Below are 57,671 nucleotides of genomic sequence, written 5' to 3' on the forward strand. Positions count from 1 at the left end.
AATTATAATAATCAGCTAAAACCACTGTCTGCTCCTTTTCTAAATCTCCAAAATCTGTGCTTATCTTACTTATTGCCTCGTAAGCTCCTGGTGCAATTGGGCCGTATTCTATGGAATAGCTTGTTTGTTCACTGATATCAAACTCTTTCCCATTAAAGGTTGTTTGAACATCTTCTAAGTCAGAGTTGATAGATACATATTGCGGCTCCAGTTCAATAATATACTGCGTAAAGACAAGCATTCCTTTTTCATCTGCTTCTTCTACAGAAAAAAGAGTGCCATCAGATATTACCCGTTCCGGACGGTTCTCATTGATATTCACATTTCTGTGATTTTCTCCTGCCAGCTGTGCCAATGCTTTTGCCTCTTCTTCAGAAATTTCATTTCCATTCATACGTACAAGACTATGTAATTCATCTGCATCCTCTTCTACTAAAGCTTCTACAAATCTTTCAACAACTTTTTCTTCCGCGTAATACGAATTACCCCAAATATAAAATCCAATTCCAGCAATTGCTAAGACACCTGCAAGACTAAAAATCAGTTTTTGCTTTTTTGATAGCGGCTTCTTTTCTTTTGGCGTTTCCTGTCCGTACTGTGTTGAATCTTCTGATTTATCCTGCGAGGTTGATACCTGCGATTCTGCTTGATTATTTGTTGCTGCCTGTTCTTTTTGAGACTCACTTTCTGAAAGGATTTTATTTACTTTTGCTCCACAATTCTTACAAAACATAGCCCCTTCCGAAATGGGGTTCCCACATTCTTTACAAAAATCGCTCAATTTTTTCTCTCCCTTATTTTTATATTTCTCCTTATCCAGCTTATGTATTTCTGATATAGATAAAATAAGATAATTTATAATGATTTCAGATTAGATATACGGTTCTTTTTTTGCACACGGCTTTTACCCTGCCTGCATAGAATAGTTTTATCACGAAAATCAAAAGTTAGATAAAGGAGGTTTGTTGATGGATTCTAATAAGCATGATTCTCATTCTGATAAAAGAAAAGTATTCCCTGAGAACTGGAATATTGATTTTGCCCCCTTTCAACAATTTATGGATCGAATGGATAATTTATTTTCACGTTCTTTTAAATCCTTCCAGGGTCAGATACTTAATGATTTTCCCGCAGAAATAATCGAAGAAGAAAACAACATTTATGTAAAAGCAGAGGTTCCCGGATACCGCCGTCAGGATATTCGAATTGAAATGATAGGTAACCGTATTAAAATAAAATTAGAGAAGAAAGAAAGCCTATCATTAAGCGCAGATACGAAGAACATTGATAAAACATCCATCCAGCAAAAAGAACGAATTATCACACTCCCTTTTAATATACCAAAAAATAGCACAACAGCAACCCTTGAAAATGGAATTTTAATCATAAATATTCCGAAACAATCCATATCATCCCATTTTATAGATATTGAAGAATAACGCACATTCAGAATTATATGCAAAAAGTCCTCCATAAATGATGAAAAAATCGCCGTATAGTAAGTCTATACGGCGATTAAGTTTATATTTTATTATGGACAATCTCTCCTCAGGAGAAGATTGAGAATTCCTGCGGAAGGTTGTCCCGATTGAAGATAGCAGACATTTGCTGATTAGATACGGAAAAACTATTTCCTTTATTTCTTGATTAACTCAGGACGGGCTTACAACCCTGCCTGGGCACGTGCGTCTTCTAAAACCTCAGCAACTGCGATAGTATGATTTATTAATTCATCATACGATTTTTTATTATTCTTTTTGATGATTTTATTAAAATAAATAAACTCATAAGCAAGTCGTGCGCGGTCCTGTTTTACAGAAATATCCTTTGTTTTTCCATCAATTGTGATTTTTACATTATTCACGCCATTTGCACCGGGCTTAATATACATATACCCGTCCTCTCCCTGAATGGAAACAAAATTTTCCCCTGTAGTGTCCTTTGAGCCAACACAGCTTGCTTGAAATCCAGAATAAGAGAGTAAAGCAATCCCTGAGGTATCTATCCCATTTTCAAATAAATTTGCTTTATATGTCACCTCTGTCGGCTTACCAAACAAACGCAATACAAAATGGAGATTATAGATATTAATATCAGATAATGCACCGCCAGCAAATGCAGGATCAAACATATTTGTTACCTCGCCAGCTTTTAATTGATCGTAACGGCTGGAATATTGGCTATAATTACATTGAATTAGCCGAATTTGTCCTAACCGTTCAATATGATTGGACAGCTCTAAAAAGTTAGGTAAGAACAGCGTCGGGATTGCCTCAAAAATAAACACATTATTCTGTTCCGCTGCTTCTTTTAATTTTTTTGCATCCGCTGCATTCGGTGTAAATGGCTTTTCACAAATCACATGCTTATGGTTCTCCACAGCTTGGAGCGCCTGCTCTGTATGCAGCTTATTGGGGGAAGCGATATATACGGTATCCATCTCCTCATCAGCAAAAAAATCTTCAAGGGATGTATACGTTTTAGGAATTTGATACTCTCCAGCTAATTCATCAGCTGTTTCTTGTTTTCTGGAATATGCAGCAACACAAGTTACTTCTTCAATCGGTTCAATTGCCCGTAACATTTCCTGAACAATTTTACCCGACCCAATTGTGCCCAGTTTCATACTAATCAACCTTTCTTGTTTATCATTTTAAACAATTGATAGCTTTACTAAAAGCATACTTTTATACAATTTATGCAAAAAATGCTTACCCTTATCATAACATAGAATGCAAGTCATCTTCAGAAAAATCGTAAAAATTACCGCCTGCTGCAATCCCTAACCCTTTTTGAAGACATTTTACCGTTCTACTTTCTCTATTTCGCCAAGCCTTTCCTGCACATCCTCGTAATACGGCAAACCCTCATTATCTCCGGTAATACTTACAACCATAGAGCCAATTGTATTTGCGAAATGGAGGGAGCGTTCTAAATCCCAATCATGCAAATAACCATATAAAAAACCGGCATTAAATCCATCACCTGCACCGACTGTATCCACAACCTTTGTTGCCTTCACAGGATCTGCATATATGAGCTGTCCCTGATGGTATCCGGCAGATCCATGTTCTCCGCGTTTTACAATAATAGTTGGAATTCCAATTTCTTTTGTTTTTTCAATGATTGCTTTAGGATTACTTTCTCCAATAATAATATCCATTTCTTCATCTCCGGCAAGCAAAATATCCACATGTGGAAGGATATCTAATAAAACTTTTCTTGCTTCTTCTTTTGTCCACATTTTTAAACGGATATTTGGATCAAAAGATACTTTCACTCCATGTTTTTTGGCAAGCCGGATTGATTCCATCATGACATTTAAATTATCTCCCCCGATGGCAGGGAAAATTCCTGTGATATGGAGCACACGTGCATTTTTAATATAAGATTCATTTAATTCCTCCGGCTTCATCGTCAGCGTTGGTGATTTGTCCCGATAATAAAATGTCTGTACATTACCATCCTCCATAATTTCTTTAAAATACACAGAAGTAGGGTAACCTTTTACAAGCTTAAGCTCAGACGTATCAACCTGCTCTCCTCTGGCAAATGTGCGGATAGATTTTCCAAATTCATCATTACCCAGTCTGCTGATAAAACCCGTTTTTAATCCTAACCGGGAACAGCCAATCGCCAGGTTTAATTCTGCACCGCCAATATTTTTCTGGAAACCGTTAACAAATTTCATCGGCCCTTTTATATCTGGATTAAAGACAACCATTGCTTCTCCCATACTAATTACATCAATCATTTCTCTTCCTCCCAGCAGAAATTCTATAAGTATCTGTTTGTTGATAAAAATTTATTATTTTGTTAATGCAATAAATTCCTTTGCCCGTTCAGTTAAAGCATGATAATCATCTTCCGTTTTTAGTTTAGATGCATCTACTAAATTACTGCCGAGACCAACTGCTGCACTCCCGTTTCGGAGATAGTCTTTTAGATTATCCTTAGTAATCCCTCCTGTAACCATTGCCGTTACATGCGGAAGCGGCCCAAGAATATTCTTGATATATCGAGGTCCGGCTGCTTCAGCAGGAAATACCTTCACCATGCGGGCACCATGCTCATATGCTGTCAAAATTTCTGTTGGTGTAAAAACGCCCGGAATATGCTCCACTCCATACCTTTGACATAACTGTAACGTATCTTTATTTAACGTTGGTGCAACAACAAAAGAGGCACCTGCTAAAATTACAGCTCTTGCTGTTTCCGGATCTAATACTGTTCCAGCTCCAACCTTAACCGACTCGTCGGCGTTAGCAGCTGCTTCTGCGATAATATCATTGACATTTGGTGTTTCTGCAGTAATTTCTACATGGTGAATACCTCCTTGTGCCAAAGCATCCAGTATAGGCACAATATTATCCTTGTTAGATTTCCTGATAACAGCAACCACTTTTTCCCGTTTAATTCCTTCTATAATATTCATCAAAAACTCCTCCTTTTTAAGCTTGTCCATCTTTCTGTTTTCTACTGATAATTTTCTTAGCAGGACTCTCTCCGATTCAATGCTGGTTCAAACCGGATTATTTTGGAACGATGCTGTTTGTTCGGCTCTAGAATTAAAGTAAATAAAATCTCCGCTGCTCTTCTCCCCATTTCAAACGCCGGTTGTGAAATAGTTGTTAAAGGAGGGGTATAAAACGCAGCAAATGATACCTCATCCACACTAATTACAGCAACATCTGAAGGTATCTGCAGCTTTTCCTTTTTCAAAAAGGATAGTACCTCATGCAAGGTCAGGTCATTCATTGCAAAAATAGCATCCGGTCTTTCTTTTTGCTGAAACAGTTCCTGCAGCTTTTCCTTAATTTCTCTGATTTCTCCATTAATCGTTGAGAGCTTCAGCATATGGTTATCTTCTTCCTGTACTTTTTTGATAAATTCCTGCGCTCTCTCAACTCTCGGAGTAACCTGATGTGTAAAAGGAGGACCAACCATTGTTATATGCTTGTAGCCTTTGTGCATTAACTCATCTGCTGCAAGGGCTGCGGCTTTTTTATTATCTAATAGAATTGTATCGACCTTCAGCCCCTCGACAATCCGATCCATAAATACAATTGGGTATCCTTCCTCTGTCAGCTGTTGATACAGTGCTACATTGCCACCGGTTGGAAAAGCAATTATCCCGTCCACCTGCTTTGCTTTCAACATTTCAATATACTTCTTCTCTTTCTCCGGCTGATCATCTGCATTGCACACAATAAGGTGAAAATCCTTTTCATGGCATAAATCTTCAATCGCCCGAATAACCTGAGTTGAATATACATGAAGTATATTGGCTACAATGACACCAATGGTTGTTGAAGACTTTTGCTTTAGGCTTCTGGCTACCATATTGGGCTGATAGTTCAATTCCTTTACAGCCTGCTCCAGCTTCGTTCGGGTTTCTTTGCTCATATATTCAAATCTTCCGTTTAAATACTGCGAAACAGTACTTTTAGATACCCCGGCTTGCTTGGCAACATCTGTCATTGTTATTCTTTTCATCTGCTTCACCTATTAAAAATTATTTTAAAACGAACCTTACTAAATCGGTTTAGTAAACCGATTTAGTATAAGTATAAACAAATTGAAAACGTTTTACAAGTATTAATTGAATTACCTCATTATATCCTGGATAAAATCAAATCTATGTATTTTCTAAGGATACATAGATTTGATTCCCTTTACCATTAAAAATTTCCTTTTCTCCAGACCTAATCACCTTACAGTGCTAAAGCTTAGCATTCCTTTTAAATCTAAATAGATTGATTTCCTCCCCAATATGGAGCTGGATATCCATATGGCTCAGAGCTATAACGCGGGAAATTATCAATAGCCATCCCTGTGATTACTCCACCTAGAAACGGTATTCCGTATTGAAAGACCGGGTTTCCATAATACGGACCTCCAAATCCCGGACCAATAAGACCAGGGCCAAAAAAACCTGGTCCATAAAATCCTGGACCAAAAAATCCCGGACCCCATCCTGGTCCTCCAAAAAAGAGTCGGGAATCCATATTACTCTGATGATTCATCTGATTAGCGGGAAGCATATGTGTCTTATCCATTTCATGCTCACTCCTCTTTCTTTTTATCCAATCCTCTTTTAGTGTATGTGTTCACCCAGAAAATGAGTGGGCTTGGCTTTGCTATGCGAAAAATAGAGTTGTTCCATATTTATGCAAAATAAAAACTGCCAAATGGCAGTCTTAAAATTATCATTACTTATAAGTTGTTTCTTTCTCATAATAAATACCAACAGATTTTTTAGCTGTCCCGGTCTTGCCGTTTGGATGAGCTGGGCTTACGACAGTATAAGAAACCATTTGATATATTAATTTTGAGTTAAGCTGGACACTTTCTACCTTTTTATTGTTGACTTTTTCAGGGACTGTATAAGATCCAGAGAATGATACAGTATAAGAACCTGTAACGTTAAAGCCAACTATCATAGAAATAATTGATGCATTTAAGCCAGAGTTTCCAGAGTAAATGGCCGGATAACTATTACTATCATTAAGATGGATAGTTATTCCCGAATCACTGACAACGCTATTAACTGCTGGGCCAAATTTGTTACTTCGTTTTAAAAATTTTATTTTTGAATTACCGTACTTATACCATTCTCCCGGTAATCGAACAGCTTGTAGAGGTAACATATTCTCTTCTTTAGGTATAACTTGAACTCCTGAAACGGACTCGTCATTAAGAAATTCTGTTACTTTTGCTTCTAATTCTTCTTTACTCTCAAAATCTTCATAGTACAATTCAATCGGGTTTGTAAATTCGCCAATCAATACATCCTCATCATCAAGTTCGATTTCCTCGTCTTCGGCTAATTCATCACCAAGTATGAGCTCATCCCTATCATACAAATCTTCATCTTGTGATTCAGCATTTGCCAAAGTAAAGGGAGCTATTGCTAAACACAAACAAAGAAAGATTTAAATAAATTCCGATTCATCAGCATCTTTCCTTCTTTCACGAATTTTTAATCAATAACTTTTTGTAAGCCATTACTTAATTATATATCGAAGCAGGAAGTTGTAACGAAAATTTCAGAATATATGAGAATATTATTTCATTTCACAAATTGTTCAAGCAGGTTTTAAGCTCTAGTTATTTAATAAAATATTCATTATCAAATAAAGATAAGCTTGTCCTTTTTTTAAAGCTTTAGATTAGAAAAGGCTGCGAAGTTTTTTCACATAAAAAAGTCCAAACTGTGATATGACATGCCCCCCATACTGGACTTTCACACTTGGATAGTCGTCATAACTGATATATCCATAAAAAGTAAGCAGAAATTCTCTGCTTACCTTTTCAGTAGATACTATAAACAGATCTATTATCAATAAGGATAATAACTATACGGCGGATACGGATAATAAGGAGGATACGGGTAAAATGGCGGTGGTCCCCCTGCACCATCAAGCAATAGTCCTGTTGCCAGCCCTCCCAGAAACGGGACCCCAAATCCCAAAACAGGATTGCCAAAAAAAGGTCCTGGACCATGATGATAAAATGGACGCCTGGTATCATAATTATATATGTGATTGTTAAATCCGGCATCGTTATAAAATTCATTTGGATACATTGCCTGCTGATTTCCTGAATGTAAATTTATTTCATTCATTCTATTACTACACTCCTCTCCCGATTGCTTCCTACCATGTTATGCATCCACCCAGAAAATGATAATCAAATTATTCCCCTTTTTCTGATAATACCACTGACTTTTAGACTTCTTCCGCTAAAAAATATGGTAAACTGAAAAAAAGAAGCGATGAAAAAACAGGAGGCGGAAAAATGAAGACACAGAATTATGCCATTATTGATATCGGCTCAAACACAATGCGTTTAGTTATTTACGAAAAAACAAAGAGCAACCGTCTGAAAGAAATAGAGAACGTCAAAGCCTCCTCCAGGCTGAGAACTTTTTTAGAAGAAGATAATACATTAAACCAAGCAGGAATTGACCGTTTAATAGATACACTGAAAAGTTTTCAGGAAGTGCTGGCAACCTATACACTGCAAGACACAATTTGTGCGGCTACTGCTGCTATCCGGCAAGCCGTGAATAAAAAGGAAATTGAAACACAAATCGTGCAAAAAACAGGATTGAATATCCGAATTTTAAGCGAAGAAGAAGAAGCCTACTATGGTTATTTAGCTGTTGTCCATTCCACCTCACTGAAAGAAGGAATTACAGTAGATATTGGAGGCGGCAGTACCGAGGTTACCTATTTTGAGAATCGTGAATTAAAGGACTCACACAGTTTTCCTTTTGGTGCGCTTACTTTAAAAGATTTCTTTAAAAAATCCATTCCGACTACAGAAGAACTCACAACACTGCGCCAATATTTAAGGGAACAATTTGCAACACTTCCATGGCTTAAGGATAGAGAAGTGAAATTAGTTGCTATCGGTGGAAGTGCTAGAAACCTGGCACAAATTCATCAAAATCTGGAGTCTTACCCATTAGCAGGGCTGCATGAGTATCAGATGTTTCAAAAGGATATTATAGAAGTAAGCAGTTACTTAACCTCGTTAAAACCATCTAAATTAGCAAAAGTAGAAGGTCTCTCTAAAGATAGGGCGGATATTATCATTCCGGCAATTGAAGTCTTTCACTGTCTCTATCAGACGATCCAGGCAGAAAGCTTGATTTTAAGCCGGAAAGGATTACGGGATGGCGTTTTATATGAACATTTAGCAAAAGAGTCTGATTCCTCTCTCTATCCGAACGTTCTGGAAGAAAGTATACAAGAGCTTGTAAATGATTATGATCTGGATCGAAAACATATCCGGCATGTCCAGAATTTAACTGAGCAGGTGTTTGATTTTTGTAAAGAGAATGGGCTTATTCAATTAGACAAGCAGGACCGCAAACTGCTTAAAATGGCGAGTTTTTTATTTAATCTTGGCGAATATATTGATTCCGAATCAAGTCCTCAGCATACTTTCTATCTCCTTGCCAACCGTACCATTGATGGTTTGGAGCATCGGGAACGTGTGAAGCTTGCACTTGTTGCATCTTTTAAAAACAAAACTGTTTTTAATCAATTCATCCAGCCATATAAGTCATGGTTTTTAAAAGACGAGCGGAGGAAGCTGTTGGAGCTGGGTTCTTTATTAAAATTCACCTACTGTCTGGATGCTACCAGAAGGCAAATCGTAGACCGGATTGATTTTAAATTAAAGAAAAAGAACATTCTTATCCGAGTATATACAAAAGCAAATGCAATGCCGGAAGAATATCAGGCAGAAAAGCAGAAAAAACATCTTGAAAAAGCCATTGGTAAAGATGTTGAATTAGAATTTATCGCAGATAGCCAAATGTAAAATCTCTGCTGAGTGATGTTTCATTTTATTACTTTTACGAAATGGTTTATTTATCTATTTTTGTAAGGAGGTATGTACCCAATACACCTCCAGTAACCCAGGATTGTTCACACAAATTTTACACCACTTTAACATACTTTATATAGAGAAAGCTTATGATATATATAGGACTATAAAAGGGATGGTGTTCTATGGGTCAACATACAAAAACAGCCAGCTCACCTGCCTCTTACAATAACAGGGAGCTGAGCTGGCTCTCATTTAATAAACGCGTATTAGAAGAAGCAGCTGATTCAGGTAATCCATTACTCGAAAGGCTGCGGTTTTTATCTATCTTTTCATCAAATCTGGACGAATTCTTTATGGTTCGTGTAGCCGGGTTAAAGGATCAGGTAAAGGCAGGATTTAACCGTCCTGATGACAAATCGAATTTGACCCCCAAGCAGCAGCTCTCTGCTATCGCATCCTTTAATCATAATCTGGTAGAACAGCAATACAGGCTGTATAAACAGTTACAGGAGCAATTAGAAGAAGAACAGATTCAACTTTTTCAAATGGGTGATTTGTCAGCAGAAGAAATATATTCTCTTGAGCAATATTTTGATGAGCAGGTTTATCCAATTCTTACACCGATGGCAATCGATGCCTACCGCGCTTTTCCTATGCTGTTAAATAAATCTTTAAACCTTGCCATTCAATTAAAGGATGAATATGAACAAGAACAGCTTCATAAAAAAACAGCTATTGTTCAGGTACCTGCTTTACTGGATCGCTTTATCCGGATTAATAACGAGCATCACCATTATGTTTTATTAGAAGATGTCATTCGTTATTTTATTCATAAGCTCTTTAAAGGATATCGTGTTATTTCAACAAGTACTTTCCGCATTACACGAAATGCAGATATGAATATCCATGAAGACAGTGCACATGACTTATTGAAAGAAATTGAAAAAGAGCTGAAAAAGCGAAAATTCGGAGCTGCTGTCCGCCTTGAAATGAATAGTATGGAACAGGATCCGAATATTACCCCGTTTCTGCTTCATGAGCTGGAAATTCATGAAAAGGATCTGTACATTGTTGATGGACCACTTGATTTAACGTGCCTAAATGATTTCTATAATCAAGTAAAGCATGACCATGAGCAGCTTATTTATGAAACCTTCATCCCGCAGCCTGCACAAGATATTCATGAGGACGAGACTGTATTCGAAGCAGTCAGAAAAAGAGATCTCTTTCTCCACCATCCTTACGAATCATTTGAGCCGATTGTTGATCTTATGCGGGAAGCTGCTGATGATCCAGATGTACTGGCAATTAAGCAGACGCTCTACCGTGTCAGTGGAGATTCTCCGATTATTGCCAGTTTAAAGCGAGCGGCTGAAAACGGAAAACAAGTAACTGTTCTGGTGGAATTAAAAGCGCGGTTTGATGAAGCAAATAATGTAGAATGGGCCAAGCAGTTGGAAATAGCCGGCTGTCATGTTATTTATGGAATGATTTCTTTGAAAACGCATAGTAAAATCACGTTAATTGTACGTAAACAGGATAATCGGATTGAACGTGTTGTCCATCTTGGGACTGGAAATTATAATGATCAAACCGCCAAATTCTATACCGATATGTCTTATTTAACTACAAAAAGAAAATTTGGGGTTGATGCGACAAATTTCTTTAATTATTTGAGCGGATATACGGAGAAGCCTGCTTTTCATCATCTTTCCATGGCGCCTTTTGATATCCGTAATGATTTATTAGAGTATATTGACCGGGAGATTAAGTTTCACAAGCAGTTTAATAATGGCCGGATTATTGCTAAAATGAATTCTCTAACAGATAAATCCTTAATCAAAAAGCTTTACGAAGCTTCACAGGCTGGCGTTCAAGTTGATTTGATTGTCCGGGGGATATGCTGTCTGCGTCCCGGTATTCCAGATATAAGCGAAAACATTCGTGTAATCAGTATTGTCGGCCGCTTTTTGGAGCATAGCCGGATTTATTACTTCCACCATAATGGTGAAGTGAATATATTCTTATCCTCTGCAGATTTAATGACACGAAATATGGTTAAACGTGTGGAGCTCATGTTCCCAATCTTCGAAAGACGTATTAAGGAACGTATTTCTTCTATTCTGGATTTGATGCTGCATGATTCCGTAAAAGCAAGGAAGCAGGCAAATGATGGGACGTATTCCTATGTTATCTCTAATGATAATAGTACGTTAAACAGCCAATTAAAGTTATTTGAACAGGCAATGGATGTTTTTGTGTAGAAATGCAAAAATGCAACGGCGTAATAGAAAATCAAAGGCAGTTTAAAACTAACCTTTGATTTTCTATTTTTATTCCAGCCAAACATATTCCTAATGTCCCTGATTAAATTTTTCCATCCGATTCATTAACGCTTCTTCATTAAACTTCATCTCAAGGTAATAAAGTTTATGCTGCAATACAAAAATCATTTGATAAAGTAATTAAATGTCGGTGTCTTTTTCCCTTTGTCCGCTACTCCTCGAATGATTTTGTCTATTATCGCATTAATAAGAGATAAACTGACGGGTCCTTTCTGTAACAGAGAGTCTCCAGAATGTGCGGTATGAACAGGAAGTGTTATATCTGCAAATGGTACCGTCGGAGCAGCTAAAGAATCTGTAATGACAATCACTTTAATTCCTTTTCGCTGCGCATCTTTTGCTAATTGGATCGTGTCTACAGCATAGCGGTAGAAAGAAAAAACAATTAATGATGATTTTTTAGGTAAAAAATCCAGTACCCCTGCGTCACTTTCCGGTCGAAATAGACTGACGTTTCCTATAATGTAATTTAAGTTAAAGTATAGCCAATGTGCATAGCTATAGGAATGATAATATCCTGCGATGACAATCTGTTCACTTTGTAAAATTGTATCGGCTACTTTTTCTAATTGTCCCGCATCCAGCTGTTTATGCAGCCAACGGAGGTTCTCTATGTCTGCCTCCACAGAATCATGGAAAGTACTTTCAGCCGTTTCTTCTGCTGCTTGTGATAGATTTAAGAGCTCATTTCTTACTTCCTTCTGTAATTCAGCATAGCCTTTGTAGCCGAGAGCGTTACAGAACCGGAGCACCATCGTTTCACTGACATTAATCATTTCTCCAACCTTTTTTGCCGGATGTGTCGCAAAGGCAATTGGTTCATTTAATAAATAATCAGCAACCTTTTGCAGCCCCTTTGTTAAATTGGGCCAATATGCTTTTATACGCTCTTGATATATAGTTTCCATTCCATCCCTCTTTTGAAGTCTAAACAATTATTTTATATTGCTATAAAGTATAGACTTCATTATAATAGAATGCAATGTATGAATATACACGATAATGAAATAAGAATCAGTTATTATATTATTTAAGAGGTAATTTACTAGCAGTTACCAAAAAGGAGTTCTTCTCATGAAAATAATAGAAATTACAATGCACCGCATGAATATGCGAATGAAAAATCCATTTACAACAAGCTTTGGAACAGAACAGGATCGTGAATTTATTATTTTGGAAGCAAAGGATGAAGATGGAACTATTGGCTGGGGCGAGTGTGTCACATCCGAGTCCCCTCTTTATATTGAAGAATTTACAAAAGCTGCCTGGGTTATGCTGGAGGAATACTTAATTCCCCTTACACTGGGGCGTGAATTTAGCCATCCGGATGAGCTTACTGATTTATTCGAACCCTTCAAGCGCAATAATTTGGCAAAAGCAGCTATCGATGCCGCAGCCTGGGATATTTATGCCAAACAGCAAGGTATTTCCCTGGCACAGGCAATCGGCGGTTGCAGAACTGATATCGAGGTTGGAGTCAGCCTTGGGATTGAGGATGATATAGAAAAGCTTCTTAACAATATCAAAGAGAAAACAGAGGAAGGCTATAAGCGGATAAAAGTAAAAATTAAGCCCGGTAAAGATGTCGAGGTTGTTGAACAAATCCGCAAGCAATTTCCTGATATTCCGCTGATGGTTGATGCTAACTCAGCTTACACACTCGACGATATGGAAACACTGAAAAAACTGGATCCATTTAACCTTATGATGATTGAACAGCCTTTAACAGCCGGCGATTTAATTGACCATGCCGAGCTGCAAAAGCATATTAAAACACCAATTTGCCTGGATGAAAGCATTCATTCCTATGATGATGCAAGACAGGCGATTCAACTCGGCAGCGGAAAGATTATTAATATGAAGGTCGGCCGCGTCGGTGGAATTACAACAATGAAACGAATTCATGAACTATGTAAAGAAGCGAATGTACCAATGTGGTGTGGAGGTATGCTTGAATCCGGTGTAGGACGTGCACATAATATCGCAGTTACCTCGCTTTCTACATTCACACTGCCTGGAGATACTGCCGCTTCTTCCCGTTATTGGGAGGAGGATATTATCGATCCTGAGGTATATGTCAAAGATGGAATCGTACAGGTCCCTGCTTCCCCTGGAATCGGATATGAAGTTAACCGTGAAAAATTAGCAAAATACACTGTGGAGAAAAAAACCTTTAAGCAATAAAAACCAATAAAAGATGAGCTGTAAAAGATGTTTATCCCTTTTGAAAAGGAAAAATTATCTCACAGCTCTTCTTTTTTTGTCTTCGTTTAAATGTTATTTTAAAAATAGTACATATTAAATACATAAGAGTTTTATGCAAAGGAATAAAAACTAACTGACTCCTGTAAATCGGCAATAGAAATAGTCAATATCCCATTATCTGCATATGATTAAAAAATAAGTAAAATATTGAAGCAACTAACTTGAAATCATAATTGAATCAATGTATAGTTTAATCCGTATTATTTTCATTGGATTTATTGGAAACATTTAATAAGGAGGATAACACCAAATGGATACTTGGTTTATAGTTTTAAATATTATTGTTTTACTTGCATTAATTGGTTTATTAATCTATATGCAGAAAAAACATGTCTCGTTTGCAAAGCGTGTATTTACAGGGATGGGGCTTGGAATTGTTTTAGGAGCTCTTTTTCAGGTTATTTATGGCGAAGGCTCAGATATTCTCACAGGAACTCTTGATTGGTACGGCATTGTAGGGAGCGGTTATATTCGTTTCTTAATGCTGATTGTTGTTCCATTAGTTATGGTTTCGATTATTCGTGCCATTATTAATCTAAAGGAAACAAAACAGCTCGGGAAAATGGCCGGCTGGGTAATTGGTGTACTTATTTCTACAACACTTGTTGCAGCAACACTTGGGGTTATAACCTCTCTTGTCTTCGATTTGAATGCAGAACAAATCGAAGCAGGTCATGAAGAAACAGAACGTGGTGCTACAATGGAGGAAAATTTTGAATCCATGGAAGAAGAAACGACACCACAGCGAATTATTAACTTTATTCCAAATAATATTTTCTTAGATATGACTGGGGAACGTTCGACATCTGTTATTGCAGTAGTTATTTTCTCTGTCCTTGTCGGAATAGCAACCCTTGGAGTAAGCAGAAAGCAGCCGGAGCAGGCTGAACGTTTTACAAAAATGGTTAATGCCGTATTTGCAATTGTAATGCGGCTTGTAACACTCATTTTACGTTTAACTCCGTTTGGAGTATTAGCATTGATGACGAACATGGTTGCAACGACAAACTTTGCAGGTATTGTACAGCTTGGTAAATTTGTAATTGCATCCTACGCAGCAATGATTGTGATGGTTCTTATCCACATGCTTATTATTAGCGGATTCAGATTAAACCCTGTTACTTTTATGAAAAAAGTATTTCCGGTATTGGGATTCGCTTTTACGTCCCGTTCCAGTGCAGGTGCCATTCCTTTGAACGTCACTGCACAAAAAGAAGCTTTAGGTGTAGATGATGGGGCTGCCAATATGTCAGCATCCTTTGGAGCAACAATGGGGCAAAATGCATGTGCAGGTATTTATCCTGCGATGCTTGCTGTTATGATTGCACCAACTGTTGGCATTGATCCAACCTCTCTTGACTTTATTGTACAGCTTGTATTAATTACAGCTATCAGCTCATTTGGTGTCGCCGGTGTCGGTGGCGGAGCAACATTTGCAGCGATTATCGTTCTGTCCTCTATGGGACTTCCAATCGCTCTGGCCGGTTTGCTTATTACTGTTGAGCCGCTCATTGATATGGGCCGTACAGCTGTCAATGTTAATGGCAGCATGGTCTCAGGTACTGTAACTTCCAAAGTGCTCGGAAACCTGGATGAAACGAAATTTAATGATAAAAATGCGGTTGTTGAAAATACCGGCATTTAAATTTTTCAATATAAATAGCAGCTATCTCCAGGAATTATAGAGATAGCTGCTATTTTTTTATTATGTGATTATGCTAGTCTGCCTGCATTCCTCCGTCCACATTATATAGTGCTCCATGTACAAACGAAGCTTCATCAGATGCCAGAAAACGTACGATTTGCGCAACCTCCTCAGGTGTACCGAACCTTCCAACTGGAATCCCCTGCTTAATGGCTTCTCCTGATTTCTCCGGCTCTCCAGGTGTTAAATTATTTTGAATATCAGCAAGCATCTGTGTATCAATTGCTGCAGGTGCTACCGCGTTTACACGAATTCCTGCCGGAGCAGCTTCCAATGCCGCGGTCTTTGTTATGCCTGCAACAGCATGTTTGGAAGCTATATAGCCCACCATTCCTGCAGAACCGATATATGCAGCGTTTGATGCTGTATTAATAATACGTCCATGCCCCTGTTCTTTCATTTGCGCAAGAACATGTTTCAGTCCCAAAAATACACCTGTTACATTAATAGACATAATCTGTTCAAAAGCGTCCTTCTCTAAATCTGTAATTTCTGCAACAGGTCCATTTATTCCTGCATTATTAAAGAAAACATCAATTCTTCCAAAATGACTAACCGTTTCCTGGACATAATTTTTCACATCGGATTCATTCGTTACATCCGCTTGAATAATAGCAACATTTTCCGGATTTGATGTGAGGGATTGCATTGCCTTCTCTAAGGATGATTCGTTAATATCAACTAGAACAACTTTGGCACCTTGATCCAAAAACAATTTTGCAGTTGCTTGACCAATTCCTCCTGCCCCGCCAGTTATCAGCACAACCTTATCCTGCATTAACATCTCTCCTCATTTTTTTATACATTTCATCTTCTATTTTATGATAGCGCTTCCATAAACACAAATAATCCGTTCAGCTAATTACATGTACGAAGTAATCAGCTAAATAAATGCACCATTGTTATCCCGATCCATACCGCTACAATACTTAATATGACAGATGTTATAACATATCGAAAAGCAATTTGCCACTGCTTATCCATCAGCAAATCAATAACTTCCTTCCCAAATGTAGAAAATGTTGTATACCCGCCGCAAAAGCCTACTCCTAAAAGAAGCCAAAGCTGTGAGGATAAATCAAGACCATATAAAATACCCAACAAAAATGAACCTGTCATATTAATTAGCCAGGTTGCAACAGGGAAGATGATTCTTTTTTCAGCCTTTAACGGCTTTATATATTCACTAATTATGTACCGTAATAATGCGCCAATTGCACCGCCGAGACCTACTAAAATCACAGGGACAACGCTCCTTTATATTTTTTATATTTCTTCCTTAAATTTTCGGGTCTTCCTTAACTGGGAATAAACAGCTCTTGCTGCCCAGACACCTGCCCCTGCAAAAGCAATTCCCACAGCCAGACTTATTCCAATATAAAGAAGAGCCATTGGCAGATTAAGAAGCAGCACATCTAATGCAAAGGTAGAAAACGTCGTAAAAGCTCCCAAAAAACCAGTGCCAAATGTCAATGCCCATACTTGACGGTCCTGTCTGGAAAGTGAAACAAGTGTAAGCAGAAATCCTAAAAAGAAGCAGCCTATAATATTTACCGCAGCAGTAGCTAAGGGAAATGGCTGCTCACCAAACCACAGACCGATTTCATAGCGGGCCATCGCTCCAAAAAAAGCGCCAACCATTACAAATAGACAATTCACCTAATCACCTGACCTTTATCCGTACATCATTTAATACAATTAAGAGTATATACAATTTAATCCTAACTGACGGAGAAAGCAAGTATTTTTGAAGGTACCGCCTTCACTTTTCGCGAAAAGTTTATTTCCCGTCATATCATTGAAACTTTTCGAGCCTTTCCCTCGTAATTAAAGTGCAAAGAAAAAATGGAGGGACGCACCCTATGGAATATTTATACGGAATTCAAATTTTCTTAATTCTTATGTTTTTCTTTTTCAGTTACCTCATTTTAATACGCAAAAACTATTATTTAATCAGCGGATTCAAGTCGAGTACGGCTGCAGAGCAGCAAAAGATGATCCAGGCAGGCTATCCACGTGCTGCCGGTAAGATGATGCTGCATGTAGCTATTGTTTTAACAATCGGTTTCCTGCTGCAGCTCTTGCACGTTCCTTATGCAATTGAGGGTTCTTATGTAGTTATGCTTATTGTTTTATTTATTGAAACCTTTTTGATGATGAAAAAGGTGAAAAGAAAATCTCAAAAGATAAACAAAACAGTTTTAATGTTATCTCTTATTTTAGTCATTATCGTTTTTGCTATCCCATTTATGCCGAACACACTGGAAATAAATAGGGACTCCTTTGAAATATCAGGCTTGTATGGTGAAGAATGGACGTTTTCAGATATTGAAGATATTTCCCTGTATGATGAGCTTCCTGAAGTTATGATTCGTACAAATGGCATTTCTTTATTTGGAAAACATCTTGGGAAGTATCATTTGGAGGGCTTAGGAGCCGGTAAATTATTTCTCCGTTCAAATGAAGCTCCTTTTATTGTCGTCCGCACGAAAGACAGCTTTGTCATTATGAATACAAATCAGTCTGATAAGACATTGGAGTCCTATCATCAGCTGGAGCAAGCCATTCAGCAGAATACCGATAATTAACAAAAGCTGCCTGAAGTTTAGCGGGCAGCTTTTGTTAATTAATTTATTTCAAAAAATCTGGATTTTCAAAAGCCGGATCAGGATATTTATAAAAACCTTCACCGGATTCAATACCAAATTTCCCTTTATCCAGATACTCTTCTTTTAAGAAACTCGCAACCTTTTCAGCTTTTTTATCACCAGCTTCCGCATGCGCCGCGGACAGATTATAAGGTGTGCGAATACCAATAACATCTAACGTAGCAAATGGACCCTTAGGCGCTCCGGTAGCTACCATCCATGTTTTATCGATGGTCTCTGCATCTGCAATTTCATTTACTAATAAATCCTGTGCTGCATCTAAGAATGGAACAAGCAAGGAATTTAAGATATAGCCTGGCTGTTCTTTGTATATAGGGAGTGCAACCATGCCGATTTGTTTCGCAAATGAGACAACATCCTCAAACACTTTCATGTCTGTCCCTTCATGCTTCATAATTTCTGCTGTATTGTTTTTCCAAATCTCATTTGCAAAGTGCAGCATTAAAAATTGACTTGGACGCCCTGTTGCTTCAGCAAATTGGCTGGGAAGCATAGTAGATGAGTTAGATGCAAAAATTGTTTTTTCTGGAGCAACTTCTGCTAATTTTTTATAGAAATCTAATTTAATTTCTTCTTTTTCAGGCACTGCTTCAATAATTAAATCAGCGTCTTTAACAGCTTCTTTTAAATCGATAGAAAAACTGATCCTTTCAAATGCTCCCTTCACTTCCGCATCTGAAGCATTTAAATCCTCTTTATAGCGCTGCTGCCATTTTTCCATGCGTGTTTTGGCTGCCTCGACAGCTTCGGCATTAATATCATATACCGTTACATTAAATCCTTTGTAAGAAACCTGATAGGCAATTTGGCTTCCTAATACGCCGCTGCCCGCTACTGTAACATTTTTAAATTCCATGAAAAATCCTTCTTTCTATTTTTTACAATTTTAGTATACTCCTAATGATGATAAACATAAACAAATTTGCTCAGAGGCAACTATTTTAAATTGAAGTTTATATTTTCAAATAAATAGAGCAGTCTGGAGCTGCGTTATTCATTAGCATCCCCAAACTGCTCTATTCAATTCCATTCTTTAAACCGGGCAATCATTTGCTTGAGCTTCTTCTCCAGCTTCCCTTCTCCTTCACGCTGTTTTTTCCATTCATTGTAGCTGGCAATACTGATAAACAATATTCCGGCAATCAGAAGATAAGCCCACCACGGGAGATTACCCCAATAAGGCCTTGTCTGATAAATAACATTAAACAGCAGCGTTCCAATTCCAACAAAGAAATACGACTTCAATTGATAACGCATCCCTGCGAGTAAGGAAATAATGGACAAAATACCAATAATTAAAGCATCTAAAATTGTTGCGCTTTGAATGGCATCAGCAATCAAATAAACAGTAACAACAATCAGCAGCGCTGTCTGTATATGCCGCATCAGCGATTGATAATCTTGCCACGTTTTCCGGGATAAAATAATAGCTAAAGCAAGCATCGGCAGTGCCTGAAGCTCTGCATAAATCACTTCTGGAATGATATCGGTATAATGATCAAGCACCAGATAATATGGAGGTAAACAAGCAATTCCGCCAACTGTAATAAATATTTTCTGCAGCATTTGACTTCCCAAACGATCCACCTGCAAGAAAAACCAGGAAGCAAACAATACATAAGGAATAACAGTCAGCCAAATATTTTCCAGCCCATTTACCGCGCTTAATGCAAAAACAAGATATGCAAGTGCCATCAAGGAATACCAGTCTACAGTCTGCACCCTTCCCTTGTTAGAGATGTACAGGCTTGTAAATAAATATCTTCCTGTCGCTGCTAAAATTCCAAAACCGAAACAGAAAACCAGCCATAAATCAATTTCTCCCTTAAATACTCCTTGCAGCTGCCATAGATAAACAGAGAAGAATAGAGGCAAAACAAGGAATAAGGTCCATTTTCGCCTATGCAGGAAATATAAATTCAGGATAACCAGCCCTGCAAAGCAGATGAGCTGCCAAAGCTCCTGTGCAGCTGCTAAAAATACTCCCATCGCTAAAACCAGATGCAGATACGGAATTAAAAACCAGTCTATCCGCCGCTTCCATACTACTGGTACTGCGGTCCAGACAGCAATTAAAACTATTCCGGCAACCAGCCAGGTATAAACAAACGAAAGAGCTGCCATCCAATCATAATAAGAAATGAAGGAAACCACTGTTCCTATGAGCATCATTGATCCAGCATATAAAGCAGTTTTTATTTCCCATTCTTTTCCCTTTGTCAGTGCGGTATAAATATAGACCGCCAACGGAACCAGCCAGACTGCCGGATAAAGAATAGGCCGTGCTGCACCATCCCCTGCGATGATCAGTACAAGGAAGAGGAGTACTGCATGCGCAAAATAAAAGAAATAAGGTTTTAAGCTGGCATCTAATTTACCTAAATAGCGTTCTACAGCTAAAAATAAAATTGGCAAACCAAGCATAAACCATACAAATCCCTCTAAAGTATTAATAGAAAATGGACTTAACAATGATACATAGAAGCCTAAGCTTGCAGCCGCAACCAAACTCCAGAATATATGCTTCTTCGTAAAATGGACAAGCCAATATATCACACCGATTCCTATCAATAAAATCATCGGCCTTACAATCATTTCATCGCCAGTAAAATCAGGGTAGAGCAGCAGCATCGCTAATAAATAGCTGCCTTGACCAGTATAAAATGTTGTCCGTGTTAATTCCTTCTGCTTTCTCTGCTTCCAAATAAGGCTGATGCCAAGCAGAATAATCCCCGCAGCTGCCAGCTGAAAAGGTAGATCCAGCTGAGTGCGGTAAACATATGATTTTTCTGCAAACTCAAAGTAAAGAATATACATTGCCAACAGCCAGTTTACCGGAACAGCCCAGGCAGCAATACGTTTCTCGGCAGGCTTTTCAGATGCAGAGGTCACATAAAAAGCAACAGCTCCTATTATCGTAAACATGCCTGCAACTTCAATAAAATCAAGTAATAAAAGCTTAAGCAATACAAGGATAGCAATCACCGGCATCGACCAGAAATACATACTTCTCTGTATGGCCTGCATATAAGGAATTCGATTTTTGAAGCCGATGAAAAGAAATAAACCTGTCATATAGAAAAACATAAAGTTAAGAATATTTTCCGGGAAAAGCGGCTGAATAACTAATGACCAAAATTGTATACCAATAGCAATAAAGAATACTGGAGCAAGCCAGCGAAAAACGCCCCGCTTCGTTACTTCTGCAAGATACACATAGGTCCCAGCAATCACTATATACGCAAGAAGCATAAACCAGGAATCTCCGTCAGCCCGGATAATTAAGCCCTGAAATGTGACATACAGAAATGCAAAACCCGAAATAATTCCGCTGATATAATAAAAAGCCTTACTTGCAAAGCTATCCTTCCGCATTATATAGGCAAATCCCAAATAAGCAGCGCCTATCAATGCATAGATAATCGAATCTGCTGTATTTAAAATCGAATTCTCTGTCAGCTGATAAATTCCATAAGCAAATAATGCTGCAAATACAAATTGATACCCTTTCGTCTGATAAACGAAAACCATTGCCATATAGATAAAAGCTGTCAGGAGAACATTAAAGCTGTAAAATACGGCCTGATTATAAACAAACAGCATTAATAAAGTGGAGACGATAAGACTCAGCTGGGCATAGGCTGGCAGCTCACCTAAAAAGACACGTAAAATCTGTTTTTTCTCTTTCCGAAAACGGTGATAAGCAAATAACAAAACAGCATTATAAAGCATCATCAGGAAAAAGAACATATCCACCGGTATTTGGATAGCAGCTAGTAAAAAGCCTATGAAGAAGGATAAGAATAAATAAGAAATCCATACGAATAATTTAGCTTCTGTCTTATAAGCATTCCAAATATATAAAGGGAGCGGAACAAGTGTACAAAGAATCCCGAGCCAATAACGTCCTTCTCCAGTTAAAGTTAAATAATCTCCAAATAATCCAAAATATCCAATTCCAATAATTGCAATCGGTAATAATAAACTTCCTAACGTCAAAAATGCAAAAGCAGTCTTTTCAATTTTAAGAAAACGGGATGATAAACCGCTTAATGCTAAAAAGAAAACAGAGACGCCAAGCAACGTGATAACCTTTAATAAGGCTCCCATTTGATCCCAGGTACTGGTTGCTACGACAAGACCACTGATTAAAAGAAATAAAACTCCGAGAATAAGCAGCCATGTAATATTTCTTTCCCGAATCTGTTCCGCAGTTTTCGGTTCACGCACTGGTTTATCTTTTTTCTGTACTGATTTTTCCTGCTGCTCTGGAGCTGACAGCCATTCTTTCTTATTCTTATTCCCTTCTAAAAAGCTTGTCAGAATTCTTTTGCCATACGCATTATCCGGTTTCGGAACGGTTTTTGCTGTCCCTTCAGGCTGATTTTGCTCTTCAGCATGGGGCACCTCTTCAGACAGAATTTCTTTTTCTCTCTGCATTTGAAGTTCATTAAGCTGCAATGCATCCATACTCTTATCAATTTGCTTCGCATACTCCTGATGAGCTGTCAGTATACGTTTATAATCCTCCATACTGATTAAATCTCTTTTTAGTAATTCTATTAATTCTTCCTGCAGAATTTGAGCCCGCGTTTTAGAATTTGAAATAATGCTCACCCTCCTTTACTAAGTTGAAGGATACTTTTATTTATTTGCTGCTATAGAGGATGTTCAATAACTCTCCAAATGACAAGCAGCCTCTCCAAAGACTATTGAACCAATCTGTTCTTCACCGGCCTACTCCCACTTCAAAATGAAGGCCTTCAACCAGTTACACTGCGATAAATAAAGGATAATAAAAGCCTCCACTTCTCATTTATTGAAGCGAAGGCAGCTCATTTCTTCTTCCTGTCTGTTCCACACAACTGAAACATTTTAAGCTTTTACATCAATGGAATGTCCTAAGTTTGGATGCTGCGGCTGATCCAGCATTTTAATAAGCTCTGCATTTTGTGCTTCCGCATGATCCATAACTTTTCCCATTAAGCTGAAGGACACCTGTGTCTGCAGGTTAGCCTGACTCATTATCATTGACATTTTTCCGACATCCACTTATACATTCACCTCACTTCGGAAGATTTTATGACTATCTTTATTTTAACATAAGTTATAAACCCAATCGCATAAATAATGAATATTTTCAGATAAAAACAGGGATATACAAGAAAATAATTGCTATTTTAATTTTTCAGCATCCTCTTAAAGGAAATTATTACATTTTGAAAGTTTATAGTAATTCTTGGTGCTACTAAAAGATTCATGATAAACTTTTCATGTTGGAATATTGAACTATTTCTAAAGGATCAGATAAAAAGAACCAGACACTTAACTATCTTTATACAAAATAAAACACGTTATAATTTTAACTGCAAATCAGCTTCTTTAAGTATATTCAAAAATAAAGTGCTCAAATGTACGCAGTCAGCACTGATAAACTATCAGAAATAACCAGTTACCTATCAAAGAAAAGACATTTTTTTAGATAGTCTAATAAATTTAGTATTGCCGAGGTTAGTATGGTAATGAAATAAAGGAGAGGAAACCGTTTGGCAGGTGGAAATATTATGTTCTATCTTTTTGATGATTTTTTTATTAATCTTTGTATAATAATCACCTTAACTGTTATTTACATACCACTTCGAACGAAATTGAAAATAGATACCCTCTCTAATTGGAAACAAGGGTTTATTGACGGCGCTGTTTCCGGGTTATCCGGCGTCTTATTAATTGTGTTTTCTATTAAGGTGGCAGAAAATGCATTGATAGACTTACGGTTTATACCTATTATGCTGCTTATCCTGTTTACAGGATTGTTTCCTGCTGTCATCGCAGGTATTGTCATTATTATTGGGAGATTTATGATAAGCGGAATGACAACTCTTTCCGCAACAACTATATGTCTGGTAATTTTATTAATTATTGGATTCCAGTTGATTCATAAGCTGTACCAGCCTAATAAAGCAACCTACAGTAAGGCACTGATTATGATTCTATATTCCAATCTGATATTTTTCTGCATTATGATGTTTTATTTAAATGATTATCTTCAATTACTGCGTTTTGTGCCTGTTTACTGTATTGTATCGATTATTTGCGGATTGATTGCTGTTGCTTTCTCAAAGCACTTGGACAGAACAGCAATGCTTTTGTCGAAATATGAAGAGGAAGCATCTAAAGATTTCTTGACAGGTCTACAAAATATGCGGGCATTTGAAACAACCTGGAATCAATTTATCAATAAATCCATCACGGAAAATGAAAAACTGACGCTGCTAACACTGGATATCGATTATTTCAAGCAAATAAATGATACATATGGACACCCGGTAGGAAATCAGATTTTAACAGAATTCAGTAATATTTTATTAAAAAATATCCGTTCATTTGATACAGCCTTCCGCAATGGAGGAGATGAATTTTCAATTATCCTGCCTGACTGCAGTCTTGAAAACGCATTAGAGGTAGCGAAAAGAATTCAAAAAGAAGTAGAAGCACATCCATTTCAAATTTCTAAGAAGAAAAATATTTGTGTGACAGTCTCGATTGGTGTAGCAAATTATCCAGACACTTGCACCAATCATCATCAAATCATCCAATCGGCAGATGAGGCTTTATACAAAGCAAAACAATCAGGGAAAAATAGAGTATACCCTTCTCAAACGTCAGTCCGGGAAGAAGTTTAAGGGATTTCCGGACTGACGTTTCATTAATAATAATGTAACAAACAGGCTCTCGAGCTGACAGCGCAAGTGGTTATACTACGTTATTTACTCAGCACCTTCGTCTTTAAAACTTTAGTCATTGCTTTTACATCAAGCGGCTTACTATAATAATAACCTTGAATTTCATCGATATCATGATTGCATAAAACATCGAGTTCTTCTTTCGTTTCTACTCCTTCAGCAACTACTTTCATACCGAGGCACTTTCCCAGCCTCACAATAGTCGTTGCGATTTCTTTTTTTATGGGAAAATCAGAAACCCCGCTGATGAGAGAGCGGTCAATTTTTAAAATATCTAAATCAAGCTTTTGTAAGTAAGCCAAAGAAGAGTATCCCGTCCCGAAATCATCCAGTGCAACCTTGATACCTCTCTTTCTCATTATTTTTAAAATTTGCTGGACATACTTTTCATTATCAATAAAGAGATTTTCCGTAATCTCAATTTGTATCCAACTTGGCTCAATTTGATATGTATCAAGATAAGACCAGAATTTTTCAACAAAGTCAGCTTGTAAAAACTGGCTGGGCGATATATTAACTGATACCGGAATCGGATCATATCCTTTTGATTTCCATAGCTGCAGCTGTTTACAAGCATTTTCTATTACCCAATCACCAATTTCATTAATCATTCCTACCTCTTCGGCCAAGGGAATAAACTCAGCAGGAGATATTTCCTCAAATTCCGGATGCTTCCAGCGAATGAGAGCTTCACAGCTTGTAACAATTTCCTCATTTGGAGACACTTTAGGCTGATATACAATATAAAACTGATTTTTTTCCAGACCCATTCTTAAGTCATTTTTCACCTGGAATGCTCTTTGATTCGAAAACTTCATCTCTCTATCAAAGAATCTGTAATCATTTTTAAACAAGCCTTTTACACGATACATTGCCAGGTCTGCATGCTTCATGATAGCAGAGGCGTCCGGGCCAGCCTCTGGATAGGTTGCTACGCCAATACTGGCAGTCATATTTAACTGATATCCTTCTATAGAAAAAGGTTCTTTGAAACTTTCAATAATAGATTCTGCAAAATACTGCATGTCCACTGGAGCTGTAATTGAATGGATAACAATTGCAAATTCATCCCCACTGAGTCTCGCAGCCATACCCTTTTCACCAATAAGATTCTCAAAACGGCGGGCAACAGCTACAAGCAACTGATCGCCTATTATATGCCCCAGCGTATCATTTACGTATTTAAAGCCATCCAGATCAACAAACATGATTCCAAACCTGCCATTATTTTTTTTATTATATTCAATTTTTTTTATTAAATCGTCATCAAATTTCCGGCGGTTCACAAGCCCTGTTAAATGGTCGTAGAAGGCCATCAAACGAATCTTTTCCTGATTTTCTTTTTTATCCGTTATATCAAAACGCATTGCTATATATTGGATCGGCTTCCCCTTTCCATCGTTCACGGGAACTATGGTTGTATCCACCCAATAAAAAGTACCGTCTTTCGCGCGGTTCCTGATTTCACCCTTCCAGACTCCGCCAAAACCAATTGTCCGCCACATATTTTTAAAAAAATCTCTGGAATGATAGCCTGAATTAATCAGCTGGTGTGTATTTCCAATTAACTCACCTCTGGAATAACCGGATATTTCGCAGAAACGATCATTTGCATGTGTGATTTTACCCTGCCTGTCCGTAATTGCTAAAATCACAGATTGATCCATAGCATACTTAATATCTGATAATTCCTTTAATGCTGTCATTAACTGCTGATTTGCTTCTCTTTCATCTGTAATCACACCAAAAATTTCCGCACCATCCTCCGACATAAAACGATAGCCAAAAATGTTAAAAAGTAATATTCTCCCATTTTCCGCATCAAAGGATGCATTAAAATGAATTTGATTTTTTTCACCATTAACAAGTTTTGAGAAATTTTCAGCTACGTGAGGACCGATATTAGAAGAGAGCACATTTTCATAGTCTTCTCCAGAAAGGACATCTTTTGACTTATTTATTACATTACAAGATGTCTGCTCTGAAAAAAATATTTTTCTATTCTTAATTTTAAATACAACCTGAGCCAAACTCAATTCCTCCCCACAACCGACCCTGCAGAAATTTATATAGTATAAATATATCATGTAAACATAGTTAGCAACACACTTATTTCGACTTAATAAAACATTTTCTTCTAAATACATTTATTTTATTTTCTTCAATTTTTAATATTTTTCTATGATATTTAAAAGAGGAAATGAAAGAAAGAATAAAAATGTCGGCTGTAAATTCTGGTGTTCTGTGCCGGGCAATACTATTTTTCATTAAAAAATTATTCACTATGAAATAATGATTCTATCATGCTCACAACAAAAAAAGCCGGATAAAGTATCGGAAATATATACTTTATCCGGCTTTTATTATAAGATACTGCTTTTACTAACTGAATAAATTAATTGTCGTTATAATAATTGGTACTGCGAAAACATCAATTAGGAATGCACCAACCAGAGGAACAACTAAAAATGCTTTTCTGGATGGACCAAATTTAGATACGACTGCATCCATATTGGCGATTGCATTAGGTGTCGCTCCCAATCCATGCCCTGTAAACCCGCCAATCATAACAGCTGCATCGTAATTTTTCCCAAGCATTTTGAACAGGATAAATATGCTGAACAAAGCAATAAAGATAACTTGGACCAGTATGATAAGTAAAAGTGGTAAAGCCAAGTCAACTATTTCCCATAATTGAATGCTCATCAATGCCATGGATAAGAAAATCCCTAGTGTTATGTCCCCTATTATACCTATACTTTTCATTTGAATAACATTACCGGAAATCCGGTCAATGATATTTCTCACAATAACAGCAACAAACATCGCTCCTACATATCCAGGAAGGACAAATCCTGTCACTTCAGTAAACGAATCTCCCAGGAATGTTCCTAAAGCCATACAAAATACAATAATGAAGACTTGCATCATAAATGATTTTGAATTTATTTTCGTATCCTGCTGATTTACATTGCCCATAGAGGAATCAGAGATTTCCTCTGTTTCTGTCGGTTTTAATTGATATTTATTCATTAGATATTTTACAATTGGCCCCCCTATTAAACCTCCGGCAACTAAACCAACTGTGGCCGCAGCTAAACCAATCGAGAGAGCACCATCTACTCCTAATTCTTCGATAGTAGTACCAAATGCTGTCGCAGCTCCATGTCCGCCCTCCATGGATACGGCTCCAACCATCACACCGATTAGTGGATCGAGATGTAACAGCTTTGCCATCGATACACCAATGACATTTTGAGCAAGTGCTAAAAATCCACATGCCAGCCAATAAATAATTAGCAGCTTCCCCCCTATTTTTAGCAGCTTAAAGCTGGCTCCTAAACCGACTGTAGTAAAAAAGGTAAGCATAAATAAATTTTGCAGCGACGTATCCAGATTAATAATTAAAATATCGAACCCGCGTAAAAATGTAATTACTAGTGCAAATAACAAACCTCCGACAACTGGTGCCGGTATGCAAAACTTATTCAGGAATAGTATTTTATTATTCAGAAATGTTCCTAGCATGTAAACAGCCAAAGCAAAGAAAATCGTTGTAACCTGATCAAATTCTATCATGATGCCTTTCCTCCCTGTCTTCCCCTGTATGGATTTTATATTTACTTAGAAAATGTGTGGATAACCTCCGTAATCAGTGCTGCACCAAGTCGCGCTGTACGGTCATTTTCATCAACAGCGGGATTAACTTCAGATATATCGAAGCTGATGGTGTTATCTTTTGAAGCAATATAATTCAATAGCTTCCGAACATCTGATACTGCCAGACCAAACGGAGCAGGTGCACTGACACCCGGAGCTTCACTTGCTGAAATGGAATCTGTGCATAGTGTAAAAATGAGTGCATCATGGTCTGCGCTAAATTGGTCGATTGCCTGAAAAATACGCTGGATATCTCCTTTAACCTCATTTTCCAGAAAATATGAGCAACCAAGCTCATCAGCTGTTTGAAATAATGCTTTTGTATTAGAGAAAGGCTGAATTCCAATACATAAATAATTTGCATTTTTATCCGATTCAAGAATTTGCCTAAACATGGTTCCAGAGGATGGCTGCATATCTCTCCGCATATCAAAATGTGCATCAATATTAATGATTCCAAGACGTGCCTCCTTTTTCAAATAGGATCTTGCTCCTAAATAATGACCGAAAAAGGTTTCATGACCGCCGCCAATAATAATCGGAGCGGCTTTTTTAGAAAGCAGCTTTTCCACATGTACACCGAGCTCCATCTGTGCTTTCTCCATATGCCTGCCTTCACAGATGATGTTACCAGTATCTATAAGAGAATAACTTCCTAAAACGGAGCTGGGCATATTGGATAAAAAAGTGCGAATTTTATTAGGAGCTTCCTTTGCACCAAGTCTGCCTTTATTTCGCCGGACACCTTCTTCACATTCAAAGCCGACAAGTGCAATCATCTTCTCTGCATCATCTAACGTTTGTATCGTTTCTAAGTTTACTGTTTGGTGGAAACGGAAACTATTCCTGTCAGAGCTGCTGTCCTCTCTTCCTTTCCAGTACTCATTAGCAGGTGCTTGATACATATTTTTCCCTCCGTTGCATTAATTAATTTCTCTTCATTATAAATTTTGTATAGTATAATCACTAATATATATAATTTATTGTTTTATAGTTTAAGACTATAATTAAAGGAGAATTGTCTGTGGACTTGACTCAATTACAATACTATATCAAGGTAGTTGAAGAAAAAAGCTTTACAAGAGCTGCGGAACATCTGCATATTTCGCAGCCATCTTTAAGTATATCCATAAAGAAATTAGAGAACCATTTAGGCCTTTCACTTATTAACCGAAAAAAACCGCATATACAGCTCACCAAAGAAGGTGAAATTCTTTATTATCAAGCTAAAAAAGTAATTAATCAGATGAATAGTATGGAGGAGGAAATGAAACGGCTACGGTTAGAAGGTCCGTTAGAGCTTTCAATCAGTATGATCGAAACAGCTAAAAATTGGTTTAGTGAGGTTATCAAAAAAATCAAAACAAATTCGAATGATATTCACATTCAAATTTCTGAATTACTTAGCTTATCCGAACTTCAAAATGCTTTATTAAATTATGAAATCCACTATGCAATAACGAATTATTATATTGATACCAAAGAGCTGCAATCGATATTTTTATATGAAGAAAACCTTGTAGCTTTAATTCCAGACGACCATCCCCTCCAAACAAAAACATTCATTACTATGGAAGATTTAAAACACCCGCCTTTTATATTATGTAAGGAAGGATATCAGACCAGAAATGATATATTAAAAGCTTTTCAATATGCAAGCATCAGCCCTAATATTCAGTTTGAAATTGAAAGGTTTGAAACAGCCTATCACCTGGTAGAAAGCGGGCTTGGAATTACCATTGTTCCGGAAAACTATGTAAATAAATCACATCATTCAACAGTGCATATCAAAAAAATGAAAGATCAGGAGTTAAAGAGAAATGTTTATCTTGTCAAAGATCGAACCAGGTACCTTTCACCAATCATTCATAAGTCTATTGAAACCATCTGTACATTTCACAAATCATAATTTCATTTTGCTATAGGAAGGTATGTGACAGCAATATGAACAAATAATTGCCTCTTCCCTTCCTGTGCGTCAGATAAAATGGAAATTCATCCTTCTCTTCGTTAAAATATATACTATAAAATGCAGTCAACAGCTGGAGGTAAATTCCATTGAATAATTATGAAATGCAGCAGGAAGCCGAACAATTTTTAAAAACATACTATACGGAGACCGGAGCTCCTGCAGAAAAGTTAGAAGAAAGAATGAAAGAAGTAATTTCAGATATAAAAGCATTCGGTACATATACTCAAACCTACGATGAAATTGTTTATGGAGTAAAGCTGGCCTGGCGGAATTCGAACCGCTGTATCGGCAGACTGTTCTGGGAACGTATCGACGTAGCGGATGCCAGGCAGGCAGCCACAGAAGAAGAAGTATTCGAATTTCTGTTCAGTCATTTGAAAAATGCCTTTAATCAGGGAAGAATTAAGCCATATATCACGATATTCCCTGCTGTTTCAGCAAAAGAAGAGACCGTAAAAGTCTGGAACCATCAACTGCTGCGTTATGCGGGCTACGACTCTGGAGAAGGTATTATTGGCGATTCAGATTCGCTGGAATTCACAAGGATTTGCGAGAAACTGGGCTGGCAGGGAAAAGGAACTGATTTCGATATTTTGCCCCTGGTTATTCAAATCGGCGACCAGCCACCTGTCTGGAGAAGCATCCCTGAAGCATTGATTCCGGAAATCCCAATGGAGCATCCAGAATATAAGGCGGTGGCAGACTTACATTTAAAATGGTATGCTATTCCGATTATTGCAGATATGCGCCTTGAAATCGGCGGACTGCATTATGTATCTGCTCCCTTTAACGGCTGGTATATGGGGACGGAAATCGGCGCAAGAAATTTCGCAGATGAGCACCGTTATAATTTGCTCCCCAAAATGGCAGAAATTATGGGCTTAGAGACAAAGCATGCCAGTAATTTGTGGCAGGACCGTGCATTGATTGAACTGAATGAAATGGTGCTCCATTCCTTTAAAAAACAAGGTGTATCCATCGTAGATCACCATACAGCCGCAGCACAATTCCGCATTTTTGAGAAACAGGAAGCAAAAGCAGAACGTGAAGTAACCGGAAAATGGACCTGGCTAATCCCGCCTGTTTCCCCAGCAACTACACATGTCTGGCATCAGCCCTATAGCAATGAGTTGAAGAAGCCGAATTTCTTTTATCAGGATAAGGCTTATCAAGAAATGAAGGGCTGTCCGTTTCATAGATAGAGCTAAGAGTGTTCTTTTTTAGGAGAACACTTTTAGTTATTTTTTTAAAACTTATACCCTCTACTGAAAATATCAATTTTGCAAAAGCTGTAATATCATCTGCGGCTGTTGATTAGCCTGTGCCAGCATAGCCATCGCAACCTGTGCCAGAAGACTATGCTTGGTGTATAACATCATTTCCTTTGCAATATCCGCATCTCGAATCCGTGACTCTGCCTGTGTTAAATTCATAACAGTATTGGAAAGGTTGTTAATCGTATGCTCCAGGCGATTTTGGATTGCTCCCAAATTAGAACGCTGGGACGATGCCCGCTTAATCGCTTCATCTAATATACCAATGGCCTCGTCCGCTCCTTCTTGTGTAGAAATATCAATTTCATCTACACCAAGAGCCGCTGCCCTTACATCACCAATAGAAATCTCAATATACTGTCCGGAATTTGCCCCAACCTGAATACGCTTATTTGTATAAGAGCCGTCTAATAAGGATTGCGTATTAAACTCTGTATCCCTGCCAATTCGAGTCAATTCCTCACGAAGTTGATTGATTTCATCCTGCAGTATCTCCCGGTCAAGGTCTGAATATGTTCCATTCGCAGCCTTTACACTCAGCTCCCGCATCCGCTGCAATATCGCATGTGTTTCATTTACTGCACCTTCCGCAGTTTGCAGGAGCGAGATCCCATCCTGCGTATTACGTATCGCCATATTCAAACCGCGAATTTGCGCACGCATCTTTTCTGAGATTGCTAAACCGGCCGGATCATCTGCTGCACTGTTAATACGCTGACCACTCGCAATACGGAGCATGGATTTCTGAGCCATTGCAAAATGATTATTCATATTATTATAGATTGCGAAAGCCATTACATTATTATTGATACGCATCGATTATTACCCTCCAATCATACTATTTTTAATATACTTGTTTATAGGTATATCGGCTGGTTGGGCGGGAATGTGAAGAGATTGGGAGAGCTTTTATTATTTGATGGCAGCTTTGAGGAGGAGTGCTTTACGAATTTTAAAAACCTAAGAGACAACTATCCCTGATAAAATGAGGAATGTTGTCTCCTTGTTATCCTGTTTTAAGAAATATAAGATCCTTTTTCAATAAAATTGCTGGTGTTAATCAATGGATTTAAGGCTTGATTTACCTTCTCTATGTCTTCAGAAAAAATCCTGTCTTCCGTAATGCTTGGAACCGCCTTACGCATCTTATTCCATTTTTCTTTTAATTTCGGTGCTGCATTTTCTACACCCCGATATTCTATTGCCTGCAGAGCACATATACATTCGATCGCTAATACGCGTCTCGCATTTTGTATGATCATCCCCGCATGACGTGATGCGATTGTTCCCATACTTACATGGTCCTCCTGATTTGCAGAAGAAGGAATTGAATCCACACTTGCGGGATGTGCTAATGTTTTATTTTCTGAAACAAGTGATGCTGCTGCGTATTGCATAATCATAGCACCGGATTGTAAACCGGGCTCCGGGCTTAAAAATGGCGGTAAATCATTTAACTGTGGATTCACCAGCCGCTCGATACGACGTTCTGATATATTAGCTAATTCTGCTACAGCAATTTTCATAAAATCCATCGCAAATGCAATGGGCTGTCCATGAAAGTTTCCGCCTGAAATAACCAGCTTCCCCTCTTCAAAAATAAGCGGATTATCCGTAGCAGCATTCATCTCTATCTCCAGTTTTTCTTTCACATAATCCAGCGCCTGCCATGACGCGCCATGCACCTGCGGAATACAGCGTAATGAATAAGCATCCTGTACGCGCTTTTCGCCTTGCTTTGTAACAAGACTGCTCCCCTCTAACCATTCACGCATTCTTTCTGCAACTGCCATCTGCTGCTGGTAGCCCCTTGCTTCATGTACAGCCGGATGAAGGGTATCAATGATTCCTTCCAGACCTTCTATCGTCATACCCGCAATCCACTCACTATCCAGGGCGATCTGTTCTGCTTCTATATAGTTTACAATTCCCATTGCAACCATGGCCTGTGTACCATTGATAAGCGCAAGACCTTCCTTCGCCTGCAAGACGATTGGCTGGATACCTTTATCAGTCAAAATTGGTGCTGCATTTACTGGTTTCCCCGCACCATCATAGACCTTGCCTTCTCCGATTAAAACAAGTGCCAGATGGGCCAGCGGAGCTAAATCACCGGACGCCCCCAGGGATCCCTGCTGCGGAATGACCGGATGTACATTTTTATTAATAAGCTCAGCCAGCAGTTCAACTAGAACAGCACGAACTCCTGAAAATCCTTTCAATAAAGCATTTAAGCGCAGCACAATCATTGCGCGTGAAACAATTTCAGGAAACGGCTCTCCAATACCGCAAGCATGTGAACGTATTAAATTTAACTGCAGCTTTTCTACGTGTTCCTGATCAATAATGACATCACTGAATTTGCCGAAACCCGTATTAATTCCATATACCGTTTCTTTATCTGCTACAATATTTTCTACCGCATATCTGCTTTCGCGGACTTTTTGCATGCTTTTTTCTGAAATCGATACTTTTTCTTTATCGATCAGAATTCTTTTCAACTGATTAATTGTTAAAGAATGGCCTGTTAACTCTATCATTACTGCTTCCTCCTTTTTCAAGCCTGCTTTATCAAATTACGCTGTAAACATAAAAAGGAGGTGATAACGGCATACTTAAGTAAGCCATCATCACCTCCTAACAACTCGTTACTATAGGTCATGATTACGTATTTAATTGATAAAATGATTAAATATGATTAATACCAAGACCGAGCGCTTCATGCTCCAGTCCTTTTATTGGTGCACCGATTGTTCCGTAAAAAGCGACAGCTATCCACTCGCCTTCTTTTTCTTCTTCATATGGTCTGCCGCGTACAACAGCAAAGCGAAGGCCTACTGTCCGCATTGTCTCTCCAATCGCCAGCTGTCCTCTTGTTACGCCTTCAAGCGCCTCGACAATCGTATGGTATAAAGCATGCGTTTCTCTGTAGATTCCCTCTTCAATCAGCCCGCTTCGTTTAACTGCCGTTTCTACAGATGATATAACCTTCTGCATGTTCATCGAGCCCACTTTTCCAAGGCATGTATCCACTTCGTTAAACATGGCATCAAAGGAGCTATATTCACTCTCGTCTAACATGGCAAGCAGCGTTGCAATCTTTCCAATTCTAATTTTCTGAGACATGTAAACGCTCCCTTTTACTCTCAAAAATAACACTATTTACTATTGGCTATCTATAATTATAATCTGAGTAATAAAAATAGTCCATTACTTATAGGAATAATATCTGTTCATTTCGATGTTTACCTGCTCTTTTTAACCTTGCTAAAGTAATAAATATGCAATTGGCGTTACAATAATGATTGTTAATATAGTACGCTCAATCCAAATTACAATCAGCTTAGGAACACTGACCGGTATCTCTGTAGACAAGATACATGGAATTAAAGCCGAAAAGAAAAGAATAGCTGATACAGATAAGGTAGCAATTACAAATTTCGTTATTAATGGCGCATCCGTAACGAGCAATGCCGGTAAAAACATTTCAGCAATCTCTGTAGCTGCTGCCTTAGCAGCTAACAACGGCTCTGGAACCTGCATAATCCATGTGAATGGATAAAAGATATAACCCAATATATCAAATACAGAAGTATACTCCGCTAAAATCAGCCCCAGCAGACCAATCGACATAATAGATGGAAGAATTGCCATTGTCATGATTAAGCCATCCTTGAAATTCATCCAAATATTTTTTGAAATTGCCGGTGCCTGATCAGCAACCTCCATAGCTTGTGACCATGCAACTTTTATTCGATTCTTTTTAATAATTTCTTCCGGATGTCCTTCTCCGTCATAATATTCCTCACTGAGTTTATTTAAAGGCCACATTCTTACTGTGATTGCAGTTACCAGGAAAGTAACAAATAATGTGACCCAAAAATACATATTCCAGATCCCCATCAAACCAAGTGTATTTGCTATGACAATCATGAATGTTACAGAAACGGTTGAAAATCCTGTTGCAATAATCGTTGCTTCTTTTATTGTATATTTTCCTTCTTTAAAAACCCGATTTGTAATTAATAAACCTACAGAATAACTTCCAATAAAAGATGCTACTGCATCAACTGCAGATCTGCCTGGTACCTTCCAAATTGGACGCATAACAGATTGGAGCAGAACTCCAAAAAACTCTAATAATCCATAGCCTACAAGTAAAGCCAGAAAGACAGCTCCAATAGGTACAAGAACTCCGACCGGAATAACCAATTTTTCAAAGAGATATGGTCCGATATTTGGATCAAGCAGCCAGCCTGGTCCAAATTGAAAAACTAACATAACCGTTACAGCTGCACCAGAAATCTTAAACAAAGACAAAACAATATTAACTATATCTTTATTCCAAGTACGATTTATAAATGGATATATTGCTCCAAAGATAATCATAATCAAAGCATAATAAGGAACAGCATCGGAAAAAACGGTTTGAACATAGGTTACAATATGATCAAGCGGAATCGATGATACTCCGTTTATTGTAATCGGGATAAAGAAAGTAAAAATTCCAATCAAACTAAACAAGAGAAACTTCAGCAAATTATTGATATTAAGGGATTGTGCGTGTTTAGGCTCTTTAACAGTTACGTCTTTTTGAACTTGATTCACTCTATTCACCCTTTTTATTTAAGTTTCGATACTACTGCTAAATATGACAATCCCCTTATTCTCTATTTGATAGTTCCCTTTAAAAACAGCAGTATTGTCAAGTCATTATTTTACATCGTGATCTAAGGGCAGATTATACTTATTGAAGCCGTCCTCCCACTACAACCTGCTTTCCGGATTTTATAACAGTATCTACATGATTCATCCCATACTGGTACGATAAAGTTAAATAATTAGGAACATCAAAAATGGTAATATCTGCTTTCTTACCACTTTCCAGGCTACCCGCCTCATCTGCACAGCCAATGGCATGTGCTGCATTAATCGTTGTTGCAGTTAATACTTCCTCAGGTGTCATTTCCATCTTCAGACAGCCTAAATTCATAATAAACGGAAGAGAAATCGTTGGCGAAGATCCCGGGTTCTGATCCGTGGATAAAGCTACCGCAACCCCAGCATCGATAATCTTTCTAGCAGGAGCAAATTCCGCCATTAGGAAGAAGGCTGTTCCAGGTAATAAAACACCGACAACTCCCTGCTCTGCCATCGCTTTTATTCCTTCGTCGGATGCTTTCAAAAGATGATCTGCTGAAATTGCCTCGACCTCTGCTGCTAATTTCGCACCGGCATATGGTTCAATCTCATCAGCATGAATTTTAGGAATAAGTCCGTGTTTTTTTCCAGCCTCTAGTATTCGCTTTGACTGCTCGGGCGTAAATACTCCTCGCTCGCAAAATACATCGTTAAATACAGCTAATTTCCGTTCTGCTACTTCAGGAATCATTTCTTCAATGACCCGGGTAACAAACTTTTCCGGATTCTTTTTCTCATTCATCGGTACAGCATGAGCTCCCATAAAAGTAGAAATAATATCAACTGAATGATCCTTTTGCAGCTGCTTTGCCACTTCCAGCTGTTTCAATTCATGCTCCAGTGTTAATCCATACCCGCTTTTTGCTTCAAGCGTTGTCACACCATGCAATAAAAATTTATCTAAACGCTTTTTCGACTCTTCATATAACTTTTCATGGCTTGCCTTTTGTGTAGCACGGGTGGTTGCATGAATCCCCCCGCCTGCCTCCATTATTTCCATATATGTTTTTCCTTTTAAACGCATCGCATACTCATTTTCCCGTGTACCGGCATGAACAAGATGTGTATGTGGGTCAATCAGACCCGGTGTTACAATTTTACCGGTTGCATCGATTTGTACTGCATCTTCTATTTGTGTTCTGTATTTTTCACGGAGTTCTTCATCCGGACCCACTTCAACAATCCTTCCATCTTCAATCCAGATACTCCCATGCTTCATTATTGAAATCTTGGACATTTTCTCTTTTTTAGCAGGTGTATCAGAGTGCCCCGCCATTGTAATTACTTGATTCGCATTTGAAATAAACATCTTTTGTGCCAATGTTACTTCCCCTCCCGCATGCATGTTTTTAACAGTTTATAAAATGTAGCTGTATTCGTACATCTCTGAAAAAATATTTGTTTCCAAAAGACAGCACTTTACATTATTCATTTTTTAACATGGGAATGTTCACGTTCTTTTTACGCGCTGTTTCCTGTGCCAGCTCATATCCTGCATCCACATGACGGGCAATTCCCATCCCGGGGTCCGTAGTCAATACACGCTCCAGGCGTTTTTCAGCACCCTTCGTCCCGTCCGCAACAATGACCATCCCAGCATGTAGAGAATATCCCATTCCTACACCGCCGCCGTGATGAACACTGACCCAGCTTGCCCCGCCAACACTATTGATCAGAGCATTTAAAATTGGCCAGTCAGCAACAGCATCGCTGCCGTCTTTCATTGATTCTGTTTCTCTGTTTGGTGATGCGACAGAACCGGAATCAAGATGATCACGGCCAATGACGATTGGAGCACTTAACTCCCCACTGGCAACCATATCATTGATGATTTTTCCAAATCTCGCACGTTCCCCGTAACCAAGCCAGCAAATACGGGAAGGCAGGCCCTGAAAGCTCACCTTTTCTCGAGCCATCCGAATCCAATTACATAAATGCTTATTATCACTAAATTCACGTAAAACCACTTCATCTGTTTTATAAATATCCTCTGGATCTCCGGATAACGCCACCCAGCGGAACGGTCCTTTACCTTCGCAAAATTGCGGACGGATATAGGCAGGAACAAACCCAGGGAAATCGAAAGCATTTTCTATACCCTCGTCTTTTGCCACCTGGCGAATGTTATTTCCATAATCAAAGGTAACAGCTCCCTGCTTCTGCATTTCCAGCATTGCTTCTACATGCTTAGCAATACTTGCTTTAGAAAGAGTTGTATATTCTTTCTCGTCCTTTTTCCGCAAATCAGCAGCTTCCTCCAAGCTGAATCCTTCTGGAATATAACCATTTAACGGATCATGCGCAGATGTCTGATCCGTTAACACATCGGGAATAAATCCTTTCGCAATCATTTCTGGTAAAACCTCTGCTGCATTTCCTAATAGACCGATAGATAAAGCTTTCCTTTGGCTACGGGCCTCATCAGCCAGACGAATCACTTCGTCTACGTTATCTGTATACATATCTAAATATTTCGTTTCGATCCGACGATTAATTCGATGCTGATCTACTTCAACTGCAATGCAGACACCGCCATTCAAGGTTACAGCCAGTGGCTGAGCCCCTCCCATGCCGCCAAGTCCCGCAGTTAATGTAATGGTTCCAGCCAGGCTGCCTTTAAAATGCTGCTTTGCACATTCCGCAAAGGTCTCATAGGTTCCCTGCAAAATTCCCTGACTGCCAATATAAATCCAGCTTCCAGCAGTCATTTGCCCGTACATCATTAATCCTTTCCGGTCCAATTCATTAAAATGTTCCCAATTCGCCCAGGCAGGTACAAGGTTTGAATTGGCTATCAACACTTTGGGAGCGTCTTTATGAGATGGGAAAACGGCTACTGGTTTTCCAGACTGAATTAATAACGTCTCATCCACTTCTAATTCTGTTAAAGACTTAACAATGGCATCATAGCAATCCCAGTTTCTCGCTGCTTTTCCAATCCCGCCATACACCACTAAATCATCCGGATTTTCCGCTACATCTGGATGGAGGTTATTATTTAACATGCGTAATGCTGCTTCCTGAATCCAACCTTTTGTATTTAATTCCGTGCCTCTATATTGTTTTACTTCTCTTGACCTTGTCTCTGACATGACTTATTCACTCTCCCATCAATTCTGTATTCTGATAATTCTTATTTTACCAATCAGGGAGAGTGCAATATAGATAACTCCTATTCGAAATAATATAAAAATCATAGGTAAAGATAAACTTATATATAAAACGCTTTCATTTTATGATAATAATATTAGATTATTATAAAAATATAATATTTCTACTTCATTTATTGCAATCTCCATTCACGCGGAGTCAGACCGGTATGTGATTTAAACACACGGCTAAAATAATTTGGATTGCGGAAACCGACAGCAGCAGCAATATTTTGAATGGAATCATCCGTTGCACCAAGCATCTCCTTCGCCTTTTGCATTCGAATATAGATCAGCATTTCCCGGAAAGATTGCTGATATCTTTTCGACAGAATATGGCTCAAATAAGATGGGCTGCGGTGAACATGCGCAGCTACTTCCGTCAATGAAAGAGTTGCGTCATTATAATGATTCTCCATATAACCGATGGCCGTTTCGATAACATCTGCCCTCGCATATATATCCTGTTCCTTGACCGTTTGAAACAGATAATTAATAAACAGAATCAGCTCCTGGACAATACGATATAAAACCGGACTATATAATATACTCTCAAACACATTTTTATAATACGCTTCACTAGCCTTTGATTTCAGCCCTTTCCGGAACATAAACCGGCGTATCTGCGCGAGTATACTTGTTAATCGTGTCCGAAGCAGACCTGGCTCCGGATATGGAGACTTCATATTAAAAAATTCCTCATACAGCCAGCTTTTCAGCTTATCTCCCTGTCTCTCATCCAGCATAAAAACCCAATTTCTCTGCTCCTCCACAGTTAAAAAAGGATCAATATCTATCCATTCCTGAACATCTTCTGCCTGCAACACCTGCTTATAGCCTATAAAAAAGGTCGTTTCCATCATCCGCAATAGTTTCATATAAATCGGATGAAGAGAGTCCCCACTCCCTCTATGTACAACAATTGCAATAGGATTTCCTTCCGAATGCTCCCATTCTCTTAAGAATCGCTGCGCCTGCTTTACAGGTGCCGGAAAATCATGCTGGAACACGAGCACAATATTATCATGAGCAGAAAATACGGATGGCTTATAATCAAAATCAAATTGATCGATAAAATCTCTGAGATCATTTAATGTTTTTCGCTGCTCAGCTCCCAGTAAATATACAGGGTAAGGGAAGGAAACATGGTCGTCTATAAATAAAGCTTCATACCGCACAGTGTGCCCCAGTTCTGTAATCGTGTTTTTCTTACTTACAGCTGATAGATTTCCGATAGCCTGCTGTAAGGCATGCTTCATAAGTGATGGAGAGAGCGGCTTCACCCACAAATCAACTGCTTTAATAGACATTGCCTGCATTGCCCGCTCAAAAGTAGCCTCGGCAGTGATGGCGATAACCTGTCCAGAATATCTGTGAATAAATGATTTAACCATCTCCCAGCTGTCTTCCTGTATCATATCTAATTCTATACATAATATATCAGGCAGTTCATTTTCGAGAGTGGTCAGAACGTCTGTTAGTTGATTGGCTAATCTGGTCTTGTTTATTGGGAATGAATATTTTGAAAGCAGCCAATGGATGCCTTGAAGTTCTTCTTTGTCGCGATCCGCAATTAGTAGTTTGTAGATGGGAAGGACCTCCTTTGGTGATTTAATAATCATATAAATAAACCTATTTTTTTATAAACACATAGGCATTGATTAGTTCTTATAGAAGTACCTGATAATGTTTACTTTTCTCTAATATAGCTATTAATAATCTTTATAACTTTTAAAATCCTCTTTTTATACTTTAATTCGCTTCCTCTTACTTTTTTTCCTCTTCCAACCAGCATAACCCTATCTACTTGATCTCAATATTTACTTAACTGTTTACATATTTCTTCATCATTGGCTTCCAGTTTACTTTTAGGAGCAACAATTTCATTTATGGATGAATGATTATGGTATGAAAGTTTTCGAGCATATAAACTAGCTAAATTTAAAATGACTACTTTTGAAAATCCTCTAACATAAAAGTATATACACACTTTATTAACTGTGCAAAAACAGATATTCCATTAAATTTATGATATCTCTATAAAACTAAGTAATATAACTAATTTTTTCCTTCTAACACTAAGGTACAAATAACTATCCTCCCTTCTTCGTATTAATTTATAGTTATAATTCTATCTCGTATAATATAAACTTGAAGCTATAACTCCTTTAGTATTTCTCCTAACATACCGATAATAAACATGAAGGTTATCTCTTCATTTCATTTTATAACAGCATCTATTATTCCAAACATATTTTTTTAAGTCAGGAGTGCATCATTTTGCCTACAATAAATCAAAAGCAAATCAATCAATCATTAAACATCGTAAACACAATTATAGAAGCAGCTGAACATTTTCAAGGGTTAGTGAGAAAAAAAGAAAAAAATCAGGCTATTTTTATATTGGGGAGTATTGTCGATGGTATTCAGGCATTAAATCAAAATGGCTACATAAACAGTACACACCAAAATTTATCTGGTAAATTAGAGAAAAATTTATTATTAATTGCTAAAAATATCGAGAACGATAAATCAACGAAAATCCTTGAAATTACACAGTTTTCACTTATTCCTAACCTAAAAAAACTGCAGCTGCTATTTGAAGAAAATAACCATATAAATAAAGAAAAAGAGCAAATTAAAATCGGAGTTTACGGCATTCAAAATCCCCTCCTTTACTATCCACAGCCCCGAATTGAGGCAATGGTAAAAGAGAGTGAAAAACAAAATGCAATCTTATATTTTTTCGGAGATAATGATGTGAACTTCTCTGAGAAAATGATTGATGCAGTATCTTATCAGAATGGAGAAAAAAAGCAAGTAACCATTCCTTTTCCAGATGTAATTAATAATACTTCAGCAAAAAAGACACATATTGGGCGAAAATTGTTAAGGACAGTTCCATTTACAAATTATTTTCATGTTGGCAATAAAATATCCTTACCACAACGTCTCGTGCAAACAAGAAATAAATATGTGAAATTACTTGTGCCATTTCAATTATGTCATAATAAAGAAAAAATTCTGAACTTCATAGAGAGTAATAATAAAGTAGTTTTCAAACACTTGGAAGCAAATCGTGGTGAAAATATTTATTTTGTAACGAAAAAGAAACACCGGTATATTTTATTAGATCAAAAAAAAGAGAATATTCTTGTGGCAGAAGAATTTGAAAAATGGCTTGATGACATTATATTAAATCAAAAAGGCAGCTACATTATTCAAAAGTATATTCATACTCGTACAAAAAATAATGAACCTTATCATATACGTTCGCATGTACAAAAAAACGCATCAGGAAAATGGCAAGTCACCTATATTTATCCGCGTATCGGTAATAAAAAATCAAACCTAAGTAACATCAGCACAGAAGGAAGAATAGAAGACTTCCATGAATTTTTAATGAATGAGTATGGGGATAAGCAGGGGAAAAAATATGCAGAAGATATTCTGAAATTATCTATTGATGTAGCATGGAATTTAGATAAATTATATGGTATGGCGATTGATGAGCTCGGCCTGGACTTTGCAATTGATGATAAAGGGAAGATATGGATGCATGAAGCAAACAATGGGCCACAGACTGCTTTCCATGAAGACCAAAGAGCTGTGAATACCATTGGTTATGCAAAATACATTTATAAAAATGGTATTGTCCATTCACTTTCTGCTAATAGTATTCAAAAAAACCAATTTAACTCACATACTTCTAATTTAAGTACCCGTCATCATATGGGTAAAAAATTATTAGGTCTTATCGTTCCAAATATTGCGCAGATTACACCTTTACAAAGAGCACTTATAAGCTCTGCCGAAATGGAAAATATAGATATTTGTCTTATCCGGCCAAACGATATCGATTTTGAGAATTTACTTATCCGCGGGCATTTTTATGACAGAGAGAATCAAGAGTGGAAACCTTCTATCAGCTCTTATCCAGATATTATTTTAGATGAATTAAAAGCAAAAGATAATGAACATCTTAAATTTGTTTATGAAGAGCTTGAGAATATTCCATTTATCAATCACTGGTCTAATCAAATTGTAAATATACCTGAGCTGTACCAACAGCTAGAAAAAAATGAAAAATTAGCTCCCCTATTACCAAATTATGCAAGGATTAAAAAACTTCGAGATGTATTTCATTGGGTAAATAAATATCACAGTATTAAATTGATTTTGGAAGCAGAAGATGAAATTATGTATATTAACCAGCTGCAAAATAATAAATTTGAAGTAATATCACAGCAGAAAACACAAGTGTTCAGTGAGTTTCAATTGACTCAGCACTTCGAAAAAATCTTAGTAAAAAAACGTGTTATTGTAGAAGCAGATACTTATGAGTTTCCCAGAAAGCAATTTAATCTGCATTTAATTAGAGATATCAATATAAATAAGTGGAATATTGCAAACGTAACATTTCAAACTGCGAATAATGGAAATGAATTACTCCATACTAACCAAATAAGCTTTCTAAACTCTGACGAAAAACAGATAGATATTGATGAATTTAATTCGATAGAAGCAAATTTAATGGAATACAGTGAATTAATCGCAGCTGCTATCCAAGACTATTATTCGATGCTTCCACTAAATGAATTGGAAATTACATTTCAGCTTAGCAAGGATAATGAGATCGCTATTTCAAAAGTAAATCCTTGTGGTCCAGCATATACACTTCACCCTGAACGATATGCTAAACTAGTGATTAAGCTTGGAGTGCAATTGATTTCTTCAAATGAAGTATTATAAACCTAAAACAGGAATGAGTATTAGAAACTCACTCCTGTTTTTAAAAAATAAATTTATGGTTAAAAAAAGCCCCCATCCGGGAGCTTTTTATATACTTATTATTGTAATAATTGAAGTACACCTTGTGGAACCTGGTTAGCTTGCGCAAGCATAGATTGAGCTGCTTGAGAAAGAATGTTATTCTTTGTGAATTCCATCATTTCTTTCGCCATATCAACGTCTCTAATACGAGATTCTGCTGCTGTTAAGTTTTCAGCAGATGTACCTAAATTATTGATAGTGTGTTCTAAACGGTTTTGGTTTGCACCAAGGCTTGAACGAGCTTTTGAAACTTTAGCAATTGCAGCATCTACTAAAGCTAAGTCAGCATCAGCGCTTTCTCCACTAACTTCAAGACCATTTACACCTAAATCTTCGGCACTGAATCCTTCTCCTTCTGCACCTGAATTAATTACAACTTCTAAGGCTTGCTCTTGGTTTGCACCAATTTGCAATGTTCCTTCATAGCTGCCATCTAGAAGTTTTTTACCGTTGAACTCTGTACGTTCTGAAATTCCTGTTAATTCCTTATTAAGCTCATCAATTTCATCTTTGATTGCTGTTAGGTCATCAGATTCTAAAGTTCCTTCGTTACCAGCTTTTACAACAAGCTCTCTTTGACGCTGTAAAATAGCATGTGTTTCATTTAGAGCACCCTCAGCAGTTTGAATTAAAGAAATACCATCTTGTGAGTTTACAGATGCTTGTTCTAAACCACGAATTTGTCCACGCATTTTTTCTGAAATAGATAGACCAGCAGCGTCGTCCCCTGCGCGGTTAATCTGAAGTCCAGAAGAAAGCTTTTCCAATGAACTCTGTACTCCGTTTTGGTTTACTCCCAGCTGACGATGTGCGTTAATTGCGGAAATGTTGTGATTGATAATCATAATTTCTTACCTCCATGTAATTTAAAATTTTTGAGCCACATCCATGTGATCTCATCTATATTAACCATTTAGGTCAATATCAAAATAAATATTTATCGTTAAGGCCCTAACGAATCATCCATTGATGATCTATTTCTTATATCGGCAACTGGGACAAATTGTTTAAGCTTTTTTATAATTTTTTTTAATTCTTTTTTCAAATTTATTTTTCCTCACTTTTTGCTGCGAAAAAAGCCTCTATAATTCTATAAAAACATGCCATCCTCCTAATGAACACTTATCATAAAATCCAGTTCACCCAAACTTAATTTAAATATTTAACTTACTATTAAATACTCCCTTCCCATAAATTACAATAGTTGATTTATTTTATTTTTCTCCCCTTTCCTGTTAAAATCATGCTAAGAGCCTTATCATATCTTTTTATGCCATATCCAACTTCTGTTTGATAATTGGAGAGGGCGTGAGAGTATGTCAGAAATTAATAAATTGAACAAGCAGATTGAAGCGAAAAGAAAAGAAATGTATGCAGCTTATGAAAAAGATCCAAATGACCCAAATTTATTGAAAATATCACAGTCGCTGGATAACTTGCTAAATCAATTAGATCGGATTTCAAATAAAACTCCCATTCAACGGAAGATCTGATAGCTTGATTACAAATCTGCATGGTAGTCGTTTAATTGCTGCATATCTTATAAAAATAAGACGATTGCCAAGCTGTATAAGTAAAGATGCAAATAAATGATATGTATAGAAAGAGTAAGGCTGTACCCATATTTTGAAGCAAAAAATCAAATTGGTATGTTTTGAAGTGGAAATGAATATAAATTCATTTGAAGTTTAAATAAAAAAGCTGAAGTACTTATATAGAAAAAAGAAGAATCTTCCTAATAACGGAGATTCTTCTTTTTTACTATTACGTTTTATTCCTCTTAATATTTATATTCCGCAATTTTTGATGTTAAATCCTCTGCCATGCTGGACAGGGATTTTGCAGATGCTGAGATTTCCTCCATGGATGCAAGCTGTTCTTCTGTAGATGCTGCGACCTCTTCTGAGGATAAGGCATTATCTCTGGCTATAGAAGCCAGGTCATTTGCAGTTGCTGTTACCTGTTGAACTGCTGCAGACATCTGCTCGGATATTGCCATTACTTCTTCCATCTGCGGTTTAATATCGCTGCTTGAACGCAGAATTTCTCCGAATTTATCAATGGCATCATAAGATACATCTAATCCATCATTTACATTGGCTGTCACTTCAGACATCTTTTCCACCGCTTTTTGAACGTCGTCCTGGATGCCATGAACAATTGAGCTGATTTCGCCGGCTGAGTTTTTGGATTCCTCCGCTAATTTACGAACCTCATCAGCTACAACAGCAAATCCTTTTCCATGCTCGCCGGCACGAGCTGCTTCAATCGCTGCATTTAATGCCAGAAGATTTGTCTGTTCAGAAATATCAGTAATAGCTTTTAAGATTGTACTTACTTGCTTCGAGCGTTCCAGTAAGGAGGCGATATTCAGGTTTGTATTATCTACAGAGGATTGGATAGAAGTCATTTGATTTAAAGTATCACTGACTGCTTTCCCTCCGACTTCTGCCTGTGTGCTCATTTGCGTCACCAATTCAGCAACATTTGTGGAGCTATCAACAATTCGACCGACCCCTGTCGATATCTCTTCTAATGAATTAGCGCTTTCTTCTGTTCCACTTAACTGTTTTTCTGAGCTGGCGGATACCTCTTGAATAGCTAAGGATACCTGTTCTGATGAGCTTGTCATTTGGTCAGCATTCGCATTTAATTCCTCTGCCGATGCGGCAACCTGCTGCGCATTAAATTCGACATCACGAACAAGATTTTTCAAGCCCTCCTGCATTTCATTAAAGGCCTGACCCAGCTCGTCAATTTCATCCTTTGTATTAATCTCAATTGAATGTGTTAAGTCACCTGTACTGATTACTTTAGCATTTTCTTTTAATTTACGAATTGGGCGGGTGATGGAACGGATTAAGAACAGGATGACTAAAGTTCCCACCATTAGTGTGCCAGCGATAACCGTTACCATTATCGTTAAAGTCGATGCTGCTTCATCCTGAATTTCGCTGTAATCAATCGTTCCCGCCAGCTTCCATCCGGATAAATCATTTGTGTCATAAACCATTATTTTTTCTGCATTATCATAGCTGTACTCAAAAGTGCCTGTCTCATTATCAAACATTGTTCCCAGTGTACTGCCATCCGCTTCTTCTCCCGTTTCAAAGGTTGGATGGTAAACATACTTCTGCTGTTGATCAAGAATAATCGCATAGCCATTTTGTCCGATAGAAACTTCTGATGCCATCTGCTGGATAAAATCAATGTACAGGCTGATTCCCATTACTCCAGAACCGTCATCCAATGTTTTCGTGATACTTACTACTGTTCCTGTTCCGCTTGCGCTTTCAAATGGTTCTGAAATTTGCACCTCTCCCGGATTATCCACAGCATTGATAAACCAGCCGCGTTCGGTTGCATCAAATCCTTCCGGCAATTCAGAAACAGGCTGTCTATAGAATAGATCACCGTCATTAGAAGCCATATATACCTCGGAAACGCCTTCGTTCATTTCTTTATATTGTCCCAACACCTGTTCTAATGCCTCTTCATCATCATCAATTTGCCCACTATTAAATTGTGCTGCAAATGTATTCAAATCATTTATTTTTAATTCCAATGCATTGTCTACTGTCTGGTTCAGCAGTGCAGTAATATCTTCTACCTGCTCTGTTTTTTGATCCTCTAAAGTGCTGATAGAGCTGAAATATGTAATTGCTCCAATGATTATCCCCGGAGTCAATAGCATTAAAAAGAAGGATAATACTAATTTAAATCGAATTCCTTTTGGTTTCATTATTTTCTTCACAACTGAATCTCCCTTGCTGCTATATTTGATTTTCACGATTAAAATGGTAAGAGAAGAATTATTAACATCGACATATTCGCCTTCTCTTTAATGGTTTATTTAAAGCAGGCCAAAATACCCACAAAGCAAGTATACAGTAGCCGTTAATGATTCACTCCTTTTTCTGCTAAAATACAGTACTCGTCCTTAAAAATTCATACTTTATATTTATCGGATAATTTTTCATAATATAAACACATTCGTTTTGTTTTAAAACTTTCATTCTACTCCAAACTATCAACCCATGACTAAATACTTACAAAAAAAAAAAAACTGCAGCTGATAACAAAGCTCCCTGCTTAGAATTTCGTTCAACTGCCGTTCTTTTTATCCATGTTTAATATTTATACATTTTAACCTTTTCCGTTAATTCCTCTGCCATAGACGATAATGATTTCGCCGATGCCGAGATTTCCTGCATGGATGCTAATTGCTCTTCCGTTGAAGCTGCTACTTCCTCAGAAGTTGCTGCATTCGTTCTGGCAATAGCGGCTAAATTATTTGCTGTTGCAGTAACCTGTTCAACAACGGCAGACATCTGCTCAGAAATTGCTGTAACCTCTTCCATCTGCGGTTTGATACTGTCACTTGTCCGTATGATTTCCCCAAATTTGTCAATTGCATCATAGGATACATCCAGGCCATCATTCACTGATGATGCCACCCGCTCCATTTTCTCAACAGCATTTTGGACATCACTTTGAATTCCTTGAACAATTGCGCTGATTTCACTTGCAGATGCCTTAGATTGCTCTGCCAGCTTCCTCACCTCATCAGCAACAACAGCAAAGCCTTTTCCATGCTCTCCGGCACGAGCTGCTTCAATTGCTGCATTTAAGGCAAGTAAGTTAGTCTGCTCCGAGATATCGGTAATTGCTTTGAGAATGGTATTTACTTCTTTAGAACGCTCTAATAAAGATGTTATATCTTTATTCGTATCTTCTACAGATGACTGGATGGATGTCATTTGATTTAGTGTATTACTTACGGCCTGTCCACCTACATCTGCCTGCCCGCTCATCTGGGTTACATATTCAGAAACCTTTGTCGAGCTTTCTACAATTCTTCCGACTCCGGTTGATACTTCCTCCAAGGAATTCACACTGTCTTCCGTACCATTTAACTGATCTTCTGCACTGGAGGATACCTCTTGAACCGCAAGCGATACTTGTTCCGATGAATTTGTCATTTGATCCGCATTGGCGTTTAACTCCTCTGCGGATGCTGCAACCTGCTGCGCATTTACTTCTACATCACGGATCAATTCTCTTAAACTGCTTTGCATCTCGTTAAACGCATTGCCTAGCTGACCAATCTCATCATTTTTGACAACTTTAATCTCTTCCGTCAAATCTCCGGTGCTGATTACCTTTGCTCTCCTTTTTAATCCATTGATTGGACGAAGAATAGACTGAATAGTGACCGCATTTATGACACAGCCGATTAGAAAAGCAGCAGTCATTACAATGATAAGTGTTTTTATAATGGAAGCTGCATTGTCCTGTACTTCACTGTAATCAATACTTCCAGCCAGCGTCCAGCCTGTGAAGTCATCGGTATCATAAACCAGAATTTTCGATTCATTATTCTCTGTATATTCAAAAGCTCCTGCATTCTCTGCGGATACTTGATTATAAAAGCTTTCTTCCATCTGTGCGCCTATTTCATTTTCAGGATGGAAAATAACATTTCCGCCTCTGTCTAACAAAACAGGGTAACCGCTTTCACCAATTTCAACAGAGGATGCCATTTCCTGAACAAAATCCATCGACAAATCAATGCCGACGACTCCTGAACCATCTGCCAACGCTTTAGAAAGTGTCACAACCATATCTCCGTCTAAAGCTTCTGTTGGGTAAGGGTCAGAAATAATTAATTCTCCCGGAGCTTCCATTGCTTCTATGTACCATGGACGATCACGAGCATCGAAATCATCAGGCAGTTCTGTTTCCGGCTGAATAACTAATGTGCCTTCTTCAGAACCAAAATAAACTTTATCTACTTCATCGTGAAAATGTAAGTATTGACCAACAACAATGGTTAGTTCATCGTCTTCCTCTTCTATCTGGTCCCCTCTTGTATTTTCAGCAAATACGTCAATATCTCTACTTTTCAAGGCAAGTGTATCCTCGATATTTTGTCCCATTAAAGTGATGATTTCATTTACCTGTTGTTCCTGCTGTGCTTGCATGGAATTGACGGAGCTGTTGTAAGTCAAAAAACCAATAAGAACGATCGGTATGATTAAGATAGATGAAAAAGATATAACCAGCTTTCTCTTCACTCCATTTATTTCTTTGTTTTTCTTTTTCAAGCGGTTCATCCTCCTTTTATTGGAAAAAATCCTCCGCTTTTAATATCGGTTTCATTTGTCTAAAATGAATCCTTTTTCCTTATTTCCCTACTTATATTCTATAACAAAAACTGACGGATAAACCAAAAGACCTATCCATTCCCTCCTTCTATTAAATGAAACCAATAATAAAAAACCAGACCTCTATACAAGTATGTTTCACTACTTGGAATAAAAGGTCCGGCTTTTTCTAGATTCTATTAATATTTGTATTGATTAATCTTCTCAGTTAACCCTTCCGCCATTGATGACAGAGATTTTGCTGCTGCAGATATTTCTTCCATAGAAGCAAGCTGCTCTTCTGTAGAAGCTGCGACTTCCTGAGAGGATGCTGCATTATTTCTGGCAATGGATGCTAAATCATTTGCTGTACTTGCCACTTCCTGCACTGCTGCTGACATTTGTTCAGAAATGGCCATAACTTCTTCCATTTGCGGCTTAATATCTGTACTTGATTGAATAATTCCTTTAAATTTGTCCATCGCATCATCGGATACTTCTAAGCCTTTGTCTACATTTGCTGTTACCTGCGACATTTTTTCAACAGCGTCCTTTACGTCTGTTTGAATTCCCTGCACAATCGCACTAATTTCACCGGCGGATGTTTTCGATTGTTCAGCCAGCTTACGTACCTCGTCCGCTACAACAGCAAATCCTTTTCCATGCTCTCCGGCGCGGGCTGCTTCAATTGCTGCATTTAGGGCAAGTAAATTAGTCTGTTCCGAAATATCTGTAATTACCTTCAGAATCGTGCTTACTTCATTGGAGCGCGTCATCAATGACATAATATTAACATTTGTATTATCCACGGAGGATTGAATAGACGTCATTTGATTCAATGTATCCGTAACAGCTTTTCCACCAATTTCTGCCTGTTCACTCATCTGATTTACGAGTTCAGCTACCTGTGATGAGCTCTCGACAATTCTGCCGACACCTGTCGATACCTCTTCTAATGAGTTAGCACTGTCTTCTGTACCATTCAATTGTGTTTCAGAGCTTGAAGATACCTCTTGAATAGCCAGTGATACTTGTTCAGACGAGCTCGTCATCTGATCAGCATTGGCATTTAATTCTTCGGCTGATGCTGCAACCTGCTGTGCATTAAATTCAACATCGCGAATTAATTCTTTTAAGCTGTTTTGCATCTCATTAAAAGCAGTGCCTAGCTCTCCAATCTCATCTTTTGTTTTCACTTCAATAGATTGTGTTAAGTCGCCCGTACTGATAATATGTGCTTTCTCTTTCAACTCCTTGATTGGTTTAACAATGGAACGTACGATAAATACCGTAACTGCCAGTCCAATAATAACAGCACTGATTAATACAATTAATAAGGTGTTAAAAACCGTAGCGGCCTCTGTTTGAATTTCACTATAATCGATTGTTCCAGCTATTTTCCAACCAGTTAAATCATTGGTTCCATAAACCATGATTTTATCTGTATCTTCATAGTTATATTCAAATTCACCACTACCTGAATCGTATAGGCTATTATAAAAGGCTTCGCTTGCTTCTTCACCGATTTCCATAACCGGATGATAAATAAAGTGCTGCGTTTTATCTAATAAAATCGCATAGCCGTTTTTACCGATTTGGACTCCAGATGCTACCTGCTGAATAAAATCAATCGATAAATCCAACCCGACAACTCCTGAGCCGTCCTCTAACGCTTTGGATACTGTGACAACCATATCACTATCTGCCCCTGCTGATACATAAGGCTCAGAGATAATAATTTCTCCAGGGTTTGCCATTGCTTCTATGTACCACGAACGTTCACGCGGATCATAATCTCCCTCTATCACATCCGTTGATGCTTCCATAAACGCCCCATCCTCAGAACCGGCATAAGCGGATACTACTTCATCATGGAAATAAAAATATTGCTCCAAGGCTGTAGCTAATCCTTCTGACTCATTATCTATCAGCTCTCCCTGAACCTGCTCCGCTAATACTTCTACATCCCTGCTCTTTAAAGCAAATGTATTATCAATCGTCTGATTCATAATCGTGATAATTTCTTTCACTTGATTTTCCTGCTGTGTCTGTAATGTATTGACAGAGCTATTGTACGTCATAAAACCAATTACAATGCCCGGAATCAATAACATACATATAAATGATATAATCAGCTTAAAACGAATCCCTTTTTTCTTCATTGCTGTCCCTCCACCCTATCGTTTTTCTTGAAAAAAGTGCTTCTATATTTATCTATCGGCTGCATATTAAGAAATTGAATACATTTTAAGTTATTTAGTCCTGCAAATTTTTTTAACATAAACTAATTATCCTAAAAAATGTATGAAAATATTCTTGCTAACGTAAATAAATATAGGTAAATATGTTTTTCCTACACAAAAAAGTACAGCAGTGAAAATTATCACTACTGCACTTTTTATATTTTCATCCTGATTCAATATTTATATTTTGAAACTTTCTCTGATAAATCTTCAGCCATTGCTGATAGTGATTTCGCAGATGCAGAGATTTCTTCCATAGACGCAAGCTGTTCTTCAGAGGACGCCGCCACTTCCTGTGAAGATGCCGCATTATTGCGGGCAATAGATGCTAAGTCGCTCACTGTTTCCGTTAATTGTCCTACAGCTGCAGACATTTGCTCTGAGATGGATGTAACCTCCTCCATTTGCGGTTTAATACTCTCACTGGAGCGCATGATTTCCCCAAATTTATCAATCGCATCATAGGAAACATCCAGTCCGCTATTTACATTAGAGGTTACTTGTGACATTTTATCGACCGCATTCTCTACATCCGTTTGAATTCCGACGATAATATCTCTGATTTGTGTAGCTGAAAGCTTGGACTGTTCAGCTAGCTTCCGGACTTCATCTGCTACTACCGCAAACCCTTTTCCATGCTCTCCAGCACGTGCTGCTTCAATCGCTGCATTTAATGCTAAAAGATTTGTCTGTTCAGATATATCTGTAATTGCATTTAAAATTGTGTTAACCTGTTTCGAACGTTCTAATAAAGATGAAATATTTTCATTAGTATTCTCAACAGACGACTGAATAGAGGTCATCTGATTCAATGTATCACTCACAGCCTGTCCGCCGACCTCTGCCTGCGTGTTCATTTTTTGAACCAATTCTGTCACTTGTGTAGAGCTTTCCACTACTCTGCCGACACCTGTTGATACCTCTTCCAGTGAATGAACACCGTCCTCTGTTCCGCTTAACTGATGCTCGGCGCTGGAGGATACTTCCTGGATTGCCAGAGATACCTGTTCGGATGAGCTTGTCATCTGGTCTGCATTTGCATTTAATTCTTCAGCAGATGCGGCAACCTGCTGTGCATTCAATTCAACATCCCTGACTAATTCCCGCAAGGTTTCTCCCATTTTATTAAAAGCTGTACCCAACTGACCAATTTCATCATTTGTTTTAACTTCAACCGATTGTGTTAAGTCTCCCGTACTGATAATTTCTGCTTTTTCTTTTAAATCCTTAATTGGACGGATAATGGAACGGATAAGTAGTAAAATAACAACTGTTCCGATAATTAAGGTAATACCCTGCGTAATAGTAACCGGAGTAGAAATTGACATAGCAGTAGTCCCTACTTCACTTTCATCAATTGTTCCTCCCAGCTTCCAGCCTGTCAAACTGTTTGTATCATATACCATAATTTTAGACATATTATTGTATTCATAGTTAAATGTACCGGAATCATTATCATACATTTTCTGGTAGAAAGATTCTTCCGCTTCTTCCCCGGCTTCTGATTCTGGATGATAAATAAAGTTTTGATTTGTATCCAGCAGGATAGCGTAACCATTTTTACCTATACTCATTTCTGATACAAGCTGCTGAATAAAGTCCATAGATACATCAATGCCAATTGCTCCTGATCCATCTTCCAGTGCTTTAGAAATACTGACAGCTATCTGTCCGTCGCCGCTCACTGTCAGATAAGGATCAGATATAATCACTTCTTCCGGATTTGCCATTGCTTCCTGATACCAGTCACGCTCTCTTGGATCATAGCCATCCTCCATCTCTAAATCCGGCTGCATATGGTAATCTCCCTCTGCAGTCCCAAGATAAAACTCAGGAGCCTCAGGATGTAACCCGATATAATCAGACATTATTCTCTCTAATTCGTCTGTATCCTCTATTACATCTGCCGTAATGACGCTCGATAAGACTTTCATATCATTCTGCTTCAGTTCAAATGTATTATTAATTGTCTGATTCATCACTGCGGTTAACTCCTGTACCTGATCCCGCTTTTGCTGTTCTATCGTATTCATTGAACTAAAATATGACATTACTCCAATGGTTATTCCCGGTACTAATAAAATTAAGATAAAAGATAAGACTAATTTAAATCGTATTCCTTTGGCTTTGAATATTTTTTTCATTTTTCCATCTCTCCTAATTGTCTATATTTATTTATCGGAAGAAATGAGAGAAAATGTATCTAAAAATGAGAAATTTTATAAAAACTTTTTATTATTTCCATTAAAAAGGTAATAAAAGTAATTAAAAGGTAATTATGCAATATAATAGATTCTATTAATAAACATAAAAAGGTCTTTTTTATTAAAAAAATAATTCATATAACCATTTAAACAAACTAAAGTTGTGCATATTTCAGATTACATTTCCTGAAATAATTACGGGATTTAATAGTTGAATCAATACTTATTGCCTATAAAAATAAACCCAAATCAAAAAGGTCTTTATTCTCGAATATAAAATAAATTATTTCTCCAATAATGCTATATACATTAAGACATCAAAAAAATGAATAATTTTAAGTTTAAAATACTTATATTTGGAAATAGATAAAATATAGAAAGGAATGATTTTTATGTTTAGTTTTATTTGGAGTCTAATTGTTGGTGGAATCATCGGCTGGATAGCCGGATTAATAGTAAGTAAGGATTTACCAGGTGGAATTATCGGAAATATTCTGGCAGGTTTCATCGGTGCCTGGCTTGGTTCTGCTATCTTTGGAGAGTTAGGACCTGAAATAGGAGGATTCTATATTATCCCTGCTCTGATTGGTGCTATTATCCTTATTGTCGTTGTCAGTTTCGTTATGCGCTTATTCCGCCGTTAAGTTCAGACGATACGGGAGAACGGATGAACAAAATCGAAGCAGCTGCATAGGTTAGGTATATAGCTCATACAGAAAAGAGGAATGTATATGCAACCTGACCCAAATCATGCTTATTCACATGCAGATGAATATCAAGTGATGGATTATCAGCATCCAGAGCAGTTTGATATGCCTGCTTCACAATATAGCCCATACCCTGCTCAAGCCCTTCATCAACATGGACCAGAGCAGCGTGCGTTCTTTTTTCCATTTATCGGCGGGTTAGCTGGCGGCTTATTAGGAAGTGCCTTTGGTTCTGGTCCCGGACCAGGATTCTATGGTCCCCCAGGGCCGCCCGGACCTCCTGGACCACCGGGACCAATGGGATATTACGGTCCGCCGGGTCCACCAGGCCCTCCTGGACCGGCCGGGCCTCCTGGATACTATAATGGATACCCGTATCCGCCATATTATTAGGTATCTGGAAAATAGAAAAAGGGAGAATAACACGGCATAGGCCTGTTAAACTCCCTTTTTCTTATGCTTCTTCTAATGTGTGTTCAAAAAGTCCGGTAAACAGGACCCGTCGGCTAAGACCGCGTCGTCCTGGGGTTGCGATTACTCACCCCATCGAAAAAAGTTGCTGCAACGCTGACACTAGCATATCCTGTGCGTCGAAAGTTCAAGGCGACTAGCTGCTATTTCCAAACGTATTTCTCACGTGTTGCGGTGGCTTCTACGTTGTCCACACGACGTGGGCGTTCTTAGTAGAAGATCCTCTTATCGCCGTGTCATCTTTATTGAGCTTTTTGAACATCCTCTACTACAAAATCATCATGTAATGCTTTAATCTCTTCTACCGTCAAACCAATCGTTTTTAAGAAGCCGGCAGCATTCTCATATTTTTCATACATATAGTCCAAGAACGCTTCCATATAAGAAGGCTCACATTCCAACATTGTTTTAAATTGATTGCGCGACATCAGCAGCGGGCGATTATTAAGCTCTTCATCCGTTATTTTCTTGTACTCTCCTGTTAAAGCATAATCCTTCACAATAATATCTCTAGGTACACCTGCTAAATCTAATAAAATAGCAGCCAGGACACCCGTACGATCCTTTCCGACACGACAATGAAAAAGAACAGGATTTCCTTGCTTTTTTAGAAATATGTCCATGATTTCTTTAAATTTCGGTTTACTGGTCTCCAACATTAAGATATACATATCTATAAGACTTTTCGGAATTTTTGTTGTAAATGTAGCTGGATCCAGCAATGGAATATTATAAAAATCATAAAGTGCTTTATCTTCTTTTCTATACTTTCCTTCCATGCTGAGACGCAAATCTATAATGGTATGGACGCCTTTTTCCTTTTGCAAAAAAGCATGTCCCTCCGGGGATACATTATGTAAGGAATCAGCACGGTAATATTTCCCCCATTTTGTCTGTTTGCCATCCTTTGTCGGATAGCCTCCTAAATCACGAATATTTTGTGTTCCTTCTAATTCAATATGTCTTTGCGGATTAAATAATAATGCCTCTGCAGTCATACTTTTATTTCCCCCTTTATGTACAAGCCTTATCCTTCAATAATTTTGACATATACCTTCCGTGTTCTTGGTCCATCAAACTCACAAAAATAAATACTCTGCCATGTTCCAAGGACTAGCTGTCCATTTGAAATAATTAACGTTTCGCTGGCCCCCACAACGGAGGATTTCATATGACCATCTGAGTTTCCCTCCATATGAACATAAGCCGCTTTATTCGGAAAGGTTTCGTTCATACCAA

At 37.8% G+C, this 57,671-nt stretch carries 45 protein-coding genes (2 of these 45 running past the window's edge); 13 read left to right on the top strand and 32 right to left on the bottom strand.

Features of this window, described 5'->3' with window-relative positions:
* Positions 1 to 781 carry the 5' portion of a TcaA 3rd/4th domain-containing protein gene (locus tag OSO01_RS11835; protein WP_186813647.1) on the bottom strand. It extends 743 nt beyond the left edge of the window, so only the first 781 of its 1,524 coding nucleotides appear in the window; the start codon lies at positions 779 to 781; its stop codon lies off the left edge, out of view.
* 187 nt (positions 782 to 968) lie between these two features.
* On the opposite strand from OSO01_RS11835, the gene OSO01_RS11840 reads away from it, so the two are divergent.
* Entirely contained in the window at positions 969 to 1,439 is a 471-nt protein-coding gene (locus OSO01_RS11840) for an Hsp20/alpha crystallin family protein (protein ID WP_147210648.1), read from the top strand.
* Positions 1,440 to 1,663: 224 nt separating this feature from the next.
* Here the strand turns inward: OSO01_RS11840 and OSO01_RS11845 are convergent, their stop codons facing one another.
* The 7 genes from OSO01_RS11845 to ymaG form a co-directional block, all read right to left on the bottom strand.
* The gene (locus OSO01_RS11845) at positions 1,664 to 2,626 is read right to left on the bottom strand and encodes a Gfo/Idh/MocA family protein (protein WP_147210649.1); all 963 of its coding nucleotides are present in this window, start codon (positions 2,624 to 2,626) and stop codon (positions 1,664 to 1,666) included.
* Between the two features lie 177 nt (positions 2,627 to 2,803).
* Entirely contained in the window at positions 2,804 to 3,754 is a 951-nt protein-coding gene (locus OSO01_RS11850; RefSeq protein ID WP_147210650.1) for a sugar kinase, read from the bottom strand.
* Between the two features lie 54 nt (positions 3,755 to 3,808).
* Complete coding sequence (locus tag OSO01_RS11855) at positions 3,809 to 4,435, bottom strand: bifunctional 4-hydroxy-2-oxoglutarate aldolase/2-dehydro-3-deoxy-phosphogluconate aldolase (RefSeq protein ID WP_147210651.1); 627 nt, start codon at positions 4,433 to 4,435, stop codon at positions 3,809 to 3,811.
* A 56-nt stretch (positions 4,436 to 4,491) separates the two neighbouring features.
* Positions 4,492 to 5,496: a LacI family DNA-binding transcriptional regulator gene (locus OSO01_RS11860; RefSeq protein ID WP_147210652.1), complete on the bottom strand. Its 1,005-nt coding sequence runs from the start codon at positions 5,494 to 5,496 to the stop codon at positions 4,492 to 4,494.
* Between the two features lie 251 nt (positions 5,497 to 5,747).
* Positions 5,748 to 6,059, bottom strand: coding sequence for a hypothetical protein (locus tag OSO01_RS11865; RefSeq protein ID WP_147210653.1), 312 nt, complete (start codon positions 6,057 to 6,059; stop codon positions 5,748 to 5,750).
* Positions 6,060 to 6,212: 153 nt separating this feature from the next.
* A complete protein-coding gene (locus OSO01_RS11870; RefSeq protein WP_147210654.1) occupies positions 6,213 to 6,896 on the bottom strand; it encodes a hypothetical protein in 684 nt (227 codons plus the stop codon).
* A 446-nt stretch (positions 6,897 to 7,342) separates the two neighbouring features.
* Complete coding sequence (ymaG, locus tag OSO01_RS11875; RefSeq protein ID WP_147210655.1) at positions 7,343 to 7,627, bottom strand: inner spore coat protein YmaG; 285 nt, start codon at positions 7,625 to 7,627, stop codon at positions 7,343 to 7,345.
* 173 nt (positions 7,628 to 7,800) lie between these two features.
* Between ymaG and ppx the strand changes: the two genes are divergently transcribed.
* Entirely contained in the window at positions 7,801 to 9,336 is a 1,536-nt protein-coding gene (gene ppx / locus OSO01_RS11880; protein WP_147210656.1) for an exopolyphosphatase, read from the top strand.
* Between the two features lie 191 nt (positions 9,337 to 9,527).
* Complete coding sequence (locus tag OSO01_RS11885) at positions 9,528 to 11,609, top strand: RNA degradosome polyphosphate kinase (RefSeq protein WP_147210657.1); 2,082 nt, start codon at positions 9,528 to 9,530, stop codon at positions 11,607 to 11,609.
* A 185-nt stretch (positions 11,610 to 11,794) separates the two neighbouring features.
* Here OSO01_RS11885 and OSO01_RS11890 read toward each other — a convergent pair whose 3' ends face one another.
* Positions 11,795 to 12,598: a MurR/RpiR family transcriptional regulator gene (locus tag OSO01_RS11890; RefSeq protein WP_147210658.1), complete on the bottom strand. Its 804-nt coding sequence runs from the start codon at positions 12,596 to 12,598 to the stop codon at positions 11,795 to 11,797.
* 166 nt (positions 12,599 to 12,764) lie between these two features.
* Between OSO01_RS11890 and menC the strand changes: the two genes are divergently transcribed.
* Positions 12,765 to 13,874 (top strand): o-succinylbenzoate synthase, encoded by a 1,110-nt coding sequence (menC, locus tag OSO01_RS11895; protein WP_147210659.1) that lies wholly within the window; start codon positions 12,765 to 12,767, stop codon positions 13,872 to 13,874.
* Positions 13,875 to 14,205: 331 nt separating this feature from the next.
* A complete protein-coding gene (locus OSO01_RS11900; RefSeq protein WP_147210660.1) occupies positions 14,206 to 15,600 on the top strand; it encodes an L-cystine transporter in 1,395 nt (464 codons plus the stop codon).
* A gap of 73 nt (positions 15,601 to 15,673) precedes the next feature.
* Here the strand turns inward: OSO01_RS11900 and OSO01_RS11905 are convergent, their stop codons facing one another.
* The 3 genes from OSO01_RS11905 to OSO01_RS11915 form a co-directional block, all read right to left on the bottom strand.
* Complete coding sequence (locus OSO01_RS11905) at positions 15,674 to 16,438, bottom strand: SDR family NAD(P)-dependent oxidoreductase (RefSeq protein WP_147210661.1); 765 nt, start codon at positions 16,436 to 16,438, stop codon at positions 15,674 to 15,676.
* 101 nt (positions 16,439 to 16,539) lie between these two features.
* Positions 16,540 to 16,902, bottom strand: coding sequence for a fluoride efflux transporter CrcB (gene crcB / locus OSO01_RS11910; RefSeq protein ID WP_147210662.1), 363 nt, complete (start codon positions 16,900 to 16,902; stop codon positions 16,540 to 16,542).
* Positions 16,903 to 16,926: 24 nt separating this feature from the next.
* Positions 16,927 to 17,319: a fluoride efflux transporter FluC gene (locus OSO01_RS11915; RefSeq protein WP_147210663.1), complete on the bottom strand. Its 393-nt coding sequence runs from the start codon at positions 17,317 to 17,319 to the stop codon at positions 16,927 to 16,929.
* A 203-nt stretch (positions 17,320 to 17,522) separates the two neighbouring features.
* Here OSO01_RS11915 and OSO01_RS11920 point away from each other — a divergent pair, with 203 nt between their 5' ends.
* The gene (locus tag OSO01_RS11920) at positions 17,523 to 18,248 is read left to right on the top strand and encodes a DUF3784 domain-containing protein (protein ID WP_147210664.1); all 726 of its coding nucleotides are present in this window, start codon (positions 17,523 to 17,525) and stop codon (positions 18,246 to 18,248) included.
* A 43-nt stretch (positions 18,249 to 18,291) separates the two neighbouring features.
* On the opposite strand, the gene OSO01_RS11925 is transcribed toward OSO01_RS11920, so the two are convergent.
* The 3 genes from OSO01_RS11925 to OSO01_RS11935 form a co-directional block, all read right to left on the bottom strand.
* Positions 18,292 to 19,185, bottom strand: coding sequence for a 3-hydroxyacyl-CoA dehydrogenase (locus tag OSO01_RS11925; RefSeq protein WP_147210665.1), 894 nt, complete (start codon positions 19,183 to 19,185; stop codon positions 18,292 to 18,294).
* Positions 19,186 to 19,349: 164 nt separating this feature from the next.
* Positions 19,350 to 22,946, bottom strand: coding sequence for a hypothetical protein (locus OSO01_RS11930; RefSeq protein ID WP_147210666.1), 3,597 nt, complete (start codon positions 22,944 to 22,946; stop codon positions 19,350 to 19,352).
* 258 nt (positions 22,947 to 23,204) lie between these two features.
* Positions 23,205 to 23,366 (bottom strand): YjfB family protein, encoded by a 162-nt coding sequence (locus OSO01_RS11935; RefSeq protein ID WP_226895129.1) that lies wholly within the window; start codon positions 23,364 to 23,366, stop codon positions 23,205 to 23,207.
* A 509-nt stretch (positions 23,367 to 23,875) separates the two neighbouring features.
* On the opposite strand from OSO01_RS11935, the gene OSO01_RS11940 reads away from it, so the two are divergent.
* Positions 23,876 to 25,012: a GGDEF domain-containing protein gene (locus OSO01_RS11940; RefSeq protein ID WP_147210667.1), complete on the top strand. Its 1,137-nt coding sequence runs from the start codon at positions 23,876 to 23,878 to the stop codon at positions 25,010 to 25,012.
* An 80-nt stretch (positions 25,013 to 25,092) separates the two neighbouring features.
* On the opposite strand, the gene OSO01_RS11945 is transcribed toward OSO01_RS11940, so the two are convergent.
* The 3 genes from OSO01_RS11945 to hutG all read right to left on the bottom strand — a co-directional run bounded on the left by OSO01_RS11945 (position 25,093) and on the right by hutG (position 29,637).
* Entirely contained in the window at positions 25,093 to 27,102 is a 2,010-nt protein-coding gene (locus OSO01_RS11945) for a putative bifunctional diguanylate cyclase/phosphodiesterase (protein ID WP_186813648.1), read from the bottom strand.
* Positions 27,103 to 27,454: 352 nt separating this feature from the next.
* Positions 27,455 to 28,651: a sodium/glutamate symporter gene (gene gltS / locus OSO01_RS11950; protein ID WP_147210669.1), complete on the bottom strand. Its 1,197-nt coding sequence runs from the start codon at positions 28,649 to 28,651 to the stop codon at positions 27,455 to 27,457.
* A gap of 41 nt (positions 28,652 to 28,692) precedes the next feature.
* Positions 28,693 to 29,637, bottom strand: a complete 945-nt coding sequence (gene hutG, locus OSO01_RS11955; RefSeq protein WP_147210670.1) for a formimidoylglutamase — start codon at positions 29,635 to 29,637, stop codon at positions 28,693 to 28,695.
* Between the two features lie 119 nt (positions 29,638 to 29,756).
* On the opposite strand from hutG, the gene OSO01_RS11960 reads away from it, so the two are divergent.
* Both OSO01_RS11960 and OSO01_RS11965 read left to right on the top strand, forming a co-directional pair.
* Positions 29,757 to 30,641 carry a LysR family transcriptional regulator gene (locus OSO01_RS11960; protein WP_147210671.1) on the top strand — a complete coding sequence of 295 codons (885 nt, stop codon included), beginning with the start codon at positions 29,757 to 29,759 and terminating at the stop codon, positions 30,639 to 30,641.
* A 164-nt stretch (positions 30,642 to 30,805) separates the two neighbouring features.
* The gene (locus OSO01_RS11965; protein WP_371863296.1) at positions 30,806 to 31,906 is read left to right on the top strand and encodes a nitric oxide synthase oxygenase; all 1,101 of its coding nucleotides are present in this window, start codon (positions 30,806 to 30,808) and stop codon (positions 31,904 to 31,906) included.
* A gap of 72 nt (positions 31,907 to 31,978) precedes the next feature.
* Here OSO01_RS11965 and OSO01_RS11970 read toward each other — a convergent pair whose 3' ends face one another.
* The 7 genes from OSO01_RS11970 to OSO01_RS12000 all read right to left on the bottom strand — a co-directional run bounded on the left by OSO01_RS11970 (position 31,979) and on the right by OSO01_RS12000 (position 41,450).
* The gene (locus OSO01_RS11970; RefSeq protein ID WP_147210673.1) at positions 31,979 to 32,794 is read right to left on the bottom strand and encodes a flagellin N-terminal helical domain-containing protein; all 816 of its coding nucleotides are present in this window, start codon (positions 32,792 to 32,794) and stop codon (positions 31,979 to 31,981) included.
* 200 nt (positions 32,795 to 32,994) lie between these two features.
* The gene (gene hutH / locus OSO01_RS11975) at positions 32,995 to 34,518 is read right to left on the bottom strand and encodes a histidine ammonia-lyase (RefSeq protein ID WP_147210674.1); all 1,524 of its coding nucleotides are present in this window, start codon (positions 34,516 to 34,518) and stop codon (positions 32,995 to 32,997) included.
* Positions 34,519 to 34,666: 148 nt separating this feature from the next.
* Complete coding sequence (hutP, locus tag OSO01_RS11980) at positions 34,667 to 35,104, bottom strand: histidine utilization transcription antiterminator HutP (protein WP_147210675.1); 438 nt, start codon at positions 35,102 to 35,104, stop codon at positions 34,667 to 34,669.
* A 141-nt stretch (positions 35,105 to 35,245) separates the two neighbouring features.
* Positions 35,246 to 36,526 carry a YjiH family protein gene (locus OSO01_RS11985; protein WP_246145150.1) on the bottom strand — a complete coding sequence of 427 codons (1,281 nt, stop codon included), beginning with the start codon at positions 36,524 to 36,526 and terminating at the stop codon, positions 35,246 to 35,248.
* Positions 36,527 to 36,725: 199 nt separating this feature from the next.
* Positions 36,726 to 37,988, bottom strand: coding sequence for an imidazolonepropionase (gene hutI, locus OSO01_RS11990; RefSeq protein WP_246145151.1), 1,263 nt, complete (start codon positions 37,986 to 37,988; stop codon positions 36,726 to 36,728).
* A 115-nt stretch (positions 37,989 to 38,103) separates the two neighbouring features.
* On the bottom strand, positions 38,104 to 39,771 hold the full coding sequence (hutU, locus tag OSO01_RS11995) for a urocanate hydratase (protein WP_147210678.1): 1,668 nt from the start codon (positions 39,769 to 39,771) through the stop codon (positions 38,104 to 38,106).
* Positions 39,772 to 39,962: 191 nt separating this feature from the next.
* Positions 39,963 to 41,450 carry a helix-turn-helix domain-containing protein gene (locus OSO01_RS12000; protein WP_147210679.1) on the bottom strand — a complete coding sequence of 496 codons (1,488 nt, stop codon included), beginning with the start codon at positions 41,448 to 41,450 and terminating at the stop codon, positions 39,963 to 39,965.
* Positions 41,451 to 42,108: 658 nt separating this feature from the next.
* Between OSO01_RS12000 and OSO01_RS12005 the strand changes: the two genes are divergently transcribed.
* On the top strand, positions 42,109 to 44,580 hold the full coding sequence (locus OSO01_RS12005) for a YheC/YheD family protein (protein ID WP_147210680.1): 2,472 nt from the start codon (positions 42,109 to 42,111) through the stop codon (positions 44,578 to 44,580).
* Between the two features lie 98 nt (positions 44,581 to 44,678).
* Here the strand turns inward: OSO01_RS12005 and hag are convergent, their stop codons facing one another.
* Positions 44,679 to 45,506, bottom strand: a complete 828-nt coding sequence (gene hag, locus OSO01_RS12010; protein ID WP_147210681.1) for a flagellin Hag — start codon at positions 45,504 to 45,506, stop codon at positions 44,679 to 44,681.
* 471 nt (positions 45,507 to 45,977) lie between these two features.
* Between hag and OSO01_RS12015 the strand changes: the two genes are divergently transcribed.
* On the top strand, positions 45,978 to 46,154 hold the full coding sequence (locus tag OSO01_RS12015; RefSeq protein WP_147210682.1) for an aspartyl-phosphate phosphatase Spo0E family protein: 177 nt from the start codon (positions 45,978 to 45,980) through the stop codon (positions 46,152 to 46,154).
* Positions 46,155 to 46,441: 287 nt separating this feature from the next.
* Here OSO01_RS12015 and OSO01_RS12020 read toward each other — a convergent pair whose 3' ends face one another.
* The 4 genes from OSO01_RS12020 to OSO01_RS12035 form a co-directional block, all read right to left on the bottom strand.
* Positions 46,442 to 48,415, bottom strand: coding sequence for a methyl-accepting chemotaxis protein (locus tag OSO01_RS12020; RefSeq protein ID WP_246145142.1), 1,974 nt, complete (start codon positions 48,413 to 48,415; stop codon positions 46,442 to 46,444).
* A gap of 376 nt (positions 48,416 to 48,791) precedes the next feature.
* Complete coding sequence (locus tag OSO01_RS12025; protein ID WP_147210683.1) at positions 48,792 to 50,777, bottom strand: methyl-accepting chemotaxis protein; 1,986 nt, start codon at positions 50,775 to 50,777, stop codon at positions 48,792 to 48,794.
* 230 nt (positions 50,778 to 51,007) lie between these two features.
* A complete protein-coding gene (locus OSO01_RS12030) occupies positions 51,008 to 52,969 on the bottom strand; it encodes a methyl-accepting chemotaxis protein (protein ID WP_147210684.1) in 1,962 nt (653 codons plus the stop codon).
* A gap of 254 nt (positions 52,970 to 53,223) precedes the next feature.
* Complete coding sequence (locus tag OSO01_RS12035; protein WP_147210685.1) at positions 53,224 to 55,194, bottom strand: methyl-accepting chemotaxis protein; 1,971 nt, start codon at positions 55,192 to 55,194, stop codon at positions 53,224 to 53,226.
* 452 nt (positions 55,195 to 55,646) lie between these two features.
* On the opposite strand from OSO01_RS12035, the gene OSO01_RS12040 reads away from it, so the two are divergent.
* Complete coding sequence (locus tag OSO01_RS12040; protein WP_147210686.1) at positions 55,647 to 55,898, top strand: GlsB/YeaQ/YmgE family stress response membrane protein; 252 nt, start codon at positions 55,647 to 55,649, stop codon at positions 55,896 to 55,898.
* Between the two features lie 87 nt (positions 55,899 to 55,985).
* Positions 55,986 to 56,354: a hypothetical protein gene (locus tag OSO01_RS23930; RefSeq protein ID WP_186813655.1), complete on the top strand. Its 369-nt coding sequence runs from the start codon at positions 55,986 to 55,988 to the stop codon at positions 56,352 to 56,354.
* Positions 56,355 to 56,674: 320 nt separating this feature from the next.
* Here OSO01_RS23930 and OSO01_RS12045 read toward each other — a convergent pair whose 3' ends face one another.
* On the bottom strand, positions 56,675 to 57,430 hold the full coding sequence (locus OSO01_RS12045; protein ID WP_147210687.1) for a tyrosine-protein phosphatase: 756 nt from the start codon (positions 57,428 to 57,430) through the stop codon (positions 56,675 to 56,677).
* Positions 57,431 to 57,459: 29 nt separating this feature from the next.
* On the bottom strand, positions 57,460 to 57,671 hold the 3' portion of the coding sequence (locus OSO01_RS12050) for a secondary thiamine-phosphate synthase enzyme YjbQ (protein ID WP_147210688.1). Its footprint extends 196 nt past the window's final position; the window shows 212 of its 408 coding nt (coding positions 197–408); its start codon lies beyond the right edge, outside the window; the stop codon is at positions 57,460 to 57,462.

It is taken from the genome of Oceanobacillus sojae, assembly GCF_007991515.1.
GTDB lineage: Bacteria > Bacillota > Bacilli > Bacillales > Amphibacillaceae > Oceanobacillus > Oceanobacillus sojae.

Bases quoted from the DNA above. Each gene is read 5' to 3' on its own strand.
- OSO01_RS11840 (WP_147210648.1), top strand. From the start codon at position 969: ATGGATTCTAATAAGCATGATTCTCATTCTGATAAAAGAAAAGTATTC.
- OSO01_RS11845 (WP_147210649.1), bottom strand. From the start codon at position 2,626: ATGAAACTGGGCACAATTGGGTCGGGTAAAATTGTTCAGGAAATGTTA.
- OSO01_RS11850 (WP_147210650.1), bottom strand. From the start codon at position 3,754: ATGATTGATGTAATTAGTATGGGAGAAGCAATGGTTGTCTTTAATCCA.
- OSO01_RS11855 (WP_147210651.1), bottom strand. From the start codon at position 4,435: ATGAATATTATAGAAGGAATTAAACGGGAAAAAGTGGTTGCTGTTATC.
- OSO01_RS11860 (WP_147210652.1), bottom strand. From the start codon at position 5,496: ATGAAAAGAATAACAATGACAGATGTTGCCAAGCAAGCCGGGGTATCT.
- OSO01_RS11865 (WP_147210653.1), bottom strand. From the start codon at position 6,059: ATGGATAAGACACATATGCTTCCCGCTAATCAGATGAATCATCAGAGT.
- ymaG (WP_147210655.1), bottom strand. From the start codon at position 7,627: ATGAATGAAATAAATTTACATTCAGGAAATCAGCAGGCAATGTATCCA.
- ppx (WP_147210656.1), top strand. From the start codon at position 7,801: ATGAAGACACAGAATTATGCCATTATTGATATCGGCTCAAACACAATG.
- OSO01_RS11885 (WP_147210657.1), top strand. From the start codon at position 9,528: ATGGGTCAACATACAAAAACAGCCAGCTCACCTGCCTCTTACAATAAC.
- OSO01_RS11890 (WP_147210658.1), bottom strand. From the start codon at position 12,598: ATGGAAACTATATATCAAGAGCGTATAAAAGCATATTGGCCCAATTTA.
- menC (WP_147210659.1), top strand. From the start codon at position 12,765: ATGAAAATAATAGAAATTACAATGCACCGCATGAATATGCGAATGAAA.
- OSO01_RS11900 (WP_147210660.1), top strand. From the start codon at position 14,206: ATGGATACTTGGTTTATAGTTTTAAATATTATTGTTTTACTTGCATTA.
- OSO01_RS11905 (WP_147210661.1), bottom strand. From the start codon at position 16,438: ATGCAGGATAAGGTTGTGCTGATAACTGGCGGGGCAGGAGGAATTGGT.
- OSO01_RS11920 (WP_147210664.1), top strand. From the start codon at position 17,523: ATGGAATATTTATACGGAATTCAAATTTTCTTAATTCTTATGTTTTTC.
- OSO01_RS11925 (WP_147210665.1), bottom strand. From the start codon at position 19,185: ATGGAATTTAAAAATGTTACAGTAGCGGGCAGCGGCGTATTAGGAAGC.
- OSO01_RS11935 (WP_226895129.1), bottom strand. From the start codon at position 23,366: ATGTCAATGATAATGAGTCAGGCTAACCTGCAGACACAGGTGTCCTTC.
- gltS (WP_147210669.1), bottom strand. From the start codon at position 28,651: ATGATAGAATTTGATCAGGTTACAACGATTTTCTTTGCTTTGGCTGTT.
- hutG (WP_147210670.1), bottom strand. From the start codon at position 29,637: ATGTATCAAGCACCTGCTAATGAGTACTGGAAAGGAAGAGAGGACAGC.
- OSO01_RS11965 (WP_371863296.1), top strand. From the start codon at position 30,806: ATGCAGCAGGAAGCCGAACAATTTTTAAAAACATACTATACGGAGACC.
- OSO01_RS11970 (WP_147210673.1), bottom strand. From the start codon at position 32,794: ATGCGTATCAATAATAATGTAATGGCTTTCGCAATCTATAATAATATG.
- hutH (WP_147210674.1), bottom strand. From the start codon at position 34,518: ATGATAGAGTTAACAGGCCATTCTTTAACAATTAATCAGTTGAAAAGA.
- hutP (WP_147210675.1), bottom strand. From the start codon at position 35,104: ATGTCTCAGAAAATTAGAATTGGAAAGATTGCAACGCTGCTTGCCATG.
- hutI (WP_246145151.1), bottom strand. From the start codon at position 37,988: ATGTTTATTTCAAATGCGAATCAAGTAATTACAATGGCGGGGCACTCT.
- hutU (WP_147210678.1), bottom strand. From the start codon at position 39,771: ATGTCAGAGACAAGGTCAAGAGAAGTAAAACAATATAGAGGCACGGAA.
- OSO01_RS12000 (WP_147210679.1), bottom strand. From the start codon at position 41,450: ATGATTATTAAATCACCAAAGGAGGTCCTTCCCATCTACAAACTACTA.
- hag (WP_147210681.1), bottom strand. From the start codon at position 45,506: ATGATTATCAATCACAACATTTCCGCAATTAACGCACATCGTCAGCTG.
- OSO01_RS12015 (WP_147210682.1), top strand. From the start codon at position 45,978: ATGTCAGAAATTAATAAATTGAACAAGCAGATTGAAGCGAAAAGAAAA.
- OSO01_RS12025 (WP_147210683.1), bottom strand. From the start codon at position 50,777: ATGAACCGCTTGAAAAAGAAAAACAAAGAAATAAATGGAGTGAAGAGA.
- OSO01_RS12030 (WP_147210684.1), bottom strand. From the start codon at position 52,969: ATGAAGAAAAAAGGGATTCGTTTTAAGCTGATTATATCATTTATATGT.
- OSO01_RS12035 (WP_147210685.1), bottom strand. From the start codon at position 55,194: ATGAAAAAAATATTCAAAGCCAAAGGAATACGATTTAAATTAGTCTTA.
- OSO01_RS12040 (WP_147210686.1), top strand. From the start codon at position 55,647: ATGTTTAGTTTTATTTGGAGTCTAATTGTTGGTGGAATCATCGGCTGG.
- OSO01_RS23930 (WP_186813655.1), top strand. From the start codon at position 55,986: ATGCAACCTGACCCAAATCATGCTTATTCACATGCAGATGAATATCAA.
- OSO01_RS12045 (WP_147210687.1), bottom strand. From the start codon at position 57,430: ATGACTGCAGAGGCATTATTATTTAATCCGCAAAGACATATTGAATTA.